The sequence below is a fragment of the Hafnia paralvei ATCC 29927 genome (genome assembly GCF_001655005.1).
Lineage (GTDB): Bacteria > Pseudomonadota > Gammaproteobacteria > Enterobacterales > Enterobacteriaceae > Hafnia > Hafnia paralvei.
The window spans coordinates 1-57,671 of the sequence record NZ_LXET01000008.1 but is presented as its reverse complement, the minus strand read 5'-3'; the positions used below and the strand labels follow the sequence as shown (position 1 = coordinate 57,671).

Here is a 57,671-nt window from a genome sequence, read left to right as displayed (position 1 = left end):
GCGATGCAAAACCGCAAGTAAAATGGCTAAACGATTTTGTTCCAATCCAACCGCTACGCGGCGCGGATTTGACATCATCGACGTATCCACCAGCGCTTGAATTTCGACCAGTAGCGGGCGCGTTCCTTCCCAAACCACCATCACTGAACTCCCCGAAGTAATCTCTTCACCACGGCTCAAGAAAATCGCAGAAGGATTGCTAACTTCGCGCAGCCCTTGCTCAGTCATGGCAAACACGCCTAATTCATTCACCGCGCCAAAACGGTTCTTGTGACTACGCAGGGTACGGAAACGAGAATCCGCATCGCCATCCAGCAACACGGAACAGTCGATACAGTGTTCTAAAACTTTCGGGCCTGCCAGTGAACCATCTTTAGTCACGTGCCCAACCATCACGATAGCAACACCGCGAGTCTTAGCAAAACGAGTCAAATAAGCCGCCGTTTCACGAACTTGCGCCACACTGCCCGGCGATGACTGGATATCGGCCATATGCATAACCTGAATCGAATCAATCACCATCAGCTTTGGTTGCTCTTGTTCGGCGATCAGGCAAATCTGCTCGATGCTGGTTTCTGATAACATATTCAGCCCATCGGTAGGCAGCCCTAAACGGTGGGCTCGCATCGCGACCTGCTGGAGAGACTCCTCCCCCGTTACGTACAGGGTTTTCATCTGCTGTGAGAGCTTGCACAATGTTTGCAGCAACAGAGTACTTTTCCCCGCGCCGGGATTCCCACCGATAAGAATCGCACTGCCTGGCACCACACCGCCCCCCAAGACTCGGTCAAACTCGGCGAATCCGGTTGAAAAGCGCGGCAATGCTTCAAGACTGATTTCAGACAGTTTCTGTACTTTGCTAACGCCTGCGTCACCCGCATAACCAGACAACCGCTCCGCACGCGCCACAGCAGGAGAAGCCGCCAAGCGGACTTCAGTAATGCTATTCCACGCCTGACAGGCACTGCACTGCCCTTGCCAACGCGGATAATCCGCACCACATTCGTTGCAGACAAAGGCTCGTTTGATTGCTTTCGCCACGAAGACTCCTAGAACGGTGTTAGTCACAAATGAAGATGGGGGAATTCTAGCAGGAGATAAGGGGTATTTACTGTTTTTTTATACAGACTCTTAATGATTGCGGCAGAAAATGTCGAATAGATATCATCATCGAGCTCCCCCCTCAATCACGAGGGGGAAACTGAAATGAGGTGAAACGACTATCGTTCTTCGTGCTTCAAACTAGCACTCAGAACGCACAGTACTCCCATCAAATCCGCATGGCGAATAGCCACCGAAGCCTGTGCATACACCTTTGGCTTCGCATGGAAAGCCACACCTAAACCTGCCGCCTGAATCATTTTCAGATCGTTGGCACCATCCCCGATAGCGACCGTTTGCGACAACGGTATTTCCAGCTTTTCCGCCAGCTTTAACAGGGTATCCGCTTTGTATTGAGCATCAACAATCGGCCCAATAACTTTGCCGGTAAGTTTACCATCCTTAACTTCAAGATGATTTGATACCGCGTCCACCAGCTCAAAGCGATCGCGTAAGTGGTCAGCAAAATAGGTAAAGCCGCCAGACGCGATGGCGACATGCCAATCCAAAGATTGAAGCTTACGAATTAGGCTACTCAGCCCTGGCATTAACGGTAACGTTGCCCGCACCGTTTCGAGCACCGATACATCGGTGTCCTTTAGTTTACCGACTCGCTCACGCAGGCTGGCTTTAAAATCCAGTTCACCGCGCATTGCACGCTCGGTGACCGCTGAAACTTCCTCACCGACGCCTGCTAATTTCGCAATTTCATCGATGCATTCAATTTGAATGGCGGTGGAGTCCATATCCATGACCAGCAAACCGGGCGTGCGCAAATGAGGAATTTTGCCCAAAGTGGCGATATCCAGCCCTTGTTCATCGGCTAGCTTTTTCGCACGAGCGGGGAGATTACCCGCAAGCCGGATCACCTGATAATCCTCGATGCACCAGGCGGTTACCACCACCATGGCTGCGCCAAGACGACGTTGAAAAGCGCATAGCGCGGTCTTGTCCAGATTGCGTCCATAAAGCAGCCATCCGGTGTGACCAGCGCGATAATCCAACGGCATCACTTCATCACCGCTAAGAGAAAGGGGTAAGCCCGGCCAACGATAAATTTCCGCCGGCAAATCGCAATAAGTCAGACTGTTTGGCATAACAACAACTCCTTTGAAGACTTCAATCGCCACCACAAAACCGAGCATCAAGCTATCCTATCGGTAAGGCTTCTGGCAACATAAAGTGATAAACCTCTTATAGGGCTAGCTATGGTTAAGGCTAAAATTAAATTCAGGCTCCATCGCACCGCTATTGTGCTGATTTGTTTGGCCTTATTAGTGCTTTTAATGCAAGGCGCCTCCTATTTCAGCTTGAGCCACCAAATGGCACGTTCTGAGCAGGTGGAGGAACTGGCACAAACATTAGCCGAACAGGTCTCCGATCGCCTCACTCCATTGATGAATACCGGCAACGACGATCCTGACAGTGAAAAAATCACGCAGATCCTGAATCGACTGACAGAGCATAGTCGTATTTTAGATGCTAGCGTATACGACGTTGATGGCACGATGGTCGCTCGGTCAGGGGAAAAAGTAGCAGTGCGTGACAGGCTAGCTCTTGATGGGAAACGCGCAGGCAGCTACTTTAACCACCAGATAGTACAAATGATCAGTACCAAAGATGGCCCGATTGGGTTTCTGCGTATGACGCTAGATACTCATGTACTGGCAACTGAATCTCAGCAAGTGGATAACACCACCAATCTGTTACGGCTGATGATGCTGTTGTCTCTAGCAATAGGCATTATTCTGGCACGCTCGTTGTTGCAAACACGGCGTTCACGTTGGCAACAATCACCTTATTTACTGACGGCCAATACACCGGTAGAAGAAGATCCTGAAGAGCAAAGCGACGCCGATTCTACCACTGAAAGCCCGCAGTCATCGGCAAAAGACCAGAAGAAGCACTTATAGCCTAAATAATCCGTGTTACAGGACAACTATTTGAACAGCGCAAAGCGCGAAACGGATACATAATGAAAAAAGCCCCGCCAAGCATAAGCTTCGCGGGGCTTTTTAACGAATGAGGGAGTTGACCGGTAAGCCGGGTTCTGTCGTGGACAGTCATTCGTCTAGGCCAGCAATCGCTCACTGGCTCAAGCAGCCTACCCGGGTTCAGTACGGGCCGTACCATGTGAACCCCTATTTGGCCTTGCTCCGGGTGGAGTTTACCCTGCCACGGACTGTTGCCAGCCGCGCGGTGCGCTCTTACCGCACCCTTTCACCCTTACCTGATCTCGCTTGCGCGAGCCATCGGCGGTTTGCTCTCTGTTGCACTTGTCGTAGGCTTGCGCCTCCCAGGCGTTACCTGGCACCCTGCCCTATGGAGCCCGGACTTTCCTCCCCTCCATCTGTCTCCCCGAAGGGGACGGCAATGAAGCGGCGACTGTCTAGTCAACTCCGCGGCGGATAATAGGGTATTACGCCCTATTTGTCACCCTCTGCGTTCTCAAGCGCGTATTTATACAGCGCATTCTTCTTCACGCCGTGGATCTCCGCAGCCAAAGCCGCCGCTTTTTTCAGCGGCAGCTCTTTTTGCAATAAAGCTAAAGTGCGTAATGCTTCAGCAGGCAGGGCATCCTCATCGGCCTTGTGGCCTTCAACGATCAGCACCATTTCACCACGGCGGCGCATATCATCTTCTAACACCCAGTCGAGTAATTCGCCCACTGGTGCACCGTGGATATTTTCCCATGTTTTGGTCAACTCACGCGCTAATACCACATAGCGATCGCGCCCCATCACTTCCACCATATCTTTCAGGCTATCAATCAGGCGGTGGGTAGACTCATAAAAAATCAACGTCCGCGGCTCTTCCAACAGCGCCAGCAGCGTATCTTTACGCGATTTGGTTTTCGCTGGCAGGAAACCTTCGTAGCAGAAGCGGTCAGAGGCAATCCCTGAAGCGCACAGGGCGGTAATAGCCGCACAGGCACCGGGCAAAGGCACTACGCGAATACCCGCTTCACGGCATCGACGAACCAAATGATAGCCAGGATCATTGATAAGAGGCGTACCGGCATCTGAGACTAACGCAATACTTTGACCTTCTTGCAGTTTTGCAATCAACTGATCTGCTTTTTGTTGTTCATTATGGTCATGCAAAGCGAAAAGACGGGCATTAATAGCAAAATGCTGTAACAGTAGGCCTGTATGTCGAGTATCTTCTGCTGCTATCAAATCGACCGCTTTCAAAGTATCCAAAGCGCGCTGAGTAATATCACCGCGATTCCCGATTGGAGTCGGAACGACATACAGCGTTGCAGCAGAAATTACAGCTTGATCGTCTTGATTCATTGTTTCATCCGGTTTACCGATTTAATATTGAGCATCTTTGAAAAAACTGCACTGGATACAGTATGCTTTCCTCACTCATTGTCCGTACCAAGTCCGGACGCATTATCCCCGTCGTACTCGCCGCTATGTTAATGGCGGGTTGCCCGGGACGAGCTCCACAGACACCAGCGGCAGATATTCAGGCTGAAGCAACGTCTTCATCCGAATACTACCTGCAACAAATGCAGCAGAGCAGCGATGATAACAAGGCTGACTGGCAATTACTCGCCATTCGTGCCCTGATCCGCGAAGGAAAGCTTCCACAAGCTGCGGAATTGCTGGGCAAGCTACCGCAAGAGCTAACTGATGTCCAACGTCAGGAACAGCAGTTAGTGAGCGCTGAACTCTACATTGCTCAAAAAAATATGCCTAATGCATCGGCGATTTTGTCCAAGCTAAACATCGATTCGCTCTCTGATAGCCAAAAAGCACGCTATTATCAGGCAGTCATCGACGCGAGCCAAGGCAAAGCCTCGCTGCCTGTTATTCGCGCCTATATTGCCCAAGAGCCTTTGCTCAACGACAAACAGCGAGTACAAAACATCAATGGTACTTGGGCTGCATTAACTCAACTGACACAGGCCGATCTCAATAGTCTGGTGATCAACGCGGATGAAAACATCCTTCAAGGCTGGCTGGATCTGCTGCGTTTATATCAAGACAACAAGCAAGACCCAAGCCTGCTCAAAGCGGCAATTAAAGATTGGCAAACACGCTATCCAAACAATCCAGCGTCAAAAGTTTTACCGACCGCGCTGGATAATGTACTGAATTTCAAACAGGCATCAACCTCAAACGTCGCTTTATTACTGCCAATGAATGGTCAGGCTCAGGTTTTTGCCAACGCCATACAGGCGGGCTTCAATGCGGCAAAAAATGGGGCAATAACTCAAAGCGCACCAACCCAACCACAGCCTGCCGCAGCGCCTAGCGATGCCAACGCAACGCAGCCAACCACAACCGATCCAAACGCTAACGGCGCAGTCAGCACCAGCGGTGCACAGCCTGCTGCCGAAACAGCACCAACAGCACAAGCAGATGCTGATGGCATGCCGATTGCGCCTATCGTGCCGCCTTCAGCCAGCAATGCGCAGATTAAAGTCTATGATACTAGTAGCCAGCCACTGCCGGCGCTTCTGGCACAGGCCAAGCAAGACGGCGCAACGCTGGTCGTCGGCCCATTGCTTAAAGAGAACGTTGATCAGCTATCGACGACCAGCACACCGCTGAACGTATTAGCACTTAACCAGCCAGAACAAGTACAGAACAACCCAAATATCTGTTACTTCGCGCTGTCACCAGAAAATGAAGCTCGTGACGCGGCGAAACACATCTGGGAACAAGGAAAACGCTCTCCGCTGATTTTGGCGCCACGGGGTTCATTGGGCGATCGTGTCGCGAAAGCCTTTGCGCAAGAGTGGCAACAACTCGGCGGCTCTACCGTTCTCCAGCAGGGCTTTGGCTCAACGGGAGAACTTCGTCAAGCCATCAACGGCGGCTCAGGTATTCGTATGACTGGCCAACCAGTCTCGGTCGCAGCGGCATCACAGCCTCAGTCTGTCACGATTGCGGGTTTAACTATTCCGGCACCTCCAGCGGATGCAGGCGCGGTTTCCACCTCCAGCGGCAACGTGGATGCGGTTTATATCATCGCAACGCCAGCTGAACTGACGTTGATTAAACCTATGATCGATTTAGCCAACGGCTCGCGTAACGGACTAGGCTTGTACGCCAGCTCACGTAGCTATCAAGCTGGCTCTGGTCCTGACTTCCGTTTAGAAATGGATGGGCTGCAATTCAGCGACATTCCATTACTGGCAGGAGGCAATCCAGCGCTACTGCAGCAAGCCGCGTCTCAGTTTAAAAACGACTACTCTCTGGTACGCCTGTATGCCATGGGGGCTGATGCTTGGGTTCTCGCGAACCACTTCTCGCAGATGCGCCAAATTGGTGGTTTCCAATTAAATGGTTCAACCGGTGTTCTGAGTGCTGACAGTAACTGTGTCATCAACAGGAAGTTGCCATGGCTTCAGTACCGCTCAGGAACCATCGTTCCGATGCAATAGTGGGTAAGCCTAAAAGTAACCGGCGACAAATCGGCGCGCAGTATGAATTGCTCGCGCGCCAGTATCTTGAACGTGCCGGACTTCGTTTTTACGCCGCTAACGTGACGCTACGTGGTGGCGAGTTAGACTTGATTATGTGCGATGGCGATATTTGGGTGTTTGTTGAAGTTCGCTATCGTAAATCCTCTCTCTATGGCGACGCGGCTGCGTCGGTCAGCTATACCAAACAGCGCCGATTATTGCGTAGTGCCGCTATCTGGTTGGCTGAGCGCGACGGCAGCTTCGAAACCACAGATTGTCGCTTTGATGTTTTGGCAATCACGGGTAGCCAGTTACAATGGCTGCCAAACGCATTTACGGCGACTGAATAATTTCGCCTTAGCTACCTGAACCAATGGACATTTACCGTGCTGGAAAGAATTAAAGGCTGTTTTACCGAAAGTATTCAAACTCAGATTGCTGCGGCCGAGGCCTTGCCTGACGCTATTTCTCGCGCAGCCATGACGCTGGTGCAGTCACTGCTGAACGGCAATAAAATTCTTTGCTGCGGTAACGGTACTTCCGCCGCCAATGCCCAACATTTTGCCGCTAGCATGATTAACCGCTACGAGACCGAACGCCCAAGTTTACCCGCCATTGCACTAAATGCGGATAATGTGGTCTTAACAGCGATAGGCAATGATCGACTACATGATGAAGTGTATGCCAAGCAGGTGCGAGCCCTCGGTCACGCAGGTGATGTCTTGTTAGCTATCTCGACGCGCGGCAATAGCCGTGACATCGTGAAAGCCGTTGAAGCCGCAGTCACCCGCGACATGACCATTGTTGCGCTAACAGGCTATGACGGAGGCGAACTGGCGGGGCTGCTTGGACAGCAAGATGTGGAAATCCGCATACCTTCGCATCGCAGTGCACGCATTCAAGAAATGCACATGCTTACGGTCAATTGCCTCTGTGACTTAATTGATAATACGTTGTTCCCCCATCAGGATGATTGAAGGAGTCTCGATGACTAAGCGTTCCCCGTTAACCCGCTGTTTTCCAATTGCACTCGTCGTGATGAGCGCGCTATTGCTTCAGGGATGTATCGCCGCTGCCGTTGTCGGTAGTGCTGCCGTGGCCACCAAGACCGCCACCGATCCCCGCAGTGTAGGGACACAGGTCGATGATGGTACGCTCGAAGCCCGTGTGTCGAATGCACTCGGCAAAGATGAGCAATTGAAAAAAGAAGCCCGTATCGTTGCCACCGCTTACCAAGGCACCGTATTGCTAACCGGACAAGCACCGTCGGCCGATCTGGGCGCTCGAGCCAAACAGATAGCCATGGGCGTAGATGGAACTAACGCTGTCTACAACGAAATTCGTACCGGCAAACCGGTGAGCTTAGGCACCGCCTCCAGCGATACTTGGATTACCACTAAGGTACGTTCACAGCTGTTAACCAGCGATGCGGTTAAATCTTCTAACGTGAAAGTGACCACCGAAAATGGCGAGGTGTTCTTGCTTGGCTTAGTCACTCAGGAAGAAGGTCAAGCGGCGGCCAAAACAGCCAGTCAGGTCAGCGGCGTGAAACATGTCACTACCGCATTTACTATTCTCAAATAACTTGACGATGGTACTCGGTTAGAGACAAAAATCCCCGCTTCAGCGGGGATTTTTATTGGCATTGATCGGTAACACACTCATACGCCGCTTAATTTAATTTATTTTGCTTGAGATAACTTTCCCCACCGAGCTGCCTCATCTGGCGCAAAATCCATTGCTGGCGACGCAACACATAGCCAGAAGGGGCTTTGACGCTAAAGCGATGCGGATTAGGTAACACTGCAGCAAGCAATGCGGCTTCAGAAGCCGTCAAACGGCTGGCTGGTTTATGAAAGTAACGACGTGCCGCTTCTTCCACGCCAAACACGCCAGGACCAAACTCTACGATATTGAGATAAACCGTTAGAATGCGGCGTTTAGTCCATACCACTTCGGTTCCCAACGTCAGCCCTGCTTCCAAGCCCTTACGAATCCAGCTACGTCCATCCCATAAAAACAGGTTTTTAGACGTTTGCTGTGAAATAGTCGACGCCCCACGAACCGGCTTATCCCCCTTTTCACTACCGTCGATGACCGATTCAATCGCCCCAAGATCAAATCCCCAGTGCTGAGGAAACTTTTGATCTTCTGCGGCGATCACGGCAAGCGCCATATAGGGAGAGATTTCATCCATTGGCACCCAATCCTGATGGGCAACATAGCCAAAATCACCGGTAATCCATGCACCGAATTGACGCTCCACCATCACAGCAGAAAACGGAACGGGCAGGAAGGCAAAGATAACAATGCCAGCCAACCAAACACCGATAACGCCTAAAATGACGCTTTGGCTCCAAATACGCACTCGTCCTAACAAACCGTGCTTCTGCCCGCGCCCCTTGCTCATTCAGCCAGTTCCAGCACTCTTGCAACCAGCTTCTCAATACCTTGAGCTGCTTCTCCGATCGAGTTTGCCAGCATATAGGCAGGCGTTGTCACCACTTTCTGATCCAAATCGACCACAATATCATCCACCGGGCAAACTACGTGCTCACCACCCATGGCATCAATCGCTTCGGCTGTATCAGGATCGTTGCCAATGGTTAAACGAGTATGTACACCGAGTAACTTCGGCAACAAAGCGGGCGCGATACAAATAAAACCTAACGGTTTTCCGGCCTGGTGCATCTGCTGAACCAGACGTTGTAGCTCGGCATCAACAGAGCACTCTGCGCCTTGCGTAGCAAAAGAGCTTAGGTTTTTGGCGGCACCGAAACCGCCGGGGACGATTAGCGCATCAAGCTCACCAGCATCGGCCTGAGACAGTGGTTGAATGTTCCCGCGTGCAATGCGTGCAGACTCAACCAACACATTGCGACTCTCACGACTCTCTTCACCAGTAAGGTGATTAATCACATGCATCTGTGGCTTATCAGGCGCAAAGAAATGAACCTGAGCACCCGCGCGGTCTAATGCCAACAACGTTAAGACTGACTCATGAATCTCCGCACCATCAAAAACACCGCAGCCACTTAAAACTACGCCGACTCGCTTCATATTCTTCTCCTAATCACGGTGGCACCACGCTTATAGAAATACATTACCGACACAAAGGTATGCACGCTAAGCATTAGTAACGTTTACCAATTACCGTTTATGATGCCTTGGATAAAATAAATACTGGAAATTCCGTAGTAACTATCTAGAGTTAAGTCAACCACTAAAACGTTTGTATTAGCAAACAATAGCCCACATCACACATTTTAATGAATCAACTAACAAGCAGGAAAACATGTTGGTATCTTGGTTCAGTTTCGCGTGAAACCCATAAATTATGTTTACGCAATTGATCCAACTTAATACCTTTAGAAAAACTTAGCGTAAACATTCAGTTTCCCTGGTGTTGGCGCAGTCGTTGCGCACCCCAGCCTAGGCTGGGGTCATTTTTTCTATTTCTTGGTTGCTTTATCAGCCCAATCCCGCAGTACTTTCACATCGTGTCGCCATTCATGCTTAAGTTCATCCACCCACTCTTGAACATTATCCCACCATGCAGGCAGCGATGAAGTTTGGATTTGCTGAGCAACCTGCTGCAAGTGGCGTAACCCGACAGAACCCGCAGCACCTTTAATTTTGTGCCCTTCCTCGGTGATACCCTTTTGATCGCGAGCAGTCATATTCGACTCCAGCACGGCTAAATACCCAGGCATCATTTTCTCAAACATATCAAGGCTTTGATAAATAAGTTGTGGGCCGACTAAATCAATGTACTGTTGCAGCATGTCAGTATCTAAAAGGTCTTCGGTATTCTGGGTCACTTTTTTACTCTCCACCTTTTTCTCTTTAGCCTTCGGCGCCTCATCCCAGAATTTCTTGATCATGGCCGTGAGAGCAGGAACCGAAAGCGGTTTACTCAGCACATCATCCATACCAGCATCAAGATATTCTTTTTTGTCTTTCAGCACGTTAGCCGTTAACGCCACCAGCGGTGGCAGGTCATCATCGCCATAGTTTTCACACAGGCTACGAGCAATATCCAGACCTGTCATATCAGGTAGCTGAATATCAAGCAGCACCAGGTCGTACTCACCCGGCGTAAACATGTCTAACGCCTGCTGTCCCGTCATGGCAACATCAACGCTATTACCCAATTTTTCTAATACCGAACGTGCCACAATCACGTTCAGTTCAATATCTTCCACCAACAGTACATGCAGCGCTGGCAATGGCAATTCTTCATCTTCAGGCTGCGGCGATAGCGCTTCTTCAACGACCGGAGCATCAATAGAAAGGGTAAAGCATGAGCCTTCCCCTGGAGTGCTGCGTACGACGATATCACCGCCCATGTTCTGAGCCAGACGCTTGGAAACGGCAAGTCCAATCCCTGTGCCTGTCGCGGGTTTTCCACCGTTTTGATCTTTAACCTGATAGTACATGGCAAAAATTTTATCTTGCTCATCCTGCGGAATACCGATACCGCTGTCTTTCACTTCAAAGAACAGTTTGCCGCCGGTTTCACGCCATACCTTCACGTTGACGCCCCCCTTCTGGGTGAACTTGACCGCGTTACCAATCAGGTTCCACAGGATCTGGCGCAATCGAGTCCCGTCGGCAAGAATTTTGTGCGGTAGATTTGGCTGATGTTCAAGGGTGAAATCGAGCTTTTTCGGCTGCACTAACAGGCCAGAAAGGTTCTCCAAATCCGTTAAGAAACCGGTGAAATCTATCGGTTGGTTATCAAGTTGAACCTTACGACGTTCAAGCTTATCCATCTCAATAATGTCATTGAAAATATTACCCAGCGTAATCGCACTCACATGGATGGTTTTGAGATAGTTAAGCTGCTCTTGATTTAGCTCGGTATCCAGAAGAATACGGCTTAGGCCAACAATGCCGTTTAACGGCGTACGTAGCTCATGGCTGATGGTAGAGATAAAGGTTGTCTTATCACGGCTGGCGTTCTCCAGCGCATCTTGATAACGCTTACGTTCGGTAATATCACGCCCAAAGCCCATCAGACCATGACGTTTACCCACACGGTCATAAAACGGTACTTTACGTAGCTCAAAGCAGGCTTTACGCCCATCGGGATAAACCAACCACTGCTCGTAGGTCAACGAAACGTTATGGCGGAATACTTTCTCATCGGTTTCGATCACTTTCTTAGCAATATCTTCGTCGTAGACATCTTCTGGTTTCAAGCCAATTAACTGCTTCTCGCTCTTACCCGTTAACAGTTCCATTGCTCGGTTACAGCCGGAAAACTCTTCGTTTTCATTACGGTAATAAACCAAATCTGGAGAGGCATCGAGGAAAGAACGTAATAAAGCCGACTGCTGTTCCAGCTCAATCTGCGCCTGCTCACGCTGGTCGATCTCGTGTTGCAAGGTATCAAGCACCTGCAAGCGAGCGTCTTCAGCCTTCTCACGCTCGGCAATTTCCTGATTGAGTTGGGAAATATTGTTTTTCAGCTGTTGATTAAGTTCGAGATCGCGATAGCGCATCTCTTCCAGCTTATTAACCAGCTTGGAAAGACGCTGCCGCGACTCTTCTAATTGCTCAACGACGACAGAAAGGAAATAGACGGCCCACGGGGTGATCAATAAACCAAAGAATACCGAACGCACAACATCAATGCTTTCCACCTCTCCGCGCAGCAGCATAGTCACCGCCATCTGCACTACGATAGCCAGAATAACCAGCACCGAAGCCAGTAGGATGGAAAAGCGCACCAACCCAAGTTTTACCATTAAATCGACGTAATACTGGGCTAATACCCGGATTTGCTTCATGTGCGACTCCCTTGGTTTACAGTCTTTTAAATCATACCGTAAAACTATTGTTAAGGGAGATTTCTAAGATTGAAATGGGATATCAAAAAGTTAAGCTCTACTTTGCCGAAAAGGTTTAAGGTTTCGTACGCTAAAAGCAACAATTTGATATCTGCGCAGTGCAAAGGCCACGCGCTGGCGATCTCTGCTCGTACGCCTACACAGAACTGACATTGAAACTCGGTATGAACAGGTGGGCGGAATATTACACCTTGGCTTCAAAAACGAACTCTAATCCACCACGACCCAAAGCATTATCCCGCTATAAACCCGAAGCCTGCCCCCCAAACTCCAGCATATAGCGATTCAATTCAACCATTCCTGTCCAACGGTTCTCGCACCATAACGGTGCCAATAATGTTGGGCGACGAGCGCTCGCCGAGATGCGGTGATAAACGATATCCATCGGCGTATGACGTATCATTTCACCAGCAGTAGTGACATATTCCGCCAACGACAGTTCACGTAAACGTCCAGCCTGCCATGCTTTGGCCATTGTGCTACCGGTGACAATATGTAACGGATGCAGCTTGATACCATCGACGCCTGTATTAACGACCTGCTCTAACGTCCGCATACACTCTTCTTTACCCTCACCGGGCAAACCAACAATCAAATGGCTACACACTTTCAAACCGCGTTCTCGCGCCGCTCGCGTGGTCTTTTGGTAACAGGTGAAATCATGGCCCCGATTGATGCGTTTCAGGGTTTTATCCTGTGCGCTCTGCAAACCAAGCTCAAGCCACACTTCATAGCCCTTATCGCGGTACTCACTCAGCAAATCCAAGACACTATCCGGCACGCAGTCAGGGCGGGTACCAACGCAAATGCCCACCATATCGGCCTGCTGTAACGCCTCCTCATACATGTTCTTCAAGGTACAGACTTCTGCATAAGTACTCGTATAGGCTTGAAAATAAGCGAGATAGCGATTGGCACGATTGACCTTGCGCGCCTGCGCCGCCAGCTGTTCCGCGATGCTCTGGCGCTGCATTTGTTCGTCCGCAAAAGAGGCCACGTTACAGAAAGTGCAGCCACCGCGCCCCAATGTGCCATCACGATTAGGGCAGTTAAACCCACCATGCAGGGTAAGCTTATGAATTTTTTCACCATAGCGGCGCTGGAGATCGGCACCGAACATATTTACGAGTTGCTGCAACTGCATAGTCTGAAGATTCGCCTGTACACATCACGGAAAAACTGAGGGCGGTGATCCTATCTCATACTCCGTTTTGCTGCGCTGATGAAGATCAATCATCACCATGCAGGCAGAAAGAATAAAAATTCATTATTAATGATAATAAATTCACACGAGCTGTAATAAAGAATTCTTATTATTTTCAATGCGCTGACACAATGATATTGCGGAGATGAAAAATAGTCATAACCAACGCGAAAACTTAATTTTACAATATAATTCACTATTAAAGTGAATTGCTCTAGCACGGTGCATAAATAATAGGCTTGCACTACAGTGAGTCAGCTCACATTTTTCTCGGCTTACCTTGACTTCCATAAAGAGCCAAAAATGATATTTTATATTTAATAATCAATTAAATAAGCATTCACAAGCAGATTAAAAGTGTGAACCTCCCCACATTTGACCTACGTACTCTTTCTAGATAAGTTGAAAGACCGCTGGAAGCTAAATGTTTTTTTAACGACTTTTTCTAGACGGGCTAATGTCTCGTCATTTTTATGTAGTCATTTACGACTCCCTCGAAACACGTTATTGACCACTGCTGGAAAGACGCCAAAAGTGCAATAACCGAGGCGGATGCGCGTGCCGAATGGTTATGCACTATCCAACTCGCAGTAAGATGGAAAGTAATGCAGAGCCTCGGGAGGTTCACAGAAATGCTATACGATGCATCCCTTGAAAAGGACAACTGTGGTTTCGGTCTGATCGCCCATATAGAAGGTGAGCCAAGCCATAAAGTAGTTCGTACCGCGATCCACGCACTGGCGCGAATGCAACACCGTGGTGCAATTTTGGCCGATGGTAAAACCGGTGACGGATGCGGCCTGCTGCTGCAAAAGCCCGATCGTTTTTTCCGTATGGTGGCCGAAGAGCGCGGCTGGCGTTTAGCCAAGAACTACGCTGTAGGTATGATTTTCCTCAGCCAAGATGAAAGCGAAGCGCGCGCCAGTCGCCGCATCGTAGAAGAAGAGTTACAGAACGAAACGCTGTCGGTCATCGGCTGGCGTGAAGTTCCTATCAATTCTGACGTGTTGGGCGAAATCGCGCTTTCTTCTATGCCGCGCATCGAACAAATTTTTGTTAACGCCCCAGCAGGCTGGCGTCCGCGCGATATGGAGCGCCGTCTGTTCGTCGCTCGTCGTCGTATTGAAAAACGTATTGAAGATAAAGATTTCTACGTCTGTAGCCTCTCTAATCTGGTGACGATTTATAAAGGTCTGTGCATGCCGGCCGACCTGCCACGTTTCTATCTGGATCTGGCCGATCTGCGTTTGGAATCGGCCATTTGCCTGTTCCACCAGCGCTTTTCAACCAATACCGTGCCACGCTGGCCTCTGGCTCAGCCATTCCGCTATCTGGCGCACAACGGTGAAATCAACACCATCACCGGTAACCGCCAATGGGCGCGTGCTCGTACCTACAAATTTAAAACGCCGCTGATCCCTGATTTGCAGGACGCAGCGCCGTTCGTCAATGAAACCGGCTCAGACTCCAGCTCGCTCGATAATATGTTGGAACTGTTACTGAGCGGTGGTATGGATATCGTGCGCTCCATGCGTTTACTGGTACCACCAGCATGGCAGAATAACCCCGATATGGACGCCGATTTACGCGCCTTCTTCGACTTCAACTCCATGCATATGGAGCCGTGGGATGGCCCTGCCGGTATCGTCATGTCTGATGGGCGCTTTGCGGCCTGTAACCTAGACCGTAACGGCCTACGCCCTGCGCGCTATGTCATCACCAAAGACAAACTGATCACCTGCGCTTCCGAAGTCGGGATCTGGGATTATCAGCCTGATGAAGTGCTCGAAAAAGGCCGCGTTGGCCCCGGCGAGCTGATGGTCATCGACACCCGCAGCGGACGCATTCTTCATTCGGCAGAAACCGATGACGATCTGAAAAGCCGCCATCCTTATAAAGAGTGGATGGAGCGTAACGTTAAGCGCTTAGTACCGTTCGAAGATTTGCCAGACGATCAGGTGGGTCAGCGCGAACTCAATGACGATGAGCTGCTCACCTTCCAGAAGCAATTTGGTTACAGTAGTGAAGAGCTTGACCAAATCCTGCGTGTGCTCGGCGAGAATGGACAGGAAGCAACAGGTTCAATGGGCGATGATACGCCATTTGCCGTGCTCTCTAGTCGCCCACGTATTATTTACGATTACTTCCGCCAGCAGTTTGCGCAGGTCACAAACCCGCCAATCGATCCGCTGCGTGAAGCCCATGTGATGTCTCTGTCGACCAGTATTGGCCGTGAGATGAACGTATTCAGCGAAGCCGAGGGACAAGCTCATCGCCTGAACTTCAAATCACCTATTTTGCTGTATTCAGATTTCACCCAGTTAACCACACAGGACAGCGAACATTACCGCGCAGAAACGCTCGATCTGACGTTTGATCCGCAGCAAACCGATTTACAACAGGCGATTCATGCGCTGTGCGAAGAGGCAGAGCAGAAAGTACGTGGCGGTGCCGTGCTGCTGGTGCTGTCTGACCGCAATATCAGCGCCGAACGTTTACCAGTGCCAGCGCCAATGGCGGTTGGCTCTATTCAGCAACGTCTGGTGGAAAAGAATCTGCGCTGCGACGCTAACATCATTGTTGAAACCGCCAGCGCTCGCGATCCCCACCACTTTGCGGTGCTGCTTGGTTTCGGCGCGACGGCAATCTATCCGTATCTCGCATATGAAACTCTCGCCAAACTGGCCGACTCCCACGCTATCGACAAAAAATACCGTGACGTGATGCTGAACTATCGCAACGGCATCAACAAAGGTCTGTACAAAATTATGTCGAAGATGGGAATTTCCACTATCGCATCATATCGCTGCTCCAAACTGTTTGAAGCGGTTGGCTTACATCGTGAAGTCAGCAATCTGTGCTTCCCTGGCGTCGTCAGTCGTATCGGTGGTGCGGGTTTCAGCGACTTCCAACAGGATCTGCAAAACCTATCTAAACGAGCGTGGCTAAAACGCAAACCGTTGGATCAGGGCGGTCTGCTGAAATTCGTTCATGACGGCGAATACCATATGTACAACCCTGACGTGGTAAATACCCTGCAGGCCGCGGTTAAAAGTGGTGAATACGAAGATTATCAGAAGTATGCCAAGTTGGTGAACGAACGTCCGGTATCCACTCTACGTGATTTACTCCAAATCACGCCGAAAGGTGAAACCATTGCCGTGGATAGCGTTGAGCCTGCCAGTGAGCTATTCAAACGTTTTGATACCGCAGCTATGTCAATTGGGGCACTGAGTCCAGAAGCTCATGAGGCGCTGGCCGAAGCCATGAACGGTTTGGGCGGATTCTCTAACTCAGGCGAAGGCGGCGAAGATCCTGCACGCTACAAAACCAACAAAGTTTCCCGCATTAAGCAGGTCGCTTCGGGACGTTTTGGCGTCACTCCAGCCTATCTGGTCAACGCCGACGTGATTCAGATTAAAGTGGCTCAGGGAGCAAAACCTGGCGAAGGTGGCCAGTTACCGGGCGACAAAGTCACGCCGTATATTGCCAAACTGCGCTACTCCGTACCTGGCGTAACGCTCATTTCACCGCCACCGCACCACGATATTTACTCTATCGAAGACTTAGCACAGCTAATTTTCGATTTGAAACAGGTTAACCCAAAAGCATTAATCTCGGTCAAACTGGTCTCTGAACCCGGCGTTGGCACTATTGCAACCGGCGTTGCCAAAGCCTATGCCGATCTCATTACCATTGCTGGCTACGATGGCGGAACAGGTGCAAGCCCGCTGTCATCGGTGAAATACGCAGGCTGTCCTTGGGAACTTGGGTTGGTTGAAACTCAACAAGCTCTGGTGGCAAACGGCTTACGTCACAAGATCCGCCTACAGGTCGATGGCGGCCTCAAAACCGGCGTCGATATTATCAAAGCAGCCATTTTAGGCGCTGAGAGTTTCGGCTTCGGCACCGGTCCAATGGTTGCATTGGGCTGCAAATATCTGCGTATTTGCCATTTGAACAACTGTGCAACCGGTGTGGCAACGCAGGATGAAAAACTACGCCGCAACCACTTCCACGGTTTACCGGAGCGCGTAGCCAACTACTTCCAGTTCATTGCCCGTGAAACTCGCGAACTGATGGCGGAGTTGGGCGTAACCCGTTTGGTCGATCTGATTGGCCGCACAGATTTACTGCTTGAGCTGGATGGTTTCACCGCTAAGCAAAACAAACTGGATCTGTCCGCGCTGCTGAAAACCGCAGAACCTAAACCGGGCAAAGCGGTGTATTGCACTGAGAGCAATCCTTCGTTTGATAAAGGTTTGCTTAACAAGGAGCTGCTGGCGCAGGTTCAGGCCAATATTGAAGCCAAGCAAAGCAAAACCGTGTTCTTTGATATCCGTAACACCGATCGTTCCGTCGGCGCATCATTGTCTGGCGCTATTGCTGAACAGCATGGCGATCAGGGGCTAGCAAGCGATCCGATCAAAGCGCAGTTCACCGGCACTGCTGGGCAAAGTTTTGGTGTGTGGAACGCCGGTGGCGTAGAGCTAACCTTAACGGGTGATGCGAACGACTACGTCGGTAAAGGTATGGCGGGTGGCAAGATTGTGGTTCGTCCTCCCGTCGGCTCCGCTTTCCGTAGCCACGAAGCCAGCATCATTGGTAATACCTGTTTGTACGGCGCAACCGGAGGAAAACTGTTTGCCGCTGGCCGCGCAGGAGAACGCTTCGCAGTGCGCAACTCCGGCGCAATCACCGTGGTTGAAGGCATTGGTGATAACGGCTGCGAGTACATGACCGGCGGTATCGTTTGTGTTATCGGGCGGACTGGCATCAACTTCGGCGCGGGGATGACGGGTGGCTTTGCCTATGTGCTGGACGAAGACGGCGAGTTCCGCAAACGCGTTAACCCTGAACTGGTAGAAGTGCTAAGTATGGATCAGTTAGCGATCCATGAAGAACATCTGCGAGGTTTAATCACCGAACATGTACAGCTAACGGGATCGAGCCGTGGCGAAGAGATCTTGGCGCACTGGCCAGAATGGGCACCAAAGTTTGCGCTGATCAAACCAAAATCCAGCGATGTGAAAGCACTGTTAGGTCACCGTAGTCGTTCCGCAGCCGAGCTGCGGGTACAGGCGCAGTAAGGGCGGAGAAAAAAATGAGCCAGAATGTTTATCAATTTATTGACCTACAGCGCGTTGATCCGCCTAAGAAGCCGCTCAAGATCCGTAAGATCGAGTTTGTAGAAATTTATGAGCCCTTTTCTGAAACACAGGCTAAGTCGCAAGCAGACCGCTGTCTGTCATGCGGCAATCCATACTGTGAGTGGAAATGCCCGGTACATAACTACATTCCGAACTGGCTGAAGCTGGCAAACGAAGGTCGCATTATGGAAGCCGCCGATCTGGCACACCAGACCAACAGCCTTCCCGAAGTATGTGGACGCGTATGCCCACAGGATCGCCTGTGTGAAGGTTCTTGTACGCTTAATGACGAGTTTGGTGCCGTGACCATCGGTAATATCGAGCGCTATATCAATGATAAAGCACTCGCCATGGGCTGGAAACCTGACATGTCACATGTGCAACCAACGGGAAAACGCGTTGCCGTTATTGGCGCAGGCCCCGCAGGTTTAGCCTGTGCTGATGTGTTAGCTCGCAACGGCGTACAAGCCGTCGTATTCGACCGCCATCCAGAAATTGGTGGCCTGCTTACCTTCGGAATTCCAGCCTTTAAGCTGGAAAAAGAAGTCATGACCAAGCGTCGCGAAATTTTCACCGGTATGGGGATCGAGTTTCGTCTGAATACCGAAGTGGGTAAGGACGTGCCAATCAGCGAGCTACTGAATGAATATGACGCCGTTTTCCTTGGCGTTGGTACCTATCAATCTATGCGCGGTGGCTTAGAAAATGAAGATGCCAGCGGTGTATTCGACGCGCTGCCGTTCCTCATCGCCAATACTAAACAGCTGATGGGCTACGACGCTAGCGAAGAAGAGCCTTACATCAGTATGGAAGGCAAACGCGTGGTGGTGCTCGGCGGTGGTGACACTGCGATGGACTGCGTTCGTACATCCATCCGTCAAGGCGCGACGCAGGTCACCTGCGCATATCGCCGTGATGAGGAAAATATGCCTGGCTCTAAACGCGAGGTGAAAAACGCGCGCGAAGAAGGCGTAGAATTCATGTTCAATCTGCAACCATTAAGCCTTGAGCTCAATAGCTCTGGCCGAGTCTGCGGCGTGAAGATGGTGCGTACCGAACTGGGTGAGCCTGACGCTGCTGGGCGTCGCATAGCGCAGCCTATCGCCGGTTCTGAACATGTTTTGGATGCAGATGCCGTAGTCATGGCATTTGGCTTCCGCCCTCACTCGATGAGCTGGCTGGCAGAGCATGATGTCAACTTGGATAAACAAGGGCGCATCATTGCACCAGAAGGAAGCCATAATGCCTTCCAGACCAGTAACCCTAAAATCTTCGCCGGCGGTGACGCCGTTCGTGGTTCTGACTTGGTCGTCACAGCCATAGCAGAAGGCCGCAAAGCCGCAGAAGGGATCATGAGCTATTTGGAAGTGTAATTTGGCAGTGTAAAAGCCCTTCTAATAGCAACTTCCCCAAAAAGCGGAGCTTCGGCTCCGTTTTTTGCTTCTCGCCGTCGACTTTATGATCCTGTTCACATTTCAGCCAATGAATACTTGATGCCGTTCCACTCCGTCTAATATTGTAATTTGGAGTTAAACTTCAAATAATTTTTTAGGATGGAGCAAAATGTCACTACTAGCCGATTTAGAACAGCGGGTGCGTGAACAGGGAGGATTGATCGTTTCTTGCCAACCTGTGCCTGATAGTCCAATGGATCGTCCGGAAATCGTTACCGCAATGGCTCAAGCAGCTGTGTCGGCTGGCGCTGTAGCTATACGTATCGAAGGCATTACAAACTTAAAAGCCGTTCGACCGCATATTTCAGTGCCAATCATCGGGATCGTCAAACGTGATCTAGAAGATTCACCCGTACGTATTACACCTTATTTATCTGATATCGATGCGCTCGCCGAGGCTGGAGCCGACATCATCGCTTTCGACGCAACGTTCCGCTCAAGACCCGTCGAAATTGACGATCTACTGGCACGTATACGTCATCACGGTCTATTGGCTATGGCTGACAGCTCGACACGGGAAGAAGGTCTTGAGTGCCAACAAAAAGGCGTCGAGTTTATCGGTACGACGCTGTCTGGATATACCGGTGGAGAGATACCTGACGAACCAGATCTGACGATGGTGTCTGAGCTGAGCAACGCAGGCTGTCGCGTCATTGCCGAGGGACGATACAACTCTCCGGCGCTGGCCGCCAAGGCCATCGAACAGGGGGCTTGGGCCGTTACCGTTGGGTCAGCAATCACCCGCATTGAACATATCTGCCAATGGTTTAGCCAAGCCATTAAGCGCTAACTGGGAGCTGATGATGAACATACTCGCCATTGATATTGGTGGAACTAAGCTGGCTGCGGCGCTTATCAACGCGGACCAACAGATATCGCAGCGTCAGGAAATATCAACACCGGCTAGTTCATCGCCGCAAGCATTGACCACGGCGTTGACACAGCTTGTCTCCCACTACCAAGGTCAAGCGCACTGCGTTGCCGTAGCTTCTACTGGGATCATCGATAACGGTATTCTCACCGCACTCAATCCAGATAACTTGGGAGGGCTCAATCAATTTCCGCTGCAAAACACCTTAGAAAATCTGACCAAGCTTCCCTGCTATCTTTTGAACGACGCACAAGCTGCCGCATGGGCTGAATACAGCCAATTAGCGGAACAGTTCAGGCATATCGTATTTATCACGGTATCAACGGGGGTAGGCGGCGGCATTGTTATCAACGGTAAGCTATTAACCGGCCCCCATGCGTTTGCAGGACATATTGGCCACTCACTAGCCGACCCAAACGGGCCGCGCTGTGGATGCGGACGTACAGGATGTGTCGAAGCCATCGCCTCTGGCCGAGCAATTGCCGCCGCCGCTCAGCTCGAATTACAGGGGAAAAATGCCCGCCAAATCTTCGCAGAAGCACAAAACGGTAACCCGCAAGCTCAGCAGCTAGTGGAGAACTCTGCACAAAGCATTTGCCAACTTATTGCAAACCTTAAAGCGTTACTGGATACCGAATGCATTGTGTTAGGAGGAAGCGTCGGTTTAGCGTCCGGTTATCTACAGCAGGTAAAACAGCAGCTAAGTTTACTTCCGACACCATTTCACGTGCCTATCGTTGCCGCGCATTACCAACACGATGCCGGATTGATCGGCGCAGCATTATTTGCCGCACAGGCTCATTCCGTTCAATAAGAGATAACTTCTATGATCCTTGGAAAGATTTCAGATCTCAGCGTACAAACAGGGTTATCAAGCTCACTGCGCGCAATCATAAAACAGGCATTAACCCGAGATCTCGCCACTCTAGACGCTGGTCGTTACGTCATTGATGGAGAGGATATTTTTATCAATGTGATGGCTTTTGACACATCAGCCGCAGAAAGTAAGCGCTACGAGCTGCATCGGGAATATCTGGATATCCAAATATTACTCAGCGGTACAGAGCGCATTGATTTTGGCCTCGAGGGCTCGGCACAACAGCCTGATATCTATCATGAAGATGATGACTACCTGCTATGTGACAGCCTCGAACAACGCCAAACCCTTCATATGGTGCCAGGAATGTTCGCTATTTTTCTACCGAATGAGCCACACAAGCCGGGCTGCATGGTTAACGATTCTCAGAAGATTAAAAAAGCTGTGATAAAAGTCCACCATAGTCTCCTCGCGAACTAAGTCATTAAAGATAATAATAACAATACGATAGTACCACTGCTCCTCTTTGACCGCGTGATAGACATGTACCCCCTATATGTATATCACGCTTTTTTTAGCGCCCTACTCTTGCTACGCTCGGATGCATTAACCCTCATCAGCAATAACCACTTCAAGCACGGATAAACAGGGAATTTATGGAGTCACAAGCCCTTCGCCTCAAACCGGGAAAAATTCTCGATACACTAGGTGCAATGCAAAACAGCCTAACCCGTGTTGCTCAACGCATTGCACACTATATTCTTCAATCGCCGCTGCGTGTCACACAGCTTTCGATCGCCGAGCTTTCGCGAGAAACTCAGGCGGGAGAAGCCACGGTAATTCGTTTTTGCCGCACGCTGGGCTATAAAGGATTTCAAGATTTTAAAATGGATTTGGCAATCGAGCTGGCCACCTCCGATGCTGAGGCGAGCAGCCCACTGCTAGATGCGGAGATCGCTGCGTCTGATGATGCTCATACCATCGGGCGGAAGCTGCAAAATACCATTAATAACGTGCTGTCTGAAACATTGAATCTACTTGATATGCAGCAAGTGAGTCTGGTGGTCGATGCCTTGAGAAACAGCCAGTCGGTATATATTTTTGGTGTCGGTTCATCGGGGATCACCGCTGAAGATATGAAACATAAACTGATGCGCATTGGATTACGCGTCGATGCCGTAACCAATAACCACTTTATGTATATGCAGGCAACCCTACTCAAAGCGGGCGACGTTGCGATTGCCATCAGCCATTCAGGTGACTCTAATGAAACCGTGCATGCGCTTAAACTGGCTAAGCAGGCCGGAGCCACCACCGTTGCGCTAACACACAATCTTGGTTCACCGCTGAGCGAGACTGCGGATTTCAGCCTGATTAATGGAAACCGACAGGGGACACTGCAAGGCGATTCGATGGGAACCAAAACTGCACAGCTATTTGTGATAGACCTGCTCTATACCCTGCTGGTACAGGCCGCACCGGAACAGGCAAGAGAAACAAAATTACGGACTATGGCTGCACTGAATCTATCCAAGTAAGCGGCTATTTTTGAGATTTCAAAAACAAAAAAGCCAGTCATATGACTGGCTTTTTTACTGTCTTCAAGAGATTACTTCACGACGCGAAGTGAAGGACGACCACGCGGCGGCGGCGTTGGCTCATCGCCATCATCATCAGACTCTGTCGATGAATCCGGTAAATTGCCATCAATCACCGTCATGCTAGGCTCGCTCGACGCCTCTTCATCTTCCACTGACATCAGTGGCATCTCATTCTCATAAGCGGGTTCTGGTTCAAACATCGTGCCTGCACCATTTTCACGCGAATAAATTGCCATCACAGCAGAAATCGGCACATACACGTTGCGAGGAACGCCACCGAACCGTGCATTAAAACGAACGGCATCATCACCCAGCTCTAGATTACCCACCGCCCGCGGTGCGATGTTCAACACGATTTGACCATCGCGGGCAAACTCCATCGGCACCATCACACCGTGGCGGTTAACATCAACCACCAGATGCGGCGTAAGCTGGTTATCAAGCAACCACTCATAGAAGGCACGCAGCAAGAAAGGACGGCGTGGCGACATTTGAGACAATTCCATGATTAGCCTCGGGTGTGCAGACGCATTTCGCGCTCAGCTTCGGTCATAGAAGCCAAGAATGCATCACGCTCAAAGACACGAGTCATGTAGATCTTCAATTCTTTAGAACCTGCACCAGACAGTTCAATGCCCAGCACCGGCAAACGCCACAACAGCGGAGCCAAATAGCAGTCAACCAGACTGAACTCGTCGCTCATGAAGAATGGCTTCTGAGTAAAGACAGGGGCAATTGCCAGCAACTCTTCACGCAGCTGTTTACGCGCGTTATCAGCTTCCTGAGCGGTGCCTTTTTCAATTTTGTGCAGCAGTGAATACCAGTCGTTTTCGATGCGATGCATCATCAGACGGCTTTCGCCACGGGCAACGGGATAAACTGGCATCAGTGGTGGATGAGGGAAACGTTCATCCAGATATTCCATGATGATGCGGGATTCATACAGAGTCAGTTCACGGTCAACCAACGTTGGTACTGTGCGGTACGGGTTGAGGTCAATCAGATCCTGCGGCAGGTTATCCATCTCGACCTGCTCAATCTCGACGCTGACACCCTTTTCAGCCAGTACGATACGTACTTGATGGCTAAAGATGTCGGTCGGGCCGGAAAACAGCGTCATTACCGAACGTTTGTTGGCAGCGACAGCCATGAAAACCTCCAAGTTTATCTAGAAAACGGTATGAATAGTCGCCATTAAGAGCGCTATCCAGAGATTTGTTGTCACACCTGTAAACCGCATAAGCTATAAAATCGATGTATAAATAATGGGTTAGATTATTTACAGCCTCTATTGCTCAACAATTGTACGGATAACAGGGCGCAAAAGTGGGAGATAGTTTAACAGAATTTGGCCGTGTTGTGGGGAAGCGTTGGTTATTTCATAGTGTAATAAGTTTACAACACGTAAATTTCCGAGCTTTCTGGAATTTTATAGGTACAAAAAAGCCCGGCAAGCCGGGCTTTTAGTATTAATGTTCTGCCGAAGCAGAAAAACATTAACGTTTGGAGAACTGAGGACGACGACGTGCTTTACGCAGACCGACTTTCTTACGTTCAACCTGACGAGCATCACGGGTAACGAAACCTGCTTTACGCAGTTCGCCACGCAGAGACTCATCATATTCCATCAGTGCACGAGTGATACCGTGACGGATTGCACCAGCCTGACCAGAAATACCACCACCTTTAACAGTGATGTACAGGTCAAATTTACCAACCATGTCGACCAGTTCCAGCGGCTGACGAACTACCATGCGGGCAGTTTCGCGACCGAAGTACTGTTCCAGGCTGCGCTGGTTAATTACGATGTTACCACTACCCGGCTTGATAAAAACGCGAGCGGCGGAGCTTTTGCGGCGACCAGTGCCGTAGTATTGAGTTTCAGCCATTGCCTATAATCCCGATTAAATGTCAAGAACTTGCGGTTGCTGTGCCGCGTGATTGTGCTCGTTACCTGCGTAAACTTTCAGTTTACGGTACATAGCACGACCCAGCGGGCCCTTCGGCAGCATGCCTTTAACCGCGATCTCAATGACACGCTCAGGGTGGCGAGCAATCATCTCTTCAAAGGTCGCTTGTTTGATACCACCGATGTGGCCGGTGTGATGGTAATAAATCTTGTCAGAACGCTTGTTGCCGGTTACAGCAACTTTTTCTGCGTTCAGAACGATGATGTAATCACCAGTATCAACGTGCGGAGTGTATTCCGCTTTATGCTTGCCACGCAGGCGACGAGCCAGTTCGGTAGCCAAACGGCCCAGAGTCTTGCCGTCTGCATCAACTACGTACCAGTCACGTTTTACGGTTTCTGGCTTAGCTGTAAAAGTTTTCATTAAAAGCTTACCCAATTTAAGTTACACGTTGGTGAACACCCAAACGCTTACCTGTGTAAAAAAGTAAATGTATTAGAGGCTCACACGACCATCGTCCAGCAAACCTACCCCTTCGAATAGCCAATGCCGGCACATAAAGTTTTTGGGAAAAAAAACTTCGTTGTAACGTGGGGTCGCAAGATTATAGAGAAGTAGAATCTAAAGATCGAATAATTTTTCGGGGTAAAATTGATTTTGTGACTGCATCCGGTAGACAACAACACCGGATGCGAGTGTTTTTTAAACAAACCTTTACGGTAAATGCTCTAGACGCAGGTAATCCTCACTCTGCATCTCCTGTAGACGCGACAAACAGCGCTGATATTCAAACTTAAGATGCTCACCCTGATAGATCTCAAACATCGATAACTCAGCGCTAATGATCAATTTTACGTGCCGCTCGTAGAATTCATCGACCAGCGCTAAAAAACGACGAGCGGCATTTTCGTTTAGTTTGTCCATCTTCTTGACGTGATGCAAAAAAACAGTGTGATAGCTACGAGAAAGCGCTATGTAATCAAGCTGGCTGCGCGCGTCTTCGCACAGCACCGAAAACTCAACGGCTAATACGCCACTCGAACGGCACAATGCAGGGAGCGGGCGATGATTAATTTCTAATACTGGATTGATTTCACCCACGTTACCGGCCAGTTTGGCAAACATCTCATCCATGTGGTGTCGTGTTTCATTATTCATCGGCGAAAAATAGAGCCCCGCCTGTGTCAGGGTACGCAAGCGATAATCAATGCCGGCGTCCACGTTCATCACAGTACAATACTGCTTTATAAGATCGATCGCGGGCAGGAAGCGCGCACGCTGCAAACCGTTATAGTAAAGATTATCCGGCGGGATATTCGATGTTGATACCAGCGTAATGCCGCGAGCAAAAAGAGCCTGTAGTAAAGTTCCTAGTAGCATAGCGTCAGTAATATCAGACACAAAAAACTCATCAAAGCACAGCACGTCAGTTTCGGCTTTAAAGCCGTCGGCGATGATTTCAAGCGGATTTTCATGCCCCTGAAGCGCGACCAATTCTTCCTGCACACGCAGCATAAAGCGATGGAAATGCAGGCGCAGTTTGCGTTCACCGGGAAGGCTATGGAAAAACATATCCATCAGCCATGTTTTTCCTCGCCCAACACCGCCCCACATATACAGACCTTGGACGGGGACTTGCTGCTTAGACGTGGGCTTCCCCCATAGTCGTTGCAAGCGGCCGCGCAGTCCGCCGCTCTCTGACGGTGGCGTTGCATTTTCTTTTTCAATAAGCGCCTGCTGAATAATAGTCAGGGCATCGACAGTTTGCCGCTGCACGGCATCAGGCTGGTAATCTCCGGCATCTAACGCCTGCTGGTACAGCATTGCAGGCGTCATCACGGACGTTGTGCGATTTGATGGCATCAGGTACAGGGTCCCTACTGAATTATTATCTTTGTTGTAAACAATTTTAAAAATCACAAACGCTGCTTTTCGCGCAGCTTAACGACCAATTGTCGCCTGTTAACGATGTTTTGTCTCGTAGTGCAGATTGTTTTTGCACGAAAACCTCTCAGCAATACACCTTCAGGATTCCACTCAGACAAGGTTAACGGTTATAGTGTGCTTATGTGTAGGATATGTCGTTGAACCCCTACTAAGTAAAATAGCAAACGAAAGCACATTCTATATACAGATAGGAGTCATCATGACCTGGGAGTATGCGCTTATTGGTTTAGTCGTCGGTATCGTGATTGGTGCGGTAGCGATGCGTTTTGGCAACCGAAAACTCCGTCAGCAGCAGGTGCTGCAAAACGAGCTGGAAAAAAGCAAAAACGAATTGGAGCAATATCGTCAAGAGTTAGTGAGCCACTTTGCTCACAGTGCTGAACTGCTGGATAACATGGCGAACGATTATCGCCAGCTTTACCAACACATGGCGAAAAGCTCGAATAATCTGCTACCGGATATGCCGCCACAGGACAATCCATTCCGCTATCGTCTGACCGAAGCCGATAACGATCAAGCCCCTGTAGAATTCCCACCTCGCGATTACTCTGAAGGTGCATCAGGCTTACTACGCGCTGAACGTCGCGACAAATAATCGCTCTTCGGTGGCTGTTTTTCTAACAGCCACCTTTTAATCTTTCTTCCCAATACCCACTTTATTATTCTGAAATTGTGGAACTTAATACGCGCTCTTCGTTCTGAGTAACACAGTGAATTTACTTCGCCTGAGACACATTGACACCTTATATAGGCCATGAGAAACCATTCAATGATGAAGAAAAAATCTTTATTACTCAGTACACTCGCTTTAAGCATGGGCTTAACAATGTTGTCTGCACCAATAGCCAATGCAACGTTGCCGCCCATTGTTGCCGGACAAAATGTTCCGAGCTTGGCGCCAATGTTGGAAAAAGTGTTACCAGCCGTGGTCAGCGTTCACGTTGAAGGCATGCAAAATACCAAACCGACACCCGAAACTAAGGGCGGAGAACGCCAATTTGAAGGTTTGGGCTCTGGTGTCATTATTGATGCCGCAAAGGGTTATGTCCTGACAAATAACCACGTCATTAGCAACGCAACAACGATCAAAGTACAGCTTAACGATGGCCGCGAATACGTAGCCAAACTGATTGGCCGTGACGAGCAATCTGATATCGCGCTAATCCAACTGACCGATGCAAAAAACCTGACTGCGATAAAAATCGCTGATTCAGACAAACTGCGAGTAGGTGATTTTGCCGTTGCCGTTGGTAATCCGTTTGGCATTGGGCAAACGGCAACCTCAGGGATTGTGTCCGCATTAGGCCGTAGCGGTTTGAACCTTGAAGGTTTAGAAAACTTTATTCAGACCGATGCAGCGATCAACCGCGGTAACTCCGGCGGTGCTCTGATTAACCTCAACGGTGAGCTCATTGGCATTAATACCGCTATTTTAGCGCCTGGCGGCGGTAACGTCGGTATCGGCTTTGCCATTCCTAGCAATATGGCTCAGAGCCTGAGCGCCCAACTGATCAAATATGGCGAAGTCAAACGCGGAGTGCTCGGCATTCGTGGCCGTGAAATGACGGCTGACTTAGCTCAGGCCTTCAAGTTGGAAGCTCAGCGTGGAGCCTTCGTTAACGAGGTTTTGCCTAACTCTGCCGCGGCCAAAGCCGGAATTAAAGCAGGCGATGTCATTACAGCCTTAGATGGCAACCCGCTCAGTAGTTTCGCCGAGCTACGCGCCAAAATAGGCTCTGCGGCACCAGGCACCGTGTTGAAACTTGGCCTGCTGCGTAATGGCAAACCACTCGTCATTCCTGTGACGTTGGAAAATAGCGGAGTAACCACGACTCAGGCCGAAAATATCAGCCCAGCTCTGCAAGGCGCCACCTTGAGCGATGGCGATGTCAAAGGCACTCCGGGTATCAAGATCGACGACGTGGCAAAAGGTTCCGTCGCTGCTCAGATGGGAATGCATAAAGGCGACCTGATCATCGGCGTCAACAGCGAACGTATCCGCGATATCGCATCCTTACGTAAAGCGCTGGCAGCTAACCCACCGGTTATCGCTCTGCACATGCTACGCAACGGTGAAGGTCTGTATCTGCTGATTCGCTAATATTGCTTTAACAAAAGCACTAATTATACAAAAACCGCACAAAAATCGGGCATAGGCGTGTGCCGTGCCCGATTTTCTCTGTTATCCTTCGCGTATCTTTTCTTACCCTTTCAGAAACTTCATGTTTACTAAGATATTACGCTCAGTTTTTCTGGGTTTTGTGGTAGCCATCATTTTGCTGATTGCGGTGCCATCACTGCGTCCGGCAGGACTGTTCTCGCTGTTTAAAACGGCGTCGTTTGAAGAGTCCCCCGTCAGCTATAACTCTGCGGTGAAACGTGCAGCCCCTGCCGTCGTTAACGTATACAACGGCAGCATGAGCAACAACGGTCAGGGCAATAATGGATTGGCGATCAAAACTCTGGGTTCAGGCGTTATCATGGACAGCAAGGGTTACATTCTTACCAATAAACACGTGGTCAGCGGCGCAGACCAAATCGTCGTCGCATTACAAGATGGCCGTGTCTTTGAGGCCATGCTGGTCGGTTCTGATACGCTCACCGATTTAGCCGTGCTGAAAATTGAAGCCACTAATTTGCCAGTCATTACGATAAACCCTTCGCGAGTGCCTCATATTGGTGACGTAGTGCTCGCCATTGGTAACCCATACAACATTGGGCAAACGACCACGCAGGGAATTATCAGTGCTACTGGGCGTGTCGGTTTAAGCACCTATGGGCACCAGAACTTTTTACAAACCGATGCCTCCATCAATCACGGTAACTCTGGCGGCGCATTGGTTAACACGCTGGGCGAACTCGTCGGCATCAACACGCTATCACTAGACAAAAGCAACGATGGCGAAACCCCCGAGGGTATCGGTTTTGCTATCCCTACCGCTCTTTCTAGCAAAATTATGGCAAAACTGATCCGCGACGGACGCGTTATTCGCGGCTTTATCGGCGTGAGCGGGCGTGAAATTGCGCCAGCAAGAAACCAGCCTCAGGCCAATGCAATGGAACGAATTCAGGGCATTATCGTGCGGGATGTTGCGGCTAATGGGCCAGCTGCAAATGCTGGGATCCAACCCGGAGATATCGTGCTTAATGTAGACGGTAAGCCTGCCGTCAGCGCCGCTGAAACCATGGATCAGGTCGCCGAAATTCGCCCTGGCACCGTTGTTCCCGTTATCATTATGCGCAATGGCGAACGCATGACGCTTAGCGTGACAATTGAAGAGTTCCCGAACGTAGATTAGCTTGTTCGGCTCGCTTGATCAGTGAACATAAAAAAACGCCATCGAAAGATGGCGTTTTTATTTTTAAGCTCAGGCAGAATTACTCGCCTTTAACACGCTCGATATTTGCGCCCAAGGCGCTTAATTTGTTCTCGATGCGGTCATAGCCACGGTCGATGTGGTAAATACGATCGACGATAGTTGTGCCTTCCGCGACGCAACCTGCAATCACCAAACTTGCAGACGCACGCAGGTCAGTTGCCATAACCTGTGCACCAGACAGTTTTTCCACGCCGTAGCAAATCGCCGTGTTACCTTCGATCTCAGCATGAGCGCCCATACGGATAAGCTCAGGAATATGCATGAAGCGGTTTTCAAAGATAGTCTCAGTGATCACACCGGTACCTTCAGCCACCAGATTCAATAAGCTGAACTGTGCCTGCATATCCGTTGGGAACCCCGGATGTGGGGCGGTACGTACGGTAACCGCTTTTGGGCGCTCGCCATGCATATCCAGCGAGATCCAATCCTCACCCACTTCAATATCTGCCCCCGCTTCGCGCAGTTTCGCTAATACCGCATCCAAAGTATCTGGGCGCGTATTACGGCAAATGATTTTTCCACGAGTCACTGCAGCAGCGATCAGGAAAGTACCGGTTTCAATGCGATCAGGCAATACGCGGTAAACACCACCGCCCAGACGAGCAACGCCTTCAATAGTAATGCGATCTGTACCGGCGCCCGAGATTTTGGCACCCAACGTATTGAGGAAATTCGCAGTATCAACGATCTCCGGCTCACGCGCGGCGTTTTCAATCACGGTTGTCCCTTCAGCCAGCGTCGCTGCGCTCATGATGGTAACTGTCGCGCCAACGCTAACTTTATCCATGACGATATGCGCACCTTTCAGGCGACCGTCGACAGAGGCTTTAACGTAGCCCTCTTCCAGCTTAATCTCAGCACCCAGCTGTTCTAACCCTGTGATATGTAGGTCAACCGGACGTGCTCCGATTGCACAACCACCGGGCAGAGAAACCTGACCATAACCAAAACGCGCTACCAATGGACCTAACGCCCAGATAGAAGCACGCATGGTTTTCACCAGATCATAAGGCGCGCACAGCTCATTAACGTTGCTCGCATCCACATGAACTGAACCATTACGTTCGACGCGTACACCCAATTGGCTTAACAATTTCATCGTCGTATCGATGTCTTTCAACTTCGGCACGTTTTGAATTTCTACCGGCTCTTCAGCCAGCAATGCAGCGAACAGAATTGGCAGAGCTGCGTTCTTCGCACCAGAAATGGTGACCTCGCCGCTTAGGCGAGTGGGCCCCTGCACACGAAATTTATCCATTATTACCGATCTCAGTTAATCATTTAAAACAACCATCACCGCGAACGGTAATAGCGAGTATGGGGATCACAATGCGTTAAGCTTGCGGTCGCGCTGCCATTCTTCAGGCGTGAATGCCTTAATCGACAGAGCATGAATTCTGTTATCTGCAATGTATTCCATTAGAGGCGCATACACTGTCTGCTGTTTTTTGACTCGGCTCATACCGGCAAACTGTTCACCGACAACAATCACCTGAAAGTGGCTGCCGTCACCGGTCACATGGGCTTCCTGCAGGGATAATGCGTTCATCAACACATCTTTAATTTCATTGTTGTCCATGGGCGCTCAATCATTGAATTATAAAAAATAAGAAAACCATTTTAGCATTCTTGGCCAGATGCTCTTTATACCCGAGATAATTCGAAGCACATACTGACGGTAATCAAGCTAGCCATCAGGGCTTACGTGGGGATGTGTCTAAGGTAAACGAAGACGGCCAACGCATATGCAACGGGTGTAAGCCAAAAAGAACTTAAGCCGCCCATATTAGAGGAAATACGCCCCATCTTAAACAAAGAAAAGCCCCCGATAGCATCGTTATCGAGGGCTTTAGAAATAATCCTAATAATTGCACTAAGTTAGGATGCTAACAAAACGCTATCCGTCAAAAGTATGTCATTAAGATTGTAGAGTGCGATCAACGTGCGTAAACGCTCGCTCACACCGGTAATAACGATCTGAGAAGCGCCAGTAGCACCGGTGTTTTGTACATGAACCAACATCGCTAGCCCTGCAGAGTCCACCCGCTCTAATCCACTCAAATCCAGACGTTTCTTACCTTCAAGTAAAGTGTGGCGATCGTCCCAAAAACTCATTAGCGAATCTCTGTCGAGAATGCCAATCAGCTTGAGAGTATCCTCTTCGCTACGCCATTGCAGGACATTCGCCGCCATTATTTTTGATCCAACGTAATAGGCTGTTGAGCAGAGGAAATCAATTGCTTAGTCAACCCATCAACACCGTTCTGGCGCAGAATGGACGCCCACTCATTCTGCTTAGTGGTGATCATACTTACACCTTCCGCAATCATATCAAATGCCTGCCAATTTCCCGTTTGGCTGTTCTTGCGCCATTGGAAATCCAGACGTACAGGAGGACGGCCCTGCGGGTCAATGATAGTCACACGAATAGGAACAATAGTTGCGTCGCCCAAAGCTCGCTCAGGCGCAATATTGTATGTCTGGCCATGATACATGGCTAACGCCTGACCATACGCCTGTTCTAAGTAAGATTGGAACGCTTTGAAATACGCTTCACGCTGCGCGGGGGTCGCACCGCGATAGTACTGGCCCAACACTAAAGCGCCAGCATATTTTACCTGTACATAAGGCATGAGTTCTTCATGAACGATAGTGCGCAGGTAATTTGGGTCTTGCTTAATCTTCGGCTGTTCGTTTTTCAGACGATCAAATGTTTGCTTAGCCGCAGCATCCATCAGTTTGTAAGGGTTGGTCTGATCAACGGCGGCATTTGCCAATGTTGAAGATATTGGAGCCACCACCAGCAGCGCCACCATCAAAATACGTTTAAACATGCATAAATCCCCTAAATTAATGTGCTGCCGGAGCCTCAGTTGGCGCAGTAGCGTCACCTGAAGCGCTGTCTTTCTTGTTGGCATCATCGTTGCCGCTCTTATACAAGAACTGGCCGATCAAATCTTCCAACACCATGGCTGATTTGGTGTCCTGAATCGTTCCGCCATCTTTTAAAATAGCAGTCCCCATCTCAGGATCTTCAAAACCGACGTTTAATGCGAGGAACTGCTCGCCGAGAAGCCCCGAGGTACGGATAGCCAGTGAGCTCGTGTCAGGGATATTGTTGTACTGCTCGTTGATATCCATCGCCACGCGTGGCAAATAGGTTTTAGGATCTAGCGTAATATCAGCAACCCGCCCGATGACGACACCACCGATTTTGATCGGTGAACGTGCTTTCAAACCACCGATATTATCGAAGGTCGCATAGATACGATAAGTGGGTTCATTGCCCAGCGACTTAACATTCGCAACCTGCAAGCACAGGAACACTACCGCACACAATGCGATAAGCATAAATACGCCAACCCAAATTTCACTTTTTTTCGTTTGCATTGCATCAGTTCCCAAACATCAGTGCTGTCAGCACAAAATCTAATCCTAAGACCGCCAGCGACGAATGCACGACGGTGCGCGTGGTCGCGCGACTAATCCCTTCAGAGGTCGGTATGGCATCATAGCCGTTGAACAAAGCAATCCACATAATCGTGATGGCAAAAACCACGCTCTTAATCATGCAGTTCACCAGATCGGTATGAAAATCTACCGAGCCTTGCATAGCCGACCAGAAGAAACCGCTATCAATCCCTTTCCAATCAACGCCCACCACAGAGCCACCCCAAATACCCACGGCAACGAAAATTGCCGTGAGCAAAGGCATACTGATGATGCCCGCCCAAAAGCGCGGAGCAACGATACGGCGCAGCGGATCCACTGCCATCATTTCCATACTGGAAATCTGTTCTGTCGCTTTCATTAAACCGATTTCTGCCGTTACCGCAGAACCTGCTCGACCTGCAAACAGTAAGGCGGTAACAACCGGGCCAAGCTCGCGTAGCAGCGACAGCGCCACCATCATACCAAGGCTCGCCTCTGCACTATAGGTGGTTAAAATCAGATAGCCCTGCAAACCCAGCACCATCCCGATAAACAATCCGGAAACGATAATGATCAGCAAAGACTGCACACCAACGCTATATAGCTGTTTACGCAGCAACGGCCACTGTTTGGCAAACTCGGGCTTGCCTATCAGGGCATTAAACATCATCAAGCCTGCACGTCCAAAAGAGGCACAAACGTTGATTCCTCGGCGTCCAAACGACGCCAATGCATTTAACAACATGTGATCACTTACTCCCTGATCCTAAGGGGGCCAATCCAAGCAACGCGGAGCGATAATCGCCTGCCGGATAACGGAACGGCACTGGCCCGTCGGCAATACCATCAAGGAACTGCCTAACTCGCGGATCGGTATTACTATTGAGTTCTTTCGAACCCCCCTGAGCCACTACGCGCTGATCAGCCACAATATAAGCGTAGTCAGCAATACTCAATACTTCCGGCACATCATGTGATACCACCACACAGGTAATGCCCAATGAATGATTAAGTTCATCAATCAACTTAACCAACACGCCCATGGTTATCGGGTCTTGACCCACAAAGGGCTCATCAAACAGAATCATTTCTGGATCGAGGGCAATCGCGCGCGCCAGCGCAGCTCGACGCGCCATGCCTCCCGACAGCTCAGACGGCATCAAACCACCTGCGCCACGCAATCCTACCGCTTCAAGCTTCATCAACACCGTCGTGCGAATCAGCGACTCGGGCAGTTGCGTGTGCTCGCGTAGCGGAAAGGCTACATTATCGAATACGGTTAAATCAGTAAACAACGCGCCGGATTGGAACAACATGCTCATTTTTTTGCGAGCGTCGAACAGCTTATGACGCGAAAGAGAGGGAATATTTTGTCCATCAAACCAAATTTCCCCTTTGTCTGGACGGATCTGCCCGCCAATCAAACGCAGTAAAGTGGTTTTACCGATCCCAGAAGGCCCCATAATGGCGGTAATTTTCCCTTTCGGTACGGTCATCGTTATATCGGTAAAAATTTGTCGGTTACCACGGCTGAAACTCATGCCGTTGATTTCCACCAAATTCGTTGCCTGTTGATTCATGAGCTAGGGTCTCTTAGTCATCGTTATGGCACTGATTTATTGCACTGATAGCCTTCGGCCGCGAAACTCAATTTCTGTTAGCCATATTCAGTCTCCAGAGAGACTCGTCCAAGTCAGCACGAAACAGGATTCTCTCACGTTCTGCTCTAATACAATGCTAATTACTTTGGCCAATATTGTCATTTCAGCTCGAAACTAGGGCTATCGGGTGCATTCTTACAAATATTTCCCATGATTTTCTGACTAAAGGTGCCATGGGTTTTACTTTTCCTTCACTGGCAGTCAGAATTGTTACGATTAACGAGGATTCTGGCTCAACTCCTGCATCGATGGCTCACTTGCAAGAAATTCCGCGCCATTAGCAGAGTAAGACCGCCATTAATCGATTTTTCGCTACGTTTTTTACACGAACCTGCAAAAACGCCGGATTGTCCCCAACAAAGGATTCTGCATGCTGCTCGCCACCCTATTGTTGATTGTTGGCTTAATACTATTGGTTTATGGCGCTGACCGCTTAGTTTACGGAGCCGCAGCTATCGCACGATCGTTCGGCGTCCCACCGATGATTATCGGTATGACAATTGTGGGGATTGGCACATCCCTGCCCGAGCTGACCGTCTCCCTGACGGCGGTGATGAACAATCAACTTAACACCGCGGTCGGCACCGTTATTGGTTCAAATATAGCGAATATCTTACTGATTTTAGGCAGTGCTGCACTGCTTCGCCCACTTTCAGTCCGGTCTGATATTCTCAGGCGCGAACTCCCGCTAATGTTGGGCGTGACTATATTGTGCGGTTTTGTGCTCTATGACAATCAGCTAAGTCTGCTGGATGGTGTCATTTTATTGCTAACGTTTACCGCTTTTATCTGGTTAATGCTAAAAATGGCTCGCTTAGCCATGCGTGAGGGTAACGACCCTCTGACCGATGAACAAATGGCCGAACTTCCCAAGGATACCAGCAATACGGTGGCGTTGCTGTGGATTGCGCTGGGGCTGATCATTTTACCGTTATCAGCAAAGATGATTGTAGATAACTCGACGGTTATCGCTCGCTATTTTGGCGTTAGCGAATTAGTGATTGGGCTAACCATTATAGCCATTGGCACCAGTCTGCCTGAGCTGGCGACGTCAATCGCAGGTGCAATAAAAGGCGAGCATGACATCGTGTTGGGTAATATTATTGGGTCCAATATTTTCAATATTTTGATTGTACTTGGTGTTCCAGCCCTCATATCACAGGGGGATACTCACTTTGACCCAAGTGCATTTGGCCGAGACTACTGGGTGATGCTCGGCGTGAGCGTCGTGCTCACCGCATTGTGTATCAGACGAAAACACAAAATTGGCCGGATGGCTGGCGCACTGTTGCTGTGCGGATTTATTGCGTATGTTGCGCTGCTATTTATGCCTCACCCCATCAATCTGTATTAAATGAGTACAAGACGGCAAGCATAGCTTAACGTTGTGCATAACCGATTAAACCGCTGAATCGAGTGAGAAAAAAACATGTCACATTTGGATTTACAGCCGGGATTTGACTTCCAGCGAGTGGGAAAGCAAGTTCTTCAAACTGAACGCGAAGGACTGGCACAGTTAGACCAATACATTAATGAAGACTTCACTAAATCCTGCGAGGCGATCCTAAGCTGCTTAGGCAAAGTCGTCGTGATGGGGATGGGTAAGTCAGGCCATATTGGTCGCAAAATTGCGGCAACGCTAGCCAGCACAGGCACTCCCGCGTTCTTTGTGCATCCGGGTGAAGCAAGCCACGGCGATCTGGGCATGGTCAGCTCACATGATATCGTGCTAGCAATTTCCAATTCTGGCGAATCCCATGAGATTCAAGCGCTGATTCCTGTACTCAAACGCCAAAAAGTAAAACTGATCTGCATGACCAACAACCCAGACAGCTCGATGGGTAAGGCGGCAGATATCCACCTATGCGTGAAAGTCCCACAGGAAGCCTGCCCGTTAGGTCTGGCACCAACCACCAGCACAACGGCAACACTGGTCATGGGCGATGCGCTTGCCGTTGCACTATTGCAGGCTCGTGGTTTTACCGCTGAGGATTTCGCCCTTTCGCATCCCGGGGGAGCCTTAGGCCGCAAACTGTTACTCCGCGTGAGTGACATTATGCACACCGGTAGTGAGTTACCGCACGTCAGCCGTGATGCCTCTCTGCGTGATGCTCTGCTGGAGATTACACGCAAAAATCTCGGGTTAACCGTCATCTGTGATGACCTGATGAAAATCGAAGGTATTTTCACTGATGGTGACCTACGTCGCATCTTTGACTTAGGCGTTGACTTAAATAATGCGAAAATTGCCGATGTTATGACATCCGGTGGTATCCGCATTCGTCCAAATGCCTTAGCTGTCGATGCATTAAACCTGATGCAGGCTCGTCATATCACTTCGCTGCTGGTTGCTGATGGCGATCAACTGATTGGCGTGGTTCATATGCATGATATGCTGCGCGCTGGCGTGGTTTAAGAATTAACGTTTAGGTGAAAAATTAATGAATGAGCAAGGTATGAATATCGCTACCTGTTATGGCCCTGTTGCCCGTAAAATCATGGACTGCGCAGCAGAAATTCGTCTCGTCATCTGCGACGTTGACGGCGTTTTGTCTGACGGCCTGATTTACATGGGCAACAACGGCGAAGAGCTAAAAGCGTTTAACGTACGCGATGGCTATGGTATCCGCTGTCTCATTACCGAAGGCATTCATGTGGCGATCATTACCGGTCGCCAATCTAAATTAGTTGCCGATCGAGCAACTACGCTAGGAATTGAACACCTATATCAGGGGCAGTCTGATAAACTGATTGCCTTTGAGAAAATTCTCGCCGATCTGAACTTGCAGCCGCATCAGGTATCCTACATTGGCGATGATTTGATTGACTGGCCGGTGATGGCCAAAGTTGGACTTTCCGTTGCAGTAGCTGACGCGCACCCTATTTTATTGCAGCGCGCTCAATATGTTACCCGTATTTCAGGCGGGCGCGGTGCAGTTCGTGAGTTATGCGATCTCATCCTACAGTCGCAGGGCAAACTGGATGAGGCCAAAGGGCTATCAATATGAGTAAAACCAAACGCTGGGTCATCCTGCTATTAACGATTATTGCGTTGGCACTGATTGGTTGGAATCTGACAGAAAATGATTCTGATACCTCTCAAGTGGCTGTCAATAATCAGGAGCCGACCTATCGCAGCCAGCATACTCTGACCGTGGTCTATGACCCGACAGGTAAACTAAGCTATAAGCTGGTAGCAGAAGATGTTCAGCATTTCTCGGAGGATAAAACCAGTTGGTTTACTCATCCGGTGCTGACGACTTACGATCAGGACACCTTACCGACTTGGTCTATCCGTGCGGATAAGGCAAAGCTAACCGATGACCGTATGCTTTATCTATACGGAAATGTAGAAGTAAACAGTTTGACGACGACCTCGCAATTGGAAAGGATTACTACCGATAATGCGCAGGTAAACCTAGTGACTCAGGACGTCAGCTCTGATGATGAAGTCACTCTTTATGGGTCAAACTTCACCTCCCATGGTCTGAAGATGCGCGGGAACATGCGGGAAAAAACCGCAAGGCTGATTGACAAGGTAAAAACCTACTATGAAATTCAAAACAAACCACAAAATCCTTAGCCTTATCGTTGCCGGTACATTGCTAACGGCAAGCGTTCCAGCGCTGGCTCTGACCGGAGATACAGAGCAGCCGATTCATATCGACTCGGCTCAGCAGTCGTTGGATATGCAAGGCAACACCGTCACCTTTACCGGTGATGTCGTCGTGACTCAGGGCACGATTAAGATTAATGCAGACAAAGTTGTCGTCATCCGTCCTAACGGTGCTCAGGGTAAAGAAGTCGTTGAAGGTTATGGTAATCCCGTAACGTTCTACCAGATGCAAGACAATGGTAAACCTGTCAGCGGCCATGGGCAGAAGCTTCGCTACGAACTGGATAAAGACTTCGTTATCCTGACCGGCAATGCATTCCTGCAGCAGGTTGATAGCAGTATCAAAGGTGACAAAATTACCTATCTGGTTAAACAACAGCAAATGGAAGCCTTCAGCGATAAAGGCAAGCGCGTTACCACCGTGTTGATTCCATCTCAGTTGCAGGATAAAGGTGGAAAAGCAGCAGCGACGCCTGCGCCAGCTAAGCCGAAAGCGCAGAATGAACCTGCTGCATCAAAAGGCAAATCTCCGTTTAGCCAGTCCTCACAGACCAAGAGTAACTAATTCGTTATGGCAACTTTAATTGCTGAAAATCTGGCCAAAGCCTACAAAGGTCGCCGCGTAGTTGAAAACGTTAGCCTGACCGTTAATTCAGGTGAAATCGTAGGTCTGCTCGGACCCAATGGCGCGGGTAAAACGACCACGTTTTATATGGTTGTCGGCATCGTTCCACGCGATGCAGGCCGTATTGAAATCGACGATGAAGATATCAGTCTGCTGCCGCTTCACGCTCGTGCACGTCGTGGAATAGGCTACTTGCCACAAGAAGCCTCTATCTTTCGCCGCTTGAGTGTGTATAACAACCTGATGGCCGTGCTGGAAATTCGTGATGACCTCACGAAAGAACAGCGCGCCGACCGCGCCGACGAACTGATGGAAGAGTTTCATATTGCCCATCTACGCGACAACCTCGGACAGTCACTGTCCGGTGGCGAACGCCGCCGCGTCGAAATTGCACGTGCTTTAGCCGCAAATCCTAAGTTCATCCTGCTGGATGAGCCATTTGCGGGCGTTGACCCAATCTCTGTTATTGATATTAAAAAAATTATTGAACACCTGCGCGATCGCGGTTTGGGCGTATTGATTACCGACCATAACGTGCGTGAAACGTTAGACGTTTGTGAGCGTGCTTATATTGTGAATCAGGGCAACCTCATTGCTCATGGCACTCCATCTGAAATCTTAGATGATGAGCAGGTTAAACGCGTCTATCTGGGTGAAGAATTCCGTCTGTAATGACGGCTATCTTGCGTCATACATATCCTGCACTTTGCGCAGGATATGCCGTACGGTGGTCTTTATGCGGCCGGACTCTTTTTTTAGTTCTGCTTGCACCAATGGAAATGAGCTCGCGATTATGAAGCAAGGTTTGCAACTCAGGCTAAGTCAGCAGTTAGCGATGACACCACAATTGCAGCAGGCGATCCGCCTGTTGCAACTATCAACGCTAGAGCTTCAGCAAGAGATCCAACAGGCGTTAGAAAGCAACCCACTGCTTGAACAAGATGACACTCACGATGAAATAGAAACTTCAACGGAAGAAGTCAACGAGGAGCTGGACACACGTGAACAGCTAGAGCAACCGGATATGCCCGAGGAACTCCCCCTCGATGCCACATGGGATGAAATCTACACAGCAGGAACGCCCTCAGGCACAGGCACTGATTACAGCGATGATGAGCTGCCTATCTATCAAGGTGAAACAACACAAAGCCTGCAAGACTATTTAATGTGGCAAGTTGAGCTAACGCCCTTCAGCGACACCGATCTGGCCATTGCCACCGCCATCGTAGACGCCGTCGATGATACCGGCTATCTCACTTCTTCTCTCGACGATATTTTAGAGAGCATGGGTGATGAACTTGTGATGATGGATGAAATTGAAGCCGTGCTCAAACGTGTACAACGTTTTGATCCCGTCGGCGTTGCTGCACGCGATTTACGTGACTGTTTACTAGTACAGCTTTCTCAGTTTGCCGATGATACCCCGTTCCTAAGCGAAGCTCGTCTCATTGTTGATAAACATTTAGATCTGTTAGCCAACCACGATTTCCGTAATCTGATGCGTTCGACTAAGCTGAAAGAAGACGTGTTAAAAGCAGCCATGCAGCTCATTCAAACGCTCGATCCGCGTCCTGGGCTCTCTATCAATACCGGCGAATCAGATTATGTCATCCCAGACGTTTTAGTGCATAAACACCAAGGCCACTGGGTCGTCGAACTGAATCAGGATAGCGTTCCACGTCTTAAAATTAATCAGCACTATGTCTCGCTCGGCGCACAAACCCGCAGCGACAGCGACACGCAATTCATCCGCAGCAATCTGCAAGAAGCGAAGTGGCTGATTAAAAGCTTAGAAAGCCGTAATGACACGCTGTTGAAGGTTTCACGCTGCATCGTTGAACAGCAGCAGGCATTTTTTGATAATGGTGCCGAATATATGAAGCCGATGGTGCTGGCCGATATCGCTCAGCAAGTCGACATGCATGAATCCACCATTTCTCGTGTGACCACGCAGAAGTTCCTGCACAGTCCGCGAGGTATATTTGAACTGAAATATTTCTTCTCTAGTCACGTCAGTACCGAAGATGGAGGCGAAGCTTCGTCAACGGCGATTCGCGCACTAGTGAAAAAGCTCGTTGCAGCGGAAAACCCAGCTAAACCGCTGAGCGACAGCAAGCTAGCGACCTTGCTTGCCGATCAGGGTATTATGGTTGCCAGACGTACCGTTGCTAAATACCGAGAGTCTTTGTCCATCCCACCGTCTAACCAACGCAAACAATTGGTTTGACCATAACAGAGAAGGAAGACACTATGCAGCTCAACATTACCGGACATCATGTCGAAATAACCGAAGCTTTGCGCGAATTTGTCACCACTAAATTTGCCAAACTCGAGCAATACTTTGACCGAATCAACCAGGTTTATGTGGTACTGAGCGTGGAGAAAATCCAACATATTGCCGAAGCAACGGTACATATTAACGGCGGCGAGCTGCATGCCACCTCTGAGCAAACAGACATGTATGCTGCGATTGACACCTTAGTTGATAAGCTGGCACGCCAGCTCAACAAGCATAAAGATAAATTAAAACAACACTAACGTTTAACTATTTTAAACACCAGCTGACTTAATCGGCCTGTTTCGTCAATGAAACGGGCCGATAAGCCATCAGGGGAGCATGAAAAATCAGTCTATGGCTGGTTTAAATGAAGAAGATGAGATGAGTAACGATTTAACTATGCCTTTAACCTCCGTACTGAGTCCGGAGTGCACACGCAATGCGGTTCACTGTTCCAGCAAGAAACGCGCTCTGGAAATCATCAGCGAACTGGCGGCTGCACAGCTCAACCTTCCACCGCAGGTCGTGTTCGACGCGATTCTAACGCGCGAACGTATGGGGAGTACCGGCATTGGCAACGGCATCGCCATCCCCCACGGAAAGCTTGAGGAAGATACCCTACGAGCCATTGCCGTCTTTATACATCTGGAACAGCCGATTAGCTTCGACGCTATCGACAATCAACCGGTTGACCTGCTTTTTGCGTTGCTGGTGCCCGCCGATCAGTGCAAAACCCATCTGCAAACATTAGCGATTATGGCGCAGAAGCTGGCTGACAAAGGTGTATGCCGTCGCTTACGCAGCGCGCAAAGTGACGATGAACTGTACAAAATCATTACAGAATAAAGTGTTAGCACACAATCAAAATGGTGGCAGGATATTACTCGTCACGTTACATTGAGCATAACAATTTGTGATAGTCCTCCTGCGGGAGGTCAAATTTCAACAGGCGGCAATTTAGCTGTCCGAAATTAAGGGGAGTTGTGACATGGTGCTGATGATTGTCAGCGGCCGTTCCGGTTCAGGGAAATCTGTTGCGTTACGTGCGCTAGAAGATATGGGTTTTTATTGTGTAGACAATTTACCTGTAGAACTCTTGCCGAATTTAGCTCGTTCGCTGGCCGATCGTGGAACTTCCGCCGCCGTCAGTATTGACGTGCGTAACATGCCTGAATCTCCTGAAGTGCTGGAAACGGCGATGGATAATCTGCCAGACAGTTTTTCTCCACAGCTGCTGTTCTTAGATGCCGATCGCAATACGCTAATCCGCCGCTATAGCGACACGCGTCGCTTGCACCCTCTCTCGACCAAAAATCTCTCTCTAGAAAGCGCTATCGATGAAGAAAGCGACCTGCTGGAACCGCTACGTTCCCGCGCGGATCTCATCATTGATACTTCTGAGATGTCGGTGCACGAGTTAGCAGAAATGCTGCGTACGCGCCTGCTGGGCAAACGCGAGCGTGAATTGACGATGGTGTTTGAATCCTTCGGCTTCAAACACGGCATTCCTATCGATGCTGACTATGTGTTTGATGTACGTTTTTTACCGAACCCACATTGGGATCCCAAACTGCGTCCTATGACTGGTTTAGATAAACCCGTCGCGGCATTTTTAGATCGCCATACCGAAGTACATAATTTCATCTATCAAACGCGTAGCTATCTGGAACAGTGGCTGCCAATGCTGGAAACTAACAACCGCAGCTACCTTACCGTCGCCATCGGCTGTACCGGCGGCAAACATCGTTCTGTCTATGTAGCGGAGCAACTGGCCGACTACTTCCGCTCACGCGGCAAGAATGTACAGTCTCGTCACCGTACGCTTGAAAAACGTAAATAGGCTCGTTGTATGACCGTAAAGCAAACCGTGGAAATCAGAAATCGCTTGGGCATGCATGCACGCCCTGCGATGAAATTGTTTGAGCTGGTTCAGGGATTCGACGCTGAAGTATTACTGCGTAATGAAAGCGGCGTCGAGGCCGAGGCCAGCAGCGTCATTGCACTACTGATGTTGGACTCTGCTCAGGGTGGCCATATTGAAGTTCAGGCGGAAGGGCCTGATGAAGATAAAGCGCTAGAAGCTGTAGTCTCTCTGTTTGAAGCAGGTTTTGACGAAGACTGATAGATTGCTGTTTTACGCTCCCAAGAAAACCTCTATTCTCTATAGAGGTTTTTTATCTAGATAATAATAAAAAAGCCCCATAAATCATTTATGAGGCAAACAATGAAGCCAATGACAGGATATAAATATATTTTGCAGTGGATAATGACAGCGGAAAAAGGAATAAAAACCGCCATCTAATTCTTAACGAAAAAAATTAGAACTGATATACCAGCCCCGTTGCAACAATGTTATCTGAATTAATACCAGCACGATTATTGCTATCAAGCAGGTTAATTTTATAATCAACATAAGCAGACATGTTTTTGTTAAAGTAATAGGTTGTGGCAACATCGGCATATTTGACTAAGTCCATATCGCCATATCGACCAATGCTTTCACAGCGGGACTGTAAATATGCTAATGATGGACGTAATCCATTATCAAACTGATATTGAGCGACCAACTCCCAGTTGTCAGTTTTATTAGCGACACCCTGTAAACGACTACCGCTAAAATAAGTCATATTGCGTGTTTGCGCATAGGTTGCTGCGATATAAACGTTATTGGCATCATATTTCATACCTGCAGTCCAAGCCTCTGCACGCTTACCATTAGCCAAAGTAGAACGTTGCTGTTGCAGAGTACGATTGGAATTCGTATATGCCGCGCCTGCACTGATGCCCCAACCTAAATCATAAGTCATTGCCATACCGTAGCCATCACCGTTCTGCTCGGAAATGCTACGGCCTGATGTGCCATTAGAGCAACCGCCGTCCGAGGTACAAGCGCCGTTTTTTCCCTGATATTGTGCGGCGATATTCAATCCATCAACCAAACCAAAGAAGCCACTATTACGATATGTCAGCAAACCACTACTGCGATTGGTCATGAAATTATCTTCAGCTTCATAGGTGTTATCACCAAACTCTGGCAACATATCGGTCCACGAAGCAATGTCATACAACACTCCATAATTACGTCCATAATCAATCGACCCGAAGTTTCCATATTTCAATCCCGCAAAACCAAGGCGAGTATAGGCGTCGTTTTGTGTTTCTGGCGTGTTTGCCATAACCTGATATTCCCACTGGCCGTAACCGGTCAGCTGATCATTAATTTGGGTTTCACCACGAAATCCAAAGCGGATATAAGATTGGTCACCATCAGCACTTTTATCTTTGCTAAAATAATGAAGGCCATCAGCTTTCAGATTGAGATCCAACTTATTGCCATCATGGTTATAAATTTCTGCAGCATGCGCTAAACCAGAAACACTCAGTATCGATACAATGACTACCGCTTTAGATATTTTCATTATGACTCACCAAAAAGATACTTTATAAATTTGTCTGCCGGAGATCATAGGCGAATCAGCGATAAAATAATGATGAAATGGGATAATTATGTAACGAGATAGGATTTTGTTAATAGGAATTATAGAAATACAACTAAGCTGATACTATTTAGACGGCAGAATTTATAGCTACCGTCTAATGATATATATTATTTAATATTAGCCAGCTAAATTATTAGCTGCGACTCAAACAATCCATGGCAATCGCCCTAAACTGCTCAAAGTGGGTACTGGATAACAGTCGACCGACGGTACGTTCTCGCATAAAGGTCACGAACAAATCGTAAATAGCCATCGCTTCTTCGTAATCCTGTTTGCTGATCGCTAATAAAAAAATCACATATGCCGTTTCATTATTTCCCCAGCAAACCCCTTGAGGAGCTAACACGGTATAGATCACCGTTTTCTTAGCCAACAACCCTAATGAATGAGGCAAAGCAATTCCTTCGCCTAGCATGGTTGACACAATGCTCTCACGTTCAACTAAAGAAGAACGAAAATCAGCCTCAACATATCCTTCCTCTTCGAGCTGCTGACAGATGTTGGCAAACAGCTCGGCCTGAGAAATCGGTTGTTCCAGCACACAGAAATGGGAGGCGTCAAAAAATTTCTCCAGCATATAAGGCTTGGTGCGATCCACCAGAACCAGCTTGGCTAGCTGCTCTAACTGGAAACTCGTTGGAAAAGGCGCAACAGTCACTACGGGCTTGTTTTTTTCTGGTACCTTCACCATCGAAATAACAAAATCCTCTTCAATCTGCTCCAGCTTTTCATACTCCCGCAGTGAGTCAATCTGATTGACGATCAATTGCGGAAACTCTCTCTTCAGTTTGGTCTCTAGCAAACGCAACGTCGACATACCGGAATCACACACCAGCAGAGCCTGAGGATGGCGCTCATAGCCGATATCATAGTGGCGCTCTAACCCCACACCGATGTGCAAAACCAGATAGCCAATCTCGTTATCGGTGATGGTATACGGCATATTTTTTCCCCAACTCGACACCGCAGCTAACGTCACATCATAGGCTAATGGGTAATGCTGTTTGATATGCTCAAGTAAAGGGTTAGGAATATTTATCTGGTACTTAGCGCGAGTCATCATTGTCGCGATATGTGACAGTAAATCGCTGCTAAGTTGTGTATCTCCACGCAGATCATAATTGTAATGCTCGTTGATAAAATTCAGGATGTGCTTCACCAAAGCATGATTTTCATCACCGACCGCGTTTTCTAAGCGGCTGGCATCCGTAATGCGCCGTGCCGCAATTTGTACGCTGAGATAGGCCACTTCGGTTTCTGGAATACCACAACCAAAGCGCTCTTCTAAGTAATATGCCACATCACGGGCAGCCTGCGTAAACACTGCCTCGACGTCACTAACATCAAGATTATCCAACAAGAATCCAGTGCGGATACGATGCAAAATAATGCCGCAGTAAATCAATAATTGCTGTTCACCCTCATCCGTCAGGCGAATTTGATACTGCCTCATAGTCAGATGTAATTGCTCACGCAGCTGCGTGATATCGATCTCTGGTAGCACTTTCCCACGCAACTCGCTGAAGAGCTCATCACTTTCTGGGTATTGAAACAGTAGATTAGCTAGGCAGGCACGCACCGCATTCTCACTGCCAAACAGCTTCATGCCATAGTGCGCTTTGCTTTCGATGGTTAAACCATACTTACCGATCATCTCACGCACTTCAGCCATATCGCTTTGTAGCGATGCCCGGCTAACAAACCAGCTATCAGCAACGTCATCAAGCTTGAGCGGATCGCCCTGCGCTAAAAAACGCAGTAAAAGATGTGTAACGCGATCTTTTGCTCTACGTGGTATTCGGGGTGATGCCTGACTGCGTTGCTGTAATGCAGCAAAACACTCAGCATCCAGTATCTCCAGCCGATATCCACTGCCCCGTAAATGCACAAACTGAGCACCATATTGGCTCAGAATATCGTTTAACGTCGTGATATCAGTGCGTACGGTGCGGGTGGAAACGGCAAAACGCCTCGCCAGCTCTTCCTGAGGCAATGTTTCCTCGCGAAGCGCATCAAACACCTGATTCAAACGGGGATAAGGAAATTGGATCATGCTAATACCGCTGCTAACTTGCTGATGGACGCAACCCTGCGCAAAAAAATCATATGTAGAACTAGACATGCCGAATATGCAGAGGCAATTTATGGACCAACTTTACACTGACATATCAATCATCAAGTGAATAGTTATGCGAGAATTATACCGTTCACTAACAGATGCAGACAGGCAAGTAGTGTGATCTAGCAATCAGAATTTATAATTGATTCGCTGAGGAAAATACCTGATTCCATCCAACACAAAAAAGACAAAACAATATTGCATGTTCTTTGTCTTTTAAACGTTTACGTTTTGATATGGCCGATACACTACCATAACGAAGATGACCATTAGGCTAATGGTACGCAAACGCAGAAACCATGTAGCAGTGGTTTCTGCATTATTTACTTATAAAGCTCGGTATGGGCTGTCATAAGGGCCATATATAACGCCCCTTAAGCTCCTATCCTAGCAATCCCTTCACCATACCCAGCAATTGTGCGACATCCTCAGGACGTGTATTACCCGTCGTTTTATCAATAATCGAGCTATAAATGTGTGGGATCACTTTCTCGACCCCCGCATCCAACGCAATCTTCAGGATCTCTTCAAAATTATTCAGATCAATACCGCCAGTAGGTTCTAGCCAGAATTTCTGTGCGGCGCAGGCTTTTGCCAAGTAGGCAAATTCTTCTCGGCATTTTAAGCCCCCCATCGGGAAATATTTCACCGAACTGCTTCCCATGTCCTGTAGCAGAGCAATTGCAGACTCCACAGGGACAATGGCATCAGGTCCTTGGCTACTCAGCGGCCCAGTGGAGATCTTCACCTGTCCTACGATACCCGTGGGTGAAACCAATCCATTCACCACCGATTCATTCTGACCCAGCATACCTCGACTGGTTCCCACGCCAGTAAAGACCTGATTTACATGCTGTGGTTGTACCTGAGCCGAAATCTGAGACACCATCAGTGATTGGTTAGGATCGCCTGCACCTAAACCAACTGACAATGCATTATTAATCAGCGCGGAATACTCCTTCATATCAGCAACTGCAGACGATACATCAGGATAGTCTTTCGACAACACGCCCACTAGCACGTAACCCTCAGCGGCTTCATAGATTTCACGCGCATTTTCTTTCGATCCTGCTAACACATTCAGGCATACACGGTTTTTATAAAATTTAGGTGCCAGTTGCATCGGTTCTCTCCCTTAGTTAAACAATGCCTTGATGCATTCATAAACGATGTGAAGTTGCTCAGCGTTAACGCTGCGAACATCAACCTCGATCTTGCCTTCATTGGCCTTGTAGCCACGGAAGTAAATTGCCGGATCACCATTTTTCAAACGATCCACAATTTCCTGTGTGGTGATCCCTAAAGCGGCATGATCAAAAGAGATTTCGGTCCGAGCAATGTCACGCCCCGCGCTATCCCAGACAACTTTCGCCTGTATTCCCTTGAGTGAATTCAGGTTATCAATGAAAGCCGACATTTTGTCGACCATCTGCTGGCCATTCTCTTTCTCCAACGTCATATAGCTGGTGATCGCCTGTGTCAGGCCAAGAATGCCCTCTTTACCCACCTTCATAGCACGACCAATACCGTTGGACTGAAGCTTCACCCACTCCACATACTGTTTCCGACCAATGACCAAACCGCTAGTGGGTCCTTCAATCGCTTTAGCACCGCTATAGATCACCAAGTCTGCTCCTGCCTGGTAATAACTCTGCAAATCTTCTTCTGCGGCAGCATCCACAATAAGAGGTAACTGATATGTTTTCGCTACTTCAGCTGCTTGAGCCACATCCAGCATGCTTTTCTGCACACAGTGATGCGACTTGATATACAGGATCGCCGCTGTCTTTGGCGTAATCGCCGCAGCCAGTTGCGCAGGCGAACATTCATTCGCATAGCCCGCTTCACGCAACGTACCGCCACCCAGTTGCACCATGGTGCCGACCGGTGCTCCGAAGTTCACGTTATGTCCTTTTGGCACCACAATTTCGCTTGGTACGTCATGGGAATGCGCATGCAGATTTTCTAAACGATACAGATTATCTTTCACGATCACCGCGGCAACCGATTGGGCAATCCCAGCCGAAGCACAGGACACCACTACCGCATCCTCCACGCCGAGTAAATCAGCAATATAGCGGCCGGTTTTATTGATTAAATCCTTCACTTCAAAATAGTGGTTCAGCCCAAAATTAACCGCCTCGACCACATCTTCACGCGGGGTCGATACCCCTAAGATAGTCATTCGACCAGACGTATTGATAACTGTTTTTAGATTATATTTCTTATAGATAGACTGATTAGCAGACATTTCTGGTCTCCCCATCCTGAGTAAGCATTATCTGGCCAGCCACGATAGCGGCCAATGGCAGGATCAGGTTTTGCCCACTCCTGTTTTGTTGTTCTGAATCGGCGAAAACCTGTGCCTGATCGACCACATCAAAAATCGTAAAGTCAGCGTCGCAGCCCACTTCCAAGCGGCCTTTATTTGATAAACGTAGTGCATGGGCTGCATTTTTCGTTACACAGTCAATGACTTGCGATAGAGATAACCCCACCAACAAGAATTTTGACATCACATAAGCCAGGCTATAAACCGGCCCTTTGATACGATTTTTGCAATAAATATCGGAACTTATCGTATTTGGGTAAATCCCCTGCTTGATGGCAATTTCCGCAACATCGAAGCTAAAACTGGCGCTGCCGTGTCCCACGTCTAGCAACACCCCGCGATCTAAGGCTCTTTTCACCGCGCTACGCAGTTCACCTTTAGGCGTAAGGATGCGATTAGGTTTACCGTTGTAACAGTGGGTAATAATGTCTCCATGCGTCAGAAGATCGGCGATTTCATCCAAATTCGGGGGATTATTTCCGATATGTACCATCAGGGGTAAACTGCCGTTATAAGCCTGTATCTCTTTGGCTCGAATCAATGGCTGAATACCATTTTGCTGCACGACGCTGCTGCTCATACGAGCCTTGATACCCACCACGAACCCTTGATGCTCACTAATGGCTTTGTGCGCCAGCACATCGTCAATGTCGTTCATATCCCCCAGTTCGTTTTGGCGCAGAAGGCCAATGCGGGAAATGTTTAGAAAGGCAAAAACGTTGGTTCTAGCGCTGCGCGTCAGCCGATAAAACTCATCAATATCGTCAGCGCCAGTGCTACCTGCATCAATAACCGTGGTAACGCCGCTGGCTACGCCAATGAGATCGGGCTCATCACTATAAATTGGCGAGGAGGGATAGCAGTGAGTATGGGCATCAATCCAGCCCGCACTGAGAAAATAACGCCCTTGTAAGTCGATGGTTTTCTCCGCAGAAATCATTTCACTGAGTTCACCGAGAGCGGCAATTTTTCCATCGTTGACAGCCACATCAATCACGCTGCCATCAGCGCATTTTCCCTGCTTAATGATTAAATCGTACATCGCACACCTTCTTACTTCTTATTTCAGGTGGAGTAACCCGCACGGTAGTGCGGGCATCGTGAGGCAGTTAAATCGCCACTGGGAAAATTGAGCCTAAAATCATCGCCCCCAAAATCGCTCCGCCGGTAATCGGTTTCTGCCAGAGATAGAACAACAGCGCGCCAAGCAAAGAGCCCACCCCGATAGGAATAGACGCGGTAATGGCTGAGAGGATAATCAACGGTCCTAAGAAACGACCAGAAGCATTGCCTGCGCCCATCATGACGTCTGCGCCATAGGTTGAATTACTCTGATTAATAGTGAACTTACGCGCTAAAATAATCAGATAGCCGATGGCTAAGCCGATAGCCAAACCAGTCACTAGCGAAGCACCAAAGTTCTCTACGGGATAAACAAATCCAGCGCCCAGTAACAATGCAGGAACACCCAACCCAACGCCGGTTTGAATCGCCCCTCCAATATCGAGAATACCCACCAGCGAACCTTCAATAATGCGAGCGAACAGGAAGCTAGCACCAAATGCCGCCACGGCACCGTAGGAGCCTGTATCAATTCCCGCCCGCAGCATGGAGACAAATGCCACCTCGTTAAATGCACCAATACCATATAGATAGTACATATGCGTTCCGGCAAACACTCCAGCGGACAGCAATCCCACAAAGATCGGGAAAGACCAGTCGGCGTACCAGAAGTTATTCTTTAATTTCTCGTCCATTTTCTGTGCTCCTCCTGATTATTTGCCGCTAAGAGTGTTATGGATTTGGTCAAGCCAAACCGGCACTCCCATATGGAAGGATTCCAACATCTTCATATCGAAACCGCGGAAGAAACCGCTCAGCACAAACAGCAGCACAATGACGGCCATCATTATTTTGGTGACTTTATTCCAGCCACTCTCTTCCACACCTTTACCAATCAAAATGCCCAAAACCAGACCCGGTACGGCGTTCCCCATAATCAGCTGGGCTAAACCACCAAAAATCGTAGCCCAGAAACCTGAACGGCGACCGGCATCAATTGCAGCTAGCCAGAAGATCACCGGCATCACAGTATTCACAAGCAGGTTTGCCGCAGGCACCAATACTTTAACCGCGGTAATTTGCAGCGCTTCAGGTACGGCAGAAGCCGTTGAGTTGAGAAAGGCGACGACGATCACGCCGATGATACCGCAGGCAATCGCCATCTTTTTCGGATCGTGCATCGTTGTGGCGAGATCGCGATTTTTCATCAGCAGCACCGCTGCACCCCAGTTTGGGATAATGCGATGGTCAACATCTTGCGTGAATGCCCCAGCCGCAACAGAGGATGCCCAAGCGTTAAAGAAAAACCCTAGACCGAATGAGAAGTGAGAAGCCGGATCGCCTTCGCAGGAGTTCAGCTCACCTAACGTACGAAACGCCCCCATGCCCTGAACGGTGGGAGCATGGAACATACGCGCAGCACCTGCACCTACACCCACGCCAACCAATCCGCCGATAATAATCGACTTCAAGAGGATAATTAAAAACATCAGTATATTCCTTATAATGTTATCCCCTTTTTACTTAAAACAATAAATTACAGCGCAGTTTTAAGTAAAAAGGGGATAGAATAGCGAGATAAACATCAGAGCTATTCCGTTGTGATAATACACTGGGGTTTACCCGTCATACTTCGAATTGCATATGTGTTTTCACGCACAATCCCCCGAATCACTTACTTCTGTAATTGATCCGTCCCATTCGCGAAATTCCCTCCTTCGTAGGTGCTATTAATCGTTTTACTGCACTTAGAATGATTTAGGGTATTTACCGACTTAAACTCAATTTTATCGGTATCAACGGTGGTCATATTGACAGTCACATCTAACGTTATTGAGTAGAGATATTTTTTTCTTGGCAAAAAGAAGAAAAGAAATTTCTCCATCGTTATTTTTTCTTCTGCCTTTACAACTTTAATATCTACGGGTTCAATTCTCAGAAAAACTTTTTTAGACTCCCGTAGCAATGTTCCCTGAATGCTACTTAAAGCAGCGGCGAAAGCTTTCTGCTTAGTATCACTTCTACCACTCACGGTTACCGTCGTTGTGATATTATCTTTCATAAATTAGCTACCGTACTTTTTGTTATACGCTTCAACTAATTTTTGCCCTAACTCTTCTTTATCCATAAAGCCAAAGCCAAGCACGTTATAGCCTTCGTTAATTGCGGTTACACCCTCTTCAATAGAACGCATACCATATTTGGCTTTATATCCGTGTTTAGTTTGAGCCGTAATCGCGCCCGCACCACCGCTGCCGCAGAAAGAAATCCCTAGGTTGGCTTCTTCTTTCTTCATCACATCGCCCAGTTTCATATCTGCCGCAACACCTGGGATGACAACCGCAACACCGCCAGCAGCTTCAACACCCTGTCCCACTTTCTGTCCTTTACCCAGACGATCACCGATTACCACCTTAATTGCTGTCATGATGACTCTCCCGTTACACAACTTAATTCATTTTCTTTGGCTACTTCAAAATGCACAGATAATAAATGTGCTTCTTCGTAGGCTAAATTATTAAACCAGCTCACAACCTGCTCCGCTAAACTTAGCGATAAAGGCGAAATCTCATCGAATAAAGAAATATCGACCTCAGGTAATGCTTCACCAGTATGTGAACGTAACACCATCGCTTTCACATGAGAAAATAACATCTGTTTCTGCACTTCATTGGGATAAATCCCCTTATCAGAAAGTAGAGAAATAACCTTTTCAAGTGTGGTGTCTGTTTCTTCCGCTAATATTCTCTCATCCACTAAGAGTTGTTGTTCTGCCACGCCCACTCTCCCCTATAATTCATTTCAACTGGAGCGTTCTCTCTGTTGATGTTTGTACCCTACAGCGGATAAATAAAAGTGAGCAGAGGAATTTTTTCCAATTCAAACTGGAAATAGATGCCAAAAAGCATTTCCAGTTCAAATTTTCACGAAAATACCAGAGTGGAAAAAATTTTATTCCCTGATTTATCAGGAAAAAACGCCATCACTGTTATAAACTGCGACAGAGTTTGATACTATCCCAAGGGCGGATATAGAGTATCCGAATCGTGATACAGCTCACTTTTAAAAAGCCGGTAAGCTATCTATTATCACGTTATAGAAAGTCCACGAATCCTAAACCCTTGCGCTTACGGGCGTGAGGGTTTTCTTTTGACACCAAACAACAAGGACCGGAGCGACTCCAGTCCACCTTACATGGAGAGAACGATGTCACGACCAGCCATTATCCTGAATGAACTTGATGCTGCCCGCTTAGATACACTGCTTGAGCAGCCAGCTTTCGCCAGCCTGCCGGTCGCTGAAGCATTGAATAACGAACTGGATCGCGCGGAAATGCTCAGCCCTGAAAATATGCCGGCCGATGTAGTGACTATGAACAGCCGCGTCAAATTCCGCGATCTATCGTCTAAAGAAGAGCATGTACGCACGCTGGTTTATCCTGCCAGCCTGAAAGATAGCGCCGCAGAGCTGTCTGTCATGGCGCCTATCGGGGCCGCGCTGCTAGGTTTACGCGTCGGCGATGCGATTCAGTGGGAGCTGCCAAACGGCCAGACAACCCATATTGAAGTGCTTGAATTACAATACCAGCCAGAAGCCGCTGGCGAATATCATCGTTAACCCTGAAAATAGGTAAATATTACCTTTCCGATAATCTGGAATAAGCCCCTCCAAATCGGAAAGGCGTTCACCTCGCTGGGTTAACGGAAGGCCTCAGGCAAACGAAGACGGCGGATGAAACCATGGAAGCCAAACACTTGGCTTCTTTTTCCTGACAACACGAACATGGAAAATTCATGAACCGACGCCGTTTTATCCACCTTAGCGCCGCAGTGTCGCTCATCGCGTCAGCCATGATGAGCGTGGGATATGCCGCTTCAAACGATACCGTTCCCAACAATGAAACAAAAGATTGGCAGCATTACCGAGTCACAACGCAGGTAGATATTCCAGCTACCCATGAAGCCGTGCAGCTATGGCTGCCGCTGCCGGATACACGACTTGGCGATTATCAGCGCGCCCAAACTCCGCATTGGAAAGTCTCCGCCGATGGCAAGGCTAAACTGATACTGGTTAAGCCCTACAACGCACTGGTTTTACATGTTAGCTGGCCGGCAAAGGCCACACAGCACAGCATAACCATGACACAAAGCATAAGTACTCGTGATCGCCATATCGATCTCCAAACGCCGCCGGCCAATCCAGTCAAACTTTCAGCGCAAGAAATGGCACTTTACCTTCAACCTACTCGCTATTTGCCCACCGATGGTATCGTGGCAAAAACGGCGAATCAGATCATTCAGGGACGCGGTGAAAATAATATCGATCGCGCCAAAATGATTTATGACTGGGTAGTGGCTAACACTCAACGCGATCCGAAAACGCTCGGCTGCGGCGATGGCAACGTCAAACAAATGCTCGACAGCGGCAATCTTTCCGGTAAATGTGCCGACATCAACGCGCTGTTTGTGGCGTTAGCGCGATCGGTCGGTATCCCTGCCCGCGATGCCTATGGCGTACGTTTAGGCAAGTCGAGCATGGGATTCAATAGCCTCGGCAAAGACGGCGATATTACCAAAGCTCAACACTGCCGCGCCGAATTCTATATGGAAGGTTACGGCTGGATACCCGTAGATCCTGCGGATGTGCGCAAAGTGATGCTGGAAGAACAGGCGGGTGGCCTACCGTTTAGCGATCCTAAAGTGCAGAAGGCCAATAAGTGGATGTTTGGCGGTTGGGAGATGAACTGGATGGCCTATAACCACGCCCACGATCTTAAACTGCCCGGAGATGCCGAACAGGCCGCCTATTTAATGTATCCGCAAGCGCAGATTGGCGAGCAAAAATTGGATGGTTTGAAGCCTGATACTTTTAAATATTCAATCAGTAGCGTGAAACGTTAAGCGCATAGACTCCCTCTTCAGAAGTGGAGAGGGAGTCGATAAACCGCCGCCTACTTCTTACCTGGCAGCATAGCTCGAACCAAGTCCTTACGTAACCAGACAGACATCGCGATCACCGCAAGAATATGTATGCATACCAGCACAGTGACCGTGTTAACGAGCCAGTAATGCCAGTCATCCACCGGATAGAGATCGATAAAATCCGTATCTTGCGCCCAGCCGGTTAAGGCTACCAACGGCAACAAAATCCAAAACAGCCAGATGCCGATAGCTCCCAGCGGGTTATGATGTAAATGTGTCGGCTCACTACGATTTTTTAATTCATGAAAATGGTATTTCAAAGACGTAGGGGTTGGAATCATTGCTGACAAACGCGCAGGGCCTTTCGCCAACGTAAATCCCCATATGATACGCAAGATCACTAGGCTGGCCACTGCAAGCCCAATAACCTGATGCCAATCACTCCCCGGCTTGGTTACATGCAGGCGATTTAGTAAAAAACCCAAAGCAACGCCCCAGTGAGTAAATCGCACCATCGCGTCCCAGCGCATTTCCAACCCCCGAGTCATAATTACTTGTACTTCTTATGGTAAGTATTGCGCGTATCTTTAAACTTCTCTGCGGCAGCTTTAGCCTGTTCAAACTGACCCGCATCAGCCAATTTCTCCGCATCATTAATTTGCCCAATGAGAATATCGAGGCCATGACGGAAATCTGTCATTTTGGCGCCATCCGCGGGCTCCTTCTCAAGCTTAGGTGGCGTCCCTTTTTGAGCCTCCTGAGCCCCAGCTTTCATACCTTCCAATGCTTTCTTAAACTCTTGTGGATTATCGGCCTTCAGCGCGATCTTATAATGACTTGCGATAGTATCCATCGCATCGCCCACATCTTCTCCCGCGGCATAAACCAGAGAGCTTCCCATCATCATTGCCGCACTGGCTAACACTAGTAACGTTTTACGCATATTATTATTTCCTTACTTATTGATAACATTAGCTCACGATTATCAACATAGAGAGTAGGGAGAGGATGTGCAAGGTGCAGGGGGAGGAATTTACGTTTATTGACGGGGATAGAGATTGAGATTAAGGGGCGTTTATATGGATTCAGTGTAATGGTCTGTCCTGACGATCCTCTATGTTGCACGGTGTAATATTCCGCCCGCCTGTTCATACCGAGCTTCATTGATACATCCGTACGCTTTAATCCGAGATGCCATCTCCGCTACGGTTTAGGACGCTAATCCTCTATGGCATTGCAGTGAAATATTCCGCCCGCCTGTCCATACCGCGCTTCATTGATACATCCGTACGCTTTAATCCGAGACGCCATCTCCGCTACGGTTTAGGACGCTAATCCTCTATGGTATTGCAGTGAAATATTCCGCCCGCCTGTCCATACCGCGCTTCATTGATACATCCGTGAAGGCGTAC

56 protein-coding genes, 1 other RNA gene and 2 pseudogenes (1 of these 59 running past the window's edge) are annotated in these 57,671 nt (G+C 48.9%); 27 read left to right on the top strand and 32 right to left on the bottom strand.

The window, feature by feature from the left end; genetic code table 11:
* Window positions 1-1,041 carry the 5' portion of a DNA repair protein RadA gene (gene radA / locus M988_RS02955; protein WP_008815188.1) on the bottom strand. 342 nt of this gene lie to the left of the window's left edge, so only the first 1,041 of its 1,383 coding nucleotides appear in the window; the start codon lies at window positions 1,039-1,041; its stop codon lies beyond the left edge, outside the window.
* 179 nt (window positions 1,042-1,220) lie between these two features.
* A complete protein-coding gene (gene serB / locus M988_RS02950) occupies window positions 1,221-2,198 on the bottom strand; it encodes a phosphoserine phosphatase (protein WP_035502904.1) in 978 nt (325 codons plus the stop codon).
* Window positions 2,199-2,309: 111 nt separating this feature from the next.
* Here serB and M988_RS02945 point away from each other — a divergent pair, with 111 nt between their 5' ends.
* Window positions 2,310-3,014: a YtjB family periplasmic protein gene (locus M988_RS02945; RefSeq protein WP_064572779.1), complete on the top strand. Its 705-nt coding sequence runs from the start codon at window positions 2,310-2,312 to the stop codon at window positions 3,012-3,014.
* Window positions 3,015-3,124: 110 nt separating this feature from the next.
* Here M988_RS02945 and rnpB read toward each other — a convergent pair.
* Together rnpB and rsmI are read right to left on the bottom strand one after the other, a co-directional pair.
* Window positions 3,125-3,502, bottom strand: an RNA gene (gene rnpB / locus M988_RS02940) — RNase P RNA component class A.
* Between the two features lie 25 nt (window positions 3,503-3,527).
* Entirely contained in the window at window positions 3,528-4,397 is an 870-nt protein-coding gene (gene rsmI, locus M988_RS02935; protein ID WP_008815190.1) for a 16S rRNA (cytidine(1402)-2'-O)-methyltransferase, read from the bottom strand.
* Window positions 4,398-4,459: 62 nt separating this feature from the next.
* Here rsmI and M988_RS02930 point away from each other — a divergent pair, with 62 nt between their 5' ends.
* The 4 genes from M988_RS02930 to dolP are packed head-to-tail and all read left to right on the top strand — an operon-like array spanning window position 4,460 to window position 8,107.
* Window positions 4,460-6,502, top strand: coding sequence for a penicillin-binding protein activator (locus M988_RS02930; RefSeq protein ID WP_039184886.1), 2,043 nt, complete (start codon window positions 4,460-4,462; stop codon window positions 6,500-6,502).
* Window positions 6,460-6,873 (top strand): YraN family protein, encoded by a 414-nt coding sequence (locus M988_RS02925; RefSeq protein WP_048797480.1) that lies wholly within the window; start codon window positions 6,460-6,462, stop codon window positions 6,871-6,873. The genes M988_RS02930 and M988_RS02925 overlap by 43 nt, the downstream gene beginning before the upstream one ends.
* Before the next feature lie 36 nt (window positions 6,874-6,909).
* A complete protein-coding gene (diaA, locus tag M988_RS02920) occupies window positions 6,910-7,500 on the top strand; it encodes a DnaA initiator-associating protein DiaA (RefSeq protein ID WP_004091302.1) in 591 nt (196 codons plus the stop codon).
* Between the two features lie 10 nt (window positions 7,501-7,510).
* Window positions 7,511-8,107 carry a division/outer membrane stress-associated lipid-binding lipoprotein gene (gene dolP, locus M988_RS02915; protein WP_008815193.1) on the top strand — a complete coding sequence of 199 codons (597 nt, stop codon included), beginning with the start codon at window positions 7,511-7,513 and terminating at the stop codon, window positions 8,105-8,107.
* A gap of 88 nt (window positions 8,108-8,195) precedes the next feature.
* Here the strand turns inward: dolP and mtgA are convergent, their stop codons facing one another.
* From mtgA to mnmL, 4 genes and pseudogenes are all read right to left on the bottom strand, one after another.
* Window positions 8,196-8,933 (bottom strand): monofunctional biosynthetic peptidoglycan transglycosylase, encoded by a 738-nt coding sequence (gene mtgA / locus M988_RS02910; RefSeq protein ID WP_008815194.1) that lies wholly within the window; start codon window positions 8,931-8,933, stop codon window positions 8,196-8,198.
* A complete protein-coding gene (gene elbB / locus M988_RS02905; RefSeq protein ID WP_064572777.1) occupies window positions 8,930-9,583 on the bottom strand; it encodes an isoprenoid biosynthesis glyoxalase ElbB in 654 nt (217 codons plus the stop codon). The genes mtgA and elbB overlap by 4 nt, the downstream gene beginning before the upstream one ends.
* Window positions 9,584-9,914: 331 nt before the next feature.
* Window positions 9,915-12,318, bottom strand: a pseudogene (arcB, locus tag M988_RS02900) (aerobic respiration two-component sensor histidine kinase ArcB).
* A gap of 301 nt (window positions 12,319-12,619) precedes the next feature.
* Window positions 12,620-13,522, bottom strand: a complete 903-nt coding sequence (mnmL, locus tag M988_RS02895; RefSeq protein ID WP_064572775.1) for a tRNA modification radical SAM protein MnmL/YtqA — start codon at window positions 13,520-13,522, stop codon at window positions 12,620-12,622.
* A gap of 692 nt (window positions 13,523-14,214) precedes the next feature.
* On the opposite strand from mnmL, the gene gltB reads away from it, so the two are divergent.
* From gltB to M988_RS02865, 6 genes are all read left to right on the top strand, one after another.
* On the top strand, window positions 14,215-18,672 hold the full coding sequence (gltB, locus tag M988_RS02890; RefSeq protein ID WP_039184873.1) for a glutamate synthase large subunit: 4,458 nt from the start codon (window positions 14,215-14,217) through the stop codon (window positions 18,670-18,672).
* A 14-nt stretch (window positions 18,673-18,686) separates the two neighbouring features.
* Window positions 18,687-20,105, top strand: coding sequence for a glutamate synthase small subunit (locus M988_RS02885; protein WP_008815199.1), 1,419 nt, complete (start codon window positions 18,687-18,689; stop codon window positions 20,103-20,105).
* Between the two features lie 190 nt (window positions 20,106-20,295).
* Complete coding sequence (locus M988_RS02880) at window positions 20,296-20,976, top strand: N-acetylmannosamine-6-phosphate 2-epimerase (RefSeq protein WP_008815200.1); 681 nt, start codon at window positions 20,296-20,298, stop codon at window positions 20,974-20,976.
* A 13-nt stretch (window positions 20,977-20,989) separates the two neighbouring features.
* Complete coding sequence (gene nanK, locus M988_RS02875; RefSeq protein WP_064572773.1) at window positions 20,990-21,871, top strand: N-acetylmannosamine kinase; 882 nt, start codon at window positions 20,990-20,992, stop codon at window positions 21,869-21,871.
* Between the two features lie 12 nt (window positions 21,872-21,883).
* Window positions 21,884-22,354 (top strand): N-acetylneuraminate anomerase, encoded by a 471-nt coding sequence (gene nanQ / locus M988_RS02870; RefSeq protein ID WP_064572772.1) that lies wholly within the window; start codon window positions 21,884-21,886, stop codon window positions 22,352-22,354.
* A 176-nt stretch (window positions 22,355-22,530) separates the two neighbouring features.
* Entirely contained in the window at window positions 22,531-23,412 is an 882-nt protein-coding gene (locus M988_RS02865; RefSeq protein WP_008815203.1) for a MurR/RpiR family transcriptional regulator, read from the top strand.
* Between the two features lie 71 nt (window positions 23,413-23,483).
* Here the strand turns inward: M988_RS02865 and sspB are convergent, their stop codons facing one another.
* From sspB to zapE, 5 genes are all read right to left on the bottom strand, one after another.
* Window positions 23,484-23,981, bottom strand: coding sequence for a ClpXP protease specificity-enhancing factor (gene sspB, locus M988_RS02860; protein WP_008815204.1), 498 nt, complete (start codon window positions 23,979-23,981; stop codon window positions 23,484-23,486).
* Window positions 23,982-23,983: 2 nt separating this feature from the next.
* Entirely contained in the window at window positions 23,984-24,625 is a 642-nt protein-coding gene (gene sspA, locus M988_RS02855; protein ID WP_004091284.1) for a stringent starvation protein SspA, read from the bottom strand.
* A gap of 346 nt (window positions 24,626-24,971) precedes the next feature.
* Window positions 24,972-25,364, bottom strand: a complete 393-nt coding sequence (gene rpsI / locus M988_RS02850) for a 30S ribosomal protein S9 (RefSeq protein WP_004091282.1) — start codon at window positions 25,362-25,364, stop codon at window positions 24,972-24,974.
* 15 nt (window positions 25,365-25,379) lie between these two features.
* Entirely contained in the window at window positions 25,380-25,808 is a 429-nt protein-coding gene (gene rplM / locus M988_RS02845; RefSeq protein WP_004091281.1) for a 50S ribosomal protein L13, read from the bottom strand.
* A gap of 291 nt (window positions 25,809-26,099) precedes the next feature.
* Window positions 26,100-27,221, bottom strand: coding sequence for a cell division protein ZapE (zapE, locus tag M988_RS02840; RefSeq protein ID WP_039184965.1), 1,122 nt, complete (start codon window positions 27,219-27,221; stop codon window positions 26,100-26,102).
* 310 nt (window positions 27,222-27,531) lie between these two features.
* Between zapE and zapG the strand changes: the two genes are divergently transcribed.
* The 3 genes from zapG (at window position 27,532) to degS (ending at window position 30,631) form a co-directional block, all read left to right on the top strand.
* Window positions 27,532-27,927, top strand: a complete 396-nt coding sequence (zapG, locus tag M988_RS02835; protein ID WP_008815206.1) for a Z-ring associated protein ZapG — start codon at window positions 27,532-27,534, stop codon at window positions 27,925-27,927.
* 177 nt (window positions 27,928-28,104) lie between these two features.
* Window positions 28,105-29,433 (top strand): Do family serine endopeptidase, encoded by a 1,329-nt coding sequence (locus M988_RS02830; RefSeq protein WP_035502898.1) that lies wholly within the window; start codon window positions 28,105-28,107, stop codon window positions 29,431-29,433.
* 121 nt (window positions 29,434-29,554) lie between these two features.
* Window positions 29,555-30,631 (top strand): outer membrane-stress sensor serine endopeptidase DegS, encoded by a 1,077-nt coding sequence (degS, locus tag M988_RS02825; protein WP_004091271.1) that lies wholly within the window; start codon window positions 29,555-29,557, stop codon window positions 30,629-30,631.
* 79 nt (window positions 30,632-30,710) lie between these two features.
* Here the strand turns inward: degS and murA are convergent, their stop codons facing one another.
* The 7 genes from murA to mlaF form a co-directional block, all read right to left on the bottom strand.
* Window positions 30,711-31,970 carry a UDP-N-acetylglucosamine 1-carboxyvinyltransferase gene (murA, locus tag M988_RS02820; protein WP_008815208.1) on the bottom strand — a complete coding sequence of 420 codons (1,260 nt, stop codon included), beginning with the start codon at window positions 31,968-31,970 and terminating at the stop codon, window positions 30,711-30,713.
* 66 nt (window positions 31,971-32,036) lie between these two features.
* Window positions 32,037-32,291, bottom strand: coding sequence for a BolA family iron metabolism protein IbaG (gene ibaG, locus M988_RS02815; RefSeq protein ID WP_008815209.1), 255 nt, complete (start codon window positions 32,289-32,291; stop codon window positions 32,037-32,039).
* 299 nt (window positions 32,292-32,590) lie between these two features.
* Window positions 32,591-32,905 carry a lipid asymmetry maintenance protein MlaB gene (gene mlaB / locus M988_RS02810; RefSeq protein WP_061059551.1) on the bottom strand — a complete coding sequence of 105 codons (315 nt, stop codon included), beginning with the start codon at window positions 32,903-32,905 and terminating at the stop codon, window positions 32,591-32,593.
* Entirely contained in the window at window positions 32,905-33,546 is a 642-nt protein-coding gene (gene mlaC / locus M988_RS02805) for a phospholipid-binding protein MlaC (RefSeq protein ID WP_008815211.1), read from the bottom strand. The genes mlaB and mlaC overlap by 1 nt, the downstream gene beginning before the upstream one ends.
* A gap of 16 nt (window positions 33,547-33,562) precedes the next feature.
* Window positions 33,563-34,102, bottom strand: coding sequence for an outer membrane lipid asymmetry maintenance protein MlaD (mlaD, locus tag M988_RS02800; protein WP_008815212.1), 540 nt, complete (start codon window positions 34,100-34,102; stop codon window positions 33,563-33,565).
* A 4-nt stretch (window positions 34,103-34,106) separates the two neighbouring features.
* Window positions 34,107-34,889: a lipid asymmetry maintenance ABC transporter permease subunit MlaE gene (gene mlaE / locus M988_RS02795; RefSeq protein WP_008815213.1), complete on the bottom strand. Its 783-nt coding sequence runs from the start codon at window positions 34,887-34,889 to the stop codon at window positions 34,107-34,109.
* A gap of 4 nt (window positions 34,890-34,893) precedes the next feature.
* Entirely contained in the window at window positions 34,894-35,724 is an 831-nt protein-coding gene (gene mlaF, locus M988_RS02790) for a phospholipid ABC transporter ATP-binding protein MlaF (protein WP_004091262.1), read from the bottom strand.
* Between the two features lie 451 nt (window positions 35,725-36,175).
* On the opposite strand from mlaF, the gene M988_RS02785 reads away from it, so the two are divergent.
* The 11 genes from M988_RS02785 to npr all read left to right on the top strand — a co-directional run bounded on the left by M988_RS02785 (window position 36,176) and on the right by npr (window position 44,446).
* Entirely contained in the window at window positions 36,176-37,159 is a 984-nt protein-coding gene (locus M988_RS02785; protein WP_008815214.1) for a calcium/sodium antiporter, read from the top strand.
* Window positions 37,160-37,234: 75 nt separating this feature from the next.
* Window positions 37,235-38,221 carry an arabinose-5-phosphate isomerase KdsD gene (gene kdsD, locus M988_RS02780; protein ID WP_008815215.1) on the top strand — a complete coding sequence of 329 codons (987 nt, stop codon included), beginning with the start codon at window positions 37,235-37,237 and terminating at the stop codon, window positions 38,219-38,221.
* 25 nt (window positions 38,222-38,246) lie between these two features.
* Window positions 38,247-38,813: a 3-deoxy-manno-octulosonate-8-phosphatase KdsC gene (kdsC, locus tag M988_RS02775; protein WP_008815216.1), complete on the top strand. Its 567-nt coding sequence runs from the start codon at window positions 38,247-38,249 to the stop codon at window positions 38,811-38,813.
* Window positions 38,810-39,388, top strand: a complete 579-nt coding sequence (gene lptC, locus M988_RS02770; RefSeq protein WP_008815217.1) for an LPS export ABC transporter periplasmic protein LptC — start codon at window positions 38,810-38,812, stop codon at window positions 39,386-39,388. The genes kdsC and lptC overlap by 4 nt, the downstream gene beginning before the upstream one ends.
* Entirely contained in the window at window positions 39,357-39,986 is a 630-nt protein-coding gene (lptA, locus tag M988_RS02765; RefSeq protein WP_008815218.1) for a lipopolysaccharide ABC transporter substrate-binding protein LptA, read from the top strand. Before lptC ends, lptA begins: the two co-directional genes overlap by 32 nt.
* 6 nt (window positions 39,987-39,992) lie before the next feature.
* Window positions 39,993-40,718, top strand: coding sequence for an LPS export ABC transporter ATP-binding protein (gene lptB / locus M988_RS02760; protein WP_008815219.1), 726 nt, complete (start codon window positions 39,993-39,995; stop codon window positions 40,716-40,718).
* Window positions 40,719-40,839: 121 nt separating this feature from the next.
* Entirely contained in the window at window positions 40,840-42,273 is a 1,434-nt protein-coding gene (gene rpoN / locus M988_RS02755) for an RNA polymerase factor sigma-54 (protein WP_004091253.1), read from the top strand.
* Window positions 42,274-42,296: 23 nt separating this feature from the next.
* Complete coding sequence (hpf, locus tag M988_RS02750) at window positions 42,297-42,584, top strand: ribosome hibernation promoting factor (RefSeq protein WP_008815220.1); 288 nt, start codon at window positions 42,297-42,299, stop codon at window positions 42,582-42,584.
* Between the two features lie 79 nt (window positions 42,585-42,663).
* Window positions 42,664-43,170, top strand: a complete 507-nt coding sequence (ptsN, locus tag M988_RS02745) for a PTS IIA-like nitrogen regulatory protein PtsN (protein WP_008815221.1) — start codon at window positions 42,664-42,666, stop codon at window positions 43,168-43,170.
* Window positions 43,171-43,312: 142 nt separating this feature from the next.
* On the top strand, window positions 43,313-44,164 hold the full coding sequence (gene rapZ, locus M988_RS02740) for an RNase adapter RapZ (protein ID WP_004091249.1): 852 nt from the start codon (window positions 43,313-43,315) through the stop codon (window positions 44,162-44,164).
* A gap of 9 nt (window positions 44,165-44,173) precedes the next feature.
* A complete protein-coding gene (gene npr / locus M988_RS02735) occupies window positions 44,174-44,446 on the top strand; it encodes a PTS phosphocarrier protein NPr (protein ID WP_008815222.1) in 273 nt (90 codons plus the stop codon).
* Between the two features lie 196 nt (window positions 44,447-44,642).
* Here the strand turns inward: npr and ompC are convergent, their stop codons facing one another.
* The 10 genes and pseudogenes from ompC to M988_RS02685 form a co-directional block, all read right to left on the bottom strand.
* Window positions 44,643-45,743 carry a porin OmpC gene (gene ompC, locus M988_RS02730; protein ID WP_064572771.1) on the bottom strand — a complete coding sequence of 367 codons (1,101 nt, stop codon included), beginning with the start codon at window positions 45,741-45,743 and terminating at the stop codon, window positions 44,643-44,645.
* A 214-nt stretch (window positions 45,744-45,957) separates the two neighbouring features.
* Complete coding sequence (locus M988_RS02725; RefSeq protein WP_039184960.1) at window positions 45,958-47,877, bottom strand: BglG family transcription antiterminator; 1,920 nt, start codon at window positions 47,875-47,877, stop codon at window positions 45,958-45,960.
* 448 nt (window positions 47,878-48,325) lie between these two features.
* The gene (gene dagF, locus M988_RS02720; RefSeq protein WP_064572769.1) at window positions 48,326-49,066 is read right to left on the bottom strand and encodes a 2-dehydro-3-deoxy-phosphogluconate aldolase; all 741 of its coding nucleotides are present in this window, start codon (window positions 49,064-49,066) and stop codon (window positions 48,326-48,328) included.
* Between the two features lie 12 nt (window positions 49,067-49,078).
* Window positions 49,079-50,194 (bottom strand): DgaE family pyridoxal phosphate-dependent ammonia lyase, encoded by a 1,116-nt coding sequence (locus tag M988_RS02715; RefSeq protein WP_008815226.1) that lies wholly within the window; start codon window positions 50,192-50,194, stop codon window positions 49,079-49,081.
* The gene (locus M988_RS02710) at window positions 50,184-51,317 is read right to left on the bottom strand and encodes an amidohydrolase/deacetylase family metallohydrolase (protein WP_064572767.1); all 1,134 of its coding nucleotides are present in this window, start codon (window positions 51,315-51,317) and stop codon (window positions 50,184-50,186) included. The genes M988_RS02715 and M988_RS02710 overlap by 11 nt, the downstream gene beginning before the upstream one ends.
* A gap of 67 nt (window positions 51,318-51,384) precedes the next feature.
* Window positions 51,385-52,032 carry a DUF4310 family protein gene (locus M988_RS02705; protein ID WP_008815228.1) on the bottom strand — a complete coding sequence of 216 codons (648 nt, stop codon included), beginning with the start codon at window positions 52,030-52,032 and terminating at the stop codon, window positions 51,385-51,387.
* An 18-nt stretch (window positions 52,033-52,050) separates the two neighbouring features.
* Window positions 52,051-52,827, bottom strand: a complete 777-nt coding sequence (locus M988_RS02700) for a DUF4311 domain-containing protein (protein WP_008815229.1) — start codon at window positions 52,825-52,827, stop codon at window positions 52,051-52,053.
* Between the two features lie 287 nt (window positions 52,828-53,114).
* Window positions 53,115-53,399 (bottom strand): annotated as a pseudogene (locus M988_RS02695) (DUF4312 family protein); the annotation flags it as partial.
* 3 nt (window positions 53,400-53,402) lie between these two features.
* On the bottom strand, window positions 53,403-53,765 hold the full coding sequence (locus M988_RS02690; protein ID WP_008815231.1) for an SFCGS family glycine-rich protein: 363 nt from the start codon (window positions 53,763-53,765) through the stop codon (window positions 53,403-53,405).
* Window positions 53,762-54,115, bottom strand: a complete 354-nt coding sequence (locus M988_RS02685) for a PRD domain-containing protein (protein WP_020303531.1) — start codon at window positions 54,113-54,115, stop codon at window positions 53,762-53,764. The genes M988_RS02690 and M988_RS02685 overlap by 4 nt, the downstream gene beginning before the upstream one ends.
* A 429-nt stretch (window positions 54,116-54,544) precedes the next feature.
* Here M988_RS02685 and rnk point away from each other — a divergent pair, with 429 nt between their 5' ends.
* Both rnk and M988_RS02675 read left to right on the top strand, forming a co-directional pair.
* Entirely contained in the window at window positions 54,545-54,955 is a 411-nt protein-coding gene (gene rnk / locus M988_RS02680; RefSeq protein ID WP_008815233.1) for a nucleoside diphosphate kinase regulator, read from the top strand.
* A 176-nt stretch (window positions 54,956-55,131) separates the two neighbouring features.
* Window positions 55,132-56,238: a transglutaminase-like domain-containing protein gene (locus M988_RS02675; protein WP_064572763.1), complete on the top strand. Its 1,107-nt coding sequence runs from the start codon at window positions 55,132-55,134 to the stop codon at window positions 56,236-56,238.
* A gap of 50 nt (window positions 56,239-56,288) precedes the next feature.
* Here M988_RS02675 and M988_RS02670 read toward each other — a convergent pair whose 3' ends face one another.
* Both M988_RS02670 and cybC read right to left on the bottom strand, forming a co-directional pair.
* The gene (locus tag M988_RS02670) at window positions 56,289-56,807 is read right to left on the bottom strand and encodes a cytochrome b/b6 domain-containing protein (protein WP_039184833.1); all 519 of its coding nucleotides are present in this window, start codon (window positions 56,805-56,807) and stop codon (window positions 56,289-56,291) included.
* 2 nt (window positions 56,808-56,809) lie between these two features.
* A complete protein-coding gene (gene cybC / locus M988_RS02665) occupies window positions 56,810-57,202 on the bottom strand; it encodes a cytochrome b562 (RefSeq protein ID WP_039184830.1) in 393 nt (130 codons plus the stop codon).
* Window positions 57,203-57,671: the final 469 nt, after the last annotated feature.

Excerpts from the sequence above, each read along its gene's own strand:
- lptA (WP_008815218.1), top strand. The coding sequence starts at position 39,357 with ATGAAATTCAAAACAAACCACAAAATCCTTAGCCTTATCGTTGCCGGT.
- kdsC (WP_008815216.1), top strand. The coding sequence starts at position 38,247 with ATGAATGAGCAAGGTATGAATATCGCTACCTGTTATGGCCCTGTTGCC.
- murA (WP_008815208.1), bottom strand. The coding sequence starts at position 31,970 with ATGGATAAATTTCGTGTGCAGGGGCCCACTCGCCTAAGCGGCGAGGTC.
- M988_RS02675 (WP_064572763.1), top strand. The coding sequence starts at position 55,132 with ATGAACCGACGCCGTTTTATCCACCTTAGCGCCGCAGTGTCGCTCATC.
- sspB (WP_008815204.1), bottom strand. The coding sequence starts at position 23,981 with ATGGAATTGTCTCAAATGTCGCCACGCCGTCCTTTCTTGCTGCGTGCC.
- ompC (WP_064572771.1), bottom strand. The coding sequence starts at position 45,743 with ATGAAAATATCTAAAGCGGTAGTCATTGTATCGATACTGAGTGTTTCT.
- nanQ (WP_064572772.1), top strand. The coding sequence starts at position 21,884 with ATGATCCTTGGAAAGATTTCAGATCTCAGCGTACAAACAGGGTTATCA.
- mtgA (WP_008815194.1), bottom strand. The coding sequence starts at position 8,933 with ATGAGCAAGGGGCGCGGGCAGAAGCACGGTTTGTTAGGACGAGTGCGT.
- rpoN (WP_004091253.1), top strand. The coding sequence starts at position 40,840 with ATGAAGCAAGGTTTGCAACTCAGGCTAAGTCAGCAGTTAGCGATGACA.
- lptB (WP_008815219.1), top strand. The coding sequence starts at position 39,993 with ATGGCAACTTTAATTGCTGAAAATCTGGCCAAAGCCTACAAAGGTCGC.
- M988_RS02715 (WP_008815226.1), bottom strand. The coding sequence starts at position 50,194 with ATGTCTGCTAATCAGTCTATCTATAAGAAATATAATCTAAAAACAGTT.
- lptC (WP_008815217.1), top strand. The coding sequence starts at position 38,810 with ATGAGTAAAACCAAACGCTGGGTCATCCTGCTATTAACGATTATTGCG.
- nanK (WP_064572773.1), top strand. The coding sequence starts at position 20,990 with ATGAACATACTCGCCATTGATATTGGTGGAACTAAGCTGGCTGCGGCG.
- M988_RS02925 (WP_048797480.1), top strand. The coding sequence starts at position 6,460 with ATGGCTTCAGTACCGCTCAGGAACCATCGTTCCGATGCAATAGTGGGT.
- zapG (WP_008815206.1), top strand. The coding sequence starts at position 27,532 with ATGACCTGGGAGTATGCGCTTATTGGTTTAGTCGTCGGTATCGTGATT.
- dagF (WP_064572769.1), bottom strand. The coding sequence starts at position 49,066 with ATGCAACTGGCACCTAAATTTTATAAAAACCGTGTATGCCTGAATGTG.
- mlaF (WP_004091262.1), bottom strand. The coding sequence starts at position 35,724 with ATGAATCAACAGGCAACGAATTTGGTGGAAATCAACGGCATGAGTTTC.
- M988_RS02670 (WP_039184833.1), bottom strand. The coding sequence starts at position 56,807 with ATGACTCGGGGGTTGGAAATGCGCTGGGACGCGATGGTGCGATTTACT.
- serB (WP_035502904.1), bottom strand. The coding sequence starts at position 2,198 with ATGCCAAACAGTCTGACTTATTGCGATTTGCCGGCGGAAATTTATCGT.
- mnmL (WP_064572775.1), bottom strand. The coding sequence starts at position 13,522 with ATGCAGTTGCAGCAACTCGTAAATATGTTCGGTGCCGATCTCCAGCGC.
- M988_RS02705 (WP_008815228.1), bottom strand. The coding sequence starts at position 52,032 with ATGGACGAGAAATTAAAGAATAACTTCTGGTACGCCGACTGGTCTTTC.
- M988_RS02930 (WP_039184886.1), top strand. The coding sequence starts at position 4,460 with ATGCTTTCCTCACTCATTGTCCGTACCAAGTCCGGACGCATTATCCCC.
- rapZ (WP_004091249.1), top strand. The coding sequence starts at position 43,313 with ATGGTGCTGATGATTGTCAGCGGCCGTTCCGGTTCAGGGAAATCTGTT.
- kdsD (WP_008815215.1), top strand. The coding sequence starts at position 37,235 with ATGTCACATTTGGATTTACAGCCGGGATTTGACTTCCAGCGAGTGGGA.
- dolP (WP_008815193.1), top strand. The coding sequence starts at position 7,511 with ATGACTAAGCGTTCCCCGTTAACCCGCTGTTTTCCAATTGCACTCGTC.
- mlaE (WP_008815213.1), bottom strand. The coding sequence starts at position 34,889 with ATGTTGTTAAATGCATTGGCGTCGTTTGGACGCCGAGGAATCAACGTT.
- rpsI (WP_004091282.1), bottom strand. The coding sequence starts at position 25,364 with ATGGCTGAAACTCAATACTACGGCACTGGTCGCCGCAAAAGCTCCGCC.
- npr (WP_008815222.1), top strand. The coding sequence starts at position 44,174 with ATGACCGTAAAGCAAACCGTGGAAATCAGAAATCGCTTGGGCATGCAT.
- hpf (WP_008815220.1), top strand. The coding sequence starts at position 42,297 with ATGCAGCTCAACATTACCGGACATCATGTCGAAATAACCGAAGCTTTG.
- M988_RS02785 (WP_008815214.1), top strand. The coding sequence starts at position 36,176 with ATGCTGCTCGCCACCCTATTGTTGATTGTTGGCTTAATACTATTGGTT.
- M988_RS02880 (WP_008815200.1), top strand. The coding sequence starts at position 20,296 with ATGTCACTACTAGCCGATTTAGAACAGCGGGTGCGTGAACAGGGAGGA.
- cybC (WP_039184830.1), bottom strand. The coding sequence starts at position 57,202 with ATGCGTAAAACGTTACTAGTGTTAGCCAGTGCGGCAATGATGATGGGA.
- ptsN (WP_008815221.1), top strand. The coding sequence starts at position 42,664 with ATGAAAAATCAGTCTATGGCTGGTTTAAATGAAGAAGATGAGATGAGT.
- rnk (WP_008815233.1), top strand. The coding sequence starts at position 54,545 with ATGTCACGACCAGCCATTATCCTGAATGAACTTGATGCTGCCCGCTTA.
- mlaC (WP_008815211.1), bottom strand. The coding sequence starts at position 33,546 with ATGTTTAAACGTATTTTGATGGTGGCGCTGCTGGTGGTGGCTCCAATA.
- rplM (WP_004091281.1), bottom strand. The coding sequence starts at position 25,808 with ATGAAAACTTTTACAGCTAAGCCAGAAACCGTAAAACGTGACTGGTAC.
- zapE (WP_039184965.1), bottom strand. The coding sequence starts at position 27,221 with ATGACGCCTGCAATGCTGTACCAGCAGGCGTTAGATGCCGGAGATTAC.
- degS (WP_004091271.1), top strand. The coding sequence starts at position 29,555 with ATGTTTACTAAGATATTACGCTCAGTTTTTCTGGGTTTTGTGGTAGCC.
- M988_RS02690 (WP_008815231.1), bottom strand. The coding sequence starts at position 53,765 with ATGACAGCAATTAAGGTGGTAATCGGTGATCGTCTGGGTAAAGGACAG.
- M988_RS02725 (WP_039184960.1), bottom strand. The coding sequence starts at position 47,877 with ATGATCCAATTTCCTTATCCCCGTTTGAATCAGGTGTTTGATGCGCTT.
- sspA (WP_004091284.1), bottom strand. The coding sequence starts at position 24,625 with ATGGCTGTCGCTGCCAACAAACGTTCGGTAATGACGCTGTTTTCCGGC.
- mlaB (WP_061059551.1), bottom strand. The coding sequence starts at position 32,905 with ATGGCGGCGAATGTCCTGCAATGGCGTAGCGAAGAGGATACTCTCAAG.
- mlaD (WP_008815212.1), bottom strand. The coding sequence starts at position 34,102 with ATGCAAACGAAAAAAAGTGAAATTTGGGTTGGCGTATTTATGCTTATC.
- elbB (WP_064572777.1), bottom strand. The coding sequence starts at position 9,583 with ATGAAGCGAGTCGGCGTAGTTTTAAGTGGCTGCGGTGTTTTTGATGGT.
- M988_RS02945 (WP_064572779.1), top strand. The coding sequence starts at position 2,310 with ATGGTTAAGGCTAAAATTAAATTCAGGCTCCATCGCACCGCTATTGTG.
- gltB (WP_039184873.1), top strand. The coding sequence starts at position 14,215 with ATGCTATACGATGCATCCCTTGAAAAGGACAACTGTGGTTTCGGTCTG.
- M988_RS02710 (WP_064572767.1), bottom strand. The coding sequence starts at position 51,317 with ATGTACGATTTAATCATTAAGCAGGGAAAATGCGCTGATGGCAGCGTG.
- M988_RS02830 (WP_035502898.1), top strand. The coding sequence starts at position 28,105 with ATGAAGAAAAAATCTTTATTACTCAGTACACTCGCTTTAAGCATGGGC.
- M988_RS02700 (WP_008815229.1), bottom strand. The coding sequence starts at position 52,827 with ATGTTTTTAATTATCCTCTTGAAGTCGATTATTATCGGCGGATTGGTT.
- ibaG (WP_008815209.1), bottom strand. The coding sequence starts at position 32,291 with ATGGACAACAATGAAATTAAAGATGTGTTGATGAACGCATTATCCCTG.
- M988_RS02885 (WP_008815199.1), top strand. The coding sequence starts at position 18,687 with ATGAGCCAGAATGTTTATCAATTTATTGACCTACAGCGCGTTGATCCG.
- rsmI (WP_008815190.1), bottom strand. The coding sequence starts at position 4,397 with ATGAATCAAGACGATCAAGCTGTAATTTCTGCTGCAACGCTGTATGTC.
- M988_RS02865 (WP_008815203.1), top strand. The coding sequence starts at position 22,531 with ATGGAGTCACAAGCCCTTCGCCTCAAACCGGGAAAAATTCTCGATACA.